At 70.2% G+C, this 57,083-nt stretch carries 53 protein-coding genes, 1 pseudogene and 1 riboswitch (2 of these 55 cut by a window edge); of the genes and pseudogenes, 29 read left to right on the top strand and 25 right to left on the bottom strand.

Features of this window, described 5'->3' with window-relative positions; translation table 11 throughout:
• Nucleotides 1-382, top strand: partial view of a hypothetical protein gene (locus tag AB0D66_RS02760; protein WP_362295563.1) — the 3' end only. The gene continues 425 nt to the left of window position 1, outside the view; the window shows 382 of its 807 coding nt (coding positions 426-807); its start codon lies off the left edge, out of view; it ends in the stop codon at nt 380-382.
• A gap of 91 nt (nt 383-473) precedes the next feature.
• Here AB0D66_RS02760 and thiC read toward each other — a convergent pair whose 3' ends face one another.
• Complete coding sequence (thiC, locus tag AB0D66_RS02755; protein WP_362295560.1) at nt 474-2,261, bottom strand: phosphomethylpyrimidine synthase ThiC; 1,788 nt, start codon at nt 2,259-2,261, stop codon at nt 474-476.
• Nucleotides 2,255-2,400: riboswitch (TPP riboswitch) on the bottom strand. Its footprint overlaps the gene before it by 7 nt.
• Nucleotides 2,401-2,472: 72 nt before the next feature.
• Between thiC and AB0D66_RS02750 the strand changes: the two genes are divergently transcribed.
• Nucleotides 2,473-3,852 carry a YibE/F family protein gene (locus AB0D66_RS02750; RefSeq protein ID WP_362295557.1) on the top strand — a complete coding sequence of 460 codons (1,380 nt, stop codon included), beginning with the start codon at nt 2,473-2,475 and terminating at the stop codon, nt 3,850-3,852.
• 44 nt (nt 3,853-3,896) lie between these two features.
• On the opposite strand, the gene AB0D66_RS02745 is transcribed toward AB0D66_RS02750, so the two are convergent.
• The 4 genes from AB0D66_RS02745 to AB0D66_RS02730 all read right to left on the bottom strand — a co-directional run bounded on the left by AB0D66_RS02745 (nt 3,897) and on the right by AB0D66_RS02730 (nt 6,170).
• Entirely contained in the window at nt 3,897-4,346 is a 450-nt protein-coding gene (locus tag AB0D66_RS02745) for an SsgA family sporulation/cell division regulator (RefSeq protein ID WP_362295554.1), read from the bottom strand.
• A 97-nt stretch (nt 4,347-4,443) separates the two neighbouring features.
• Nucleotides 4,444-5,190 (bottom strand): helix-turn-helix domain-containing protein, encoded by a 747-nt coding sequence (locus tag AB0D66_RS02740; RefSeq protein ID WP_362295550.1) that lies wholly within the window; start codon nt 5,188-5,190, stop codon nt 4,444-4,446.
• A 277-nt stretch (nt 5,191-5,467) separates the two neighbouring features.
• Nucleotides 5,468-5,698, bottom strand: a complete 231-nt coding sequence (locus tag AB0D66_RS02735) for a DUF5326 family protein (protein ID WP_362295547.1) — start codon at nt 5,696-5,698, stop codon at nt 5,468-5,470.
• A gap of 154 nt (nt 5,699-5,852) precedes the next feature.
• Nucleotides 5,853-6,170: a cupin domain-containing protein gene (locus AB0D66_RS02730; RefSeq protein ID WP_362295544.1), complete on the bottom strand. Its 318-nt coding sequence runs from the start codon at nt 6,168-6,170 to the stop codon at nt 5,853-5,855.
• A gap of 89 nt (nt 6,171-6,259) precedes the next feature.
• Between AB0D66_RS02730 and AB0D66_RS02725 the strand changes: the two genes are divergently transcribed.
• The 5 genes from AB0D66_RS02725 to AB0D66_RS02705 all read left to right on the top strand — a co-directional run bounded on the left by AB0D66_RS02725 (nt 6,260) and on the right by AB0D66_RS02705 (nt 9,920).
• A complete protein-coding gene (locus tag AB0D66_RS02725; protein WP_362295541.1) occupies nt 6,260-6,640 on the top strand; it encodes a phage holin family protein in 381 nt (126 codons plus the stop codon).
• 11 nt (nt 6,641-6,651) lie between these two features.
• Nucleotides 6,652-7,143, top strand: coding sequence for a low molecular weight protein-tyrosine-phosphatase (locus AB0D66_RS02720; protein WP_362295538.1), 492 nt, complete (start codon nt 6,652-6,654; stop codon nt 7,141-7,143).
• Nucleotides 7,140-8,300, top strand: a complete 1,161-nt coding sequence (locus tag AB0D66_RS02715) for a cystathionine gamma-lyase (protein WP_362295535.1) — start codon at nt 7,140-7,142, stop codon at nt 8,298-8,300. The genes AB0D66_RS02720 and AB0D66_RS02715 overlap by 4 nt, the downstream gene beginning before the upstream one ends.
• A gap of 175 nt (nt 8,301-8,475) precedes the next feature.
• Nucleotides 8,476-9,381, top strand: coding sequence for a LysR family transcriptional regulator (locus tag AB0D66_RS02710; protein WP_362295532.1), 906 nt, complete (start codon nt 8,476-8,478; stop codon nt 9,379-9,381).
• 59 nt (nt 9,382-9,440) lie between these two features.
• The gene (locus AB0D66_RS02705) at nt 9,441-9,920 is read left to right on the top strand and encodes an NUDIX hydrolase (protein ID WP_362295529.1); all 480 of its coding nucleotides are present in this window, start codon (nt 9,441-9,443) and stop codon (nt 9,918-9,920) included.
• 36 nt (nt 9,921-9,956) lie between these two features.
• Here AB0D66_RS02705 and AB0D66_RS02700 read toward each other — a convergent pair whose 3' ends face one another.
• On the bottom strand, nt 9,957-11,360 hold the full coding sequence (locus tag AB0D66_RS02700) for a globin domain-containing protein (RefSeq protein WP_362295526.1): 1,404 nt from the start codon (nt 11,358-11,360) through the stop codon (nt 9,957-9,959).
• Nucleotides 11,284-11,934 (bottom strand): HAD-IB family phosphatase, encoded by a 651-nt coding sequence (locus AB0D66_RS02695; protein ID WP_362295862.1) that lies wholly within the window; start codon nt 11,932-11,934, stop codon nt 11,284-11,286. Before AB0D66_RS02695 ends, AB0D66_RS02700 begins: the two co-directional genes overlap by 77 nt.
• Before the next feature lie 168 nt (nt 11,935-12,102).
• On the opposite strand from AB0D66_RS02695, the gene AB0D66_RS02690 reads away from it, so the two are divergent.
• A complete protein-coding gene (locus AB0D66_RS02690) occupies nt 12,103-12,990 on the top strand; it encodes a GNAT family N-acetyltransferase (protein ID WP_362295523.1) in 888 nt (295 codons plus the stop codon).
• A gap of 17 nt (nt 12,991-13,007) precedes the next feature.
• Complete coding sequence (locus AB0D66_RS02685; RefSeq protein ID WP_362295520.1) at nt 13,008-13,469, top strand: GNAT family N-acetyltransferase; 462 nt, start codon at nt 13,008-13,010, stop codon at nt 13,467-13,469.
• Between the two features lie 186 nt (nt 13,470-13,655).
• Here AB0D66_RS02685 and AB0D66_RS02680 read toward each other — a convergent pair whose 3' ends face one another.
• Nucleotides 13,656-15,041, bottom strand: coding sequence for a serine hydrolase domain-containing protein (locus tag AB0D66_RS02680; RefSeq protein WP_362295517.1), 1,386 nt, complete (start codon nt 15,039-15,041; stop codon nt 13,656-13,658).
• A 9-nt stretch (nt 15,042-15,050) separates the two neighbouring features.
• On the bottom strand, nt 15,051-16,520 hold the full coding sequence (gene dnaB / locus AB0D66_RS02675) for a replicative DNA helicase (protein WP_362295859.1): 1,470 nt from the start codon (nt 16,518-16,520) through the stop codon (nt 15,051-15,053).
• 452 nt (nt 16,521-16,972) lie between these two features.
• Here dnaB and AB0D66_RS02670 point away from each other — a divergent pair, with 452 nt between their 5' ends.
• On the top strand, nt 16,973-18,310 hold the full coding sequence (locus AB0D66_RS02670; RefSeq protein ID WP_362295514.1) for an MATE family efflux transporter: 1,338 nt from the start codon (nt 16,973-16,975) through the stop codon (nt 18,308-18,310).
• A 151-nt stretch (nt 18,311-18,461) separates the two neighbouring features.
• Here AB0D66_RS02670 and rplI read toward each other — a convergent pair whose 3' ends face one another.
• The 4 genes from rplI to rpsF all read right to left on the bottom strand — a co-directional run bounded on the left by rplI (nt 18,462) and on the right by rpsF (nt 20,181).
• Entirely contained in the window at nt 18,462-18,908 is a 447-nt protein-coding gene (rplI, locus tag AB0D66_RS02665; RefSeq protein WP_360902748.1) for a 50S ribosomal protein L9, read from the bottom strand.
• An 18-nt stretch (nt 18,909-18,926) separates the two neighbouring features.
• A complete protein-coding gene (gene rpsR / locus AB0D66_RS02660; RefSeq protein WP_005315025.1) occupies nt 18,927-19,163 on the bottom strand; it encodes a 30S ribosomal protein S18 in 237 nt (78 codons plus the stop codon).
• Between the two features lie 43 nt (nt 19,164-19,206).
• The gene (locus AB0D66_RS02655; RefSeq protein ID WP_362295509.1) at nt 19,207-19,818 is read right to left on the bottom strand and encodes a single-stranded DNA-binding protein; all 612 of its coding nucleotides are present in this window, start codon (nt 19,816-19,818) and stop codon (nt 19,207-19,209) included.
• A gap of 72 nt (nt 19,819-19,890) precedes the next feature.
• Nucleotides 19,891-20,181 carry a 30S ribosomal protein S6 gene (gene rpsF / locus AB0D66_RS02650; RefSeq protein WP_004950685.1) on the bottom strand — a complete coding sequence of 97 codons (291 nt, stop codon included), beginning with the start codon at nt 20,179-20,181 and terminating at the stop codon, nt 19,891-19,893.
• 250 nt (nt 20,182-20,431) lie between these two features.
• Between rpsF and AB0D66_RS02645 the strand changes: the two genes are divergently transcribed.
• The 3 genes from AB0D66_RS02645 to AB0D66_RS02635 all read left to right on the top strand — a co-directional run bounded on the left by AB0D66_RS02645 (nt 20,432) and on the right by AB0D66_RS02635 (nt 23,099).
• Nucleotides 20,432-20,755: a hypothetical protein gene (locus AB0D66_RS02645; RefSeq protein WP_362295506.1), complete on the top strand. Its 324-nt coding sequence runs from the start codon at nt 20,432-20,434 to the stop codon at nt 20,753-20,755.
• Nucleotides 20,756-20,888: 133 nt separating this feature from the next.
• Entirely contained in the window at nt 20,889-22,007 is a 1,119-nt protein-coding gene (locus AB0D66_RS02640) for a peptidoglycan bridge formation glycyltransferase FemA/FemB family protein (RefSeq protein WP_362295503.1), read from the top strand.
• Nucleotides 22,008-22,067: 60 nt separating this feature from the next.
• Entirely contained in the window at nt 22,068-23,099 is a 1,032-nt protein-coding gene (locus AB0D66_RS02635) for an alanine racemase (protein ID WP_361750173.1), read from the top strand.
• Nucleotides 23,100-23,142: 43 nt separating this feature from the next.
• Here AB0D66_RS02635 and AB0D66_RS02630 read toward each other — a convergent pair whose 3' ends face one another.
• Both AB0D66_RS02630 and AB0D66_RS02625 read right to left on the bottom strand, forming a co-directional pair.
• Nucleotides 23,143-24,603, bottom strand: a complete 1,461-nt coding sequence (locus tag AB0D66_RS02630; RefSeq protein ID WP_362295500.1) for a glycosyltransferase 87 family protein — start codon at nt 24,601-24,603, stop codon at nt 23,143-23,145.
• A gap of 89 nt (nt 24,604-24,692) precedes the next feature.
• Nucleotides 24,693-26,996, bottom strand: coding sequence for a transglycosylase domain-containing protein (locus tag AB0D66_RS02625; RefSeq protein ID WP_362295497.1), 2,304 nt, complete (start codon nt 26,994-26,996; stop codon nt 24,693-24,695).
• Nucleotides 26,997-27,599: 603 nt separating this feature from the next.
• On the opposite strand from AB0D66_RS02625, the gene AB0D66_RS02620 reads away from it, so the two are divergent.
• The 3 genes from AB0D66_RS02620 (at nt 27,600) to AB0D66_RS02610 (ending at nt 30,709) form a co-directional block, all read left to right on the top strand.
• Nucleotides 27,600-28,202 carry a PadR family transcriptional regulator gene (locus AB0D66_RS02620; RefSeq protein WP_069921079.1) on the top strand — a complete coding sequence of 201 codons (603 nt, stop codon included), beginning with the start codon at nt 27,600-27,602 and terminating at the stop codon, nt 28,200-28,202.
• Nucleotides 28,203-28,251: 49 nt separating this feature from the next.
• Complete coding sequence (locus AB0D66_RS02615; RefSeq protein WP_069921078.1) at nt 28,252-29,334, top strand: inositol-3-phosphate synthase; 1,083 nt, start codon at nt 28,252-28,254, stop codon at nt 29,332-29,334.
• A 106-nt stretch (nt 29,335-29,440) separates the two neighbouring features.
• Nucleotides 29,441-30,709: an MFS transporter gene (locus AB0D66_RS02610; RefSeq protein ID WP_362295493.1), complete on the top strand. Its 1,269-nt coding sequence runs from the start codon at nt 29,441-29,443 to the stop codon at nt 30,707-30,709.
• Between the two features lie 67 nt (nt 30,710-30,776).
• Here the strand turns inward: AB0D66_RS02610 and AB0D66_RS02605 are convergent, their stop codons facing one another.
• Complete coding sequence (locus tag AB0D66_RS02605) at nt 30,777-32,219, bottom strand: CCA tRNA nucleotidyltransferase (RefSeq protein WP_362295490.1); 1,443 nt, start codon at nt 32,217-32,219, stop codon at nt 30,777-30,779.
• A gap of 185 nt (nt 32,220-32,404) precedes the next feature.
• Between AB0D66_RS02605 and AB0D66_RS02600 the strand changes: the two genes are divergently transcribed.
• From AB0D66_RS02600 to trxA, 7 genes are all read left to right on the top strand, one after another.
• Nucleotides 32,405-34,669: a DUF6049 family protein gene (locus AB0D66_RS02600; RefSeq protein ID WP_362295487.1), complete on the top strand. Its 2,265-nt coding sequence runs from the start codon at nt 32,405-32,407 to the stop codon at nt 34,667-34,669.
• Between the two features lie 46 nt (nt 34,670-34,715).
• Nucleotides 34,716-36,890, top strand: a complete 2,175-nt coding sequence (murJ, locus tag AB0D66_RS02595; protein ID WP_362295484.1) for a murein biosynthesis integral membrane protein MurJ — start codon at nt 34,716-34,718, stop codon at nt 36,888-36,890.
• Nucleotides 36,891-37,007: 117 nt separating this feature from the next.
• A complete protein-coding gene (locus AB0D66_RS02590; protein ID WP_362295481.1) occupies nt 37,008-38,735 on the top strand; it encodes a protein kinase family protein in 1,728 nt (575 codons plus the stop codon).
• A 100-nt stretch (nt 38,736-38,835) separates the two neighbouring features.
• A complete protein-coding gene (gene sigM, locus AB0D66_RS02585; protein ID WP_362295478.1) occupies nt 38,836-39,531 on the top strand; it encodes an RNA polymerase sigma factor SigM in 696 nt (231 codons plus the stop codon).
• Nucleotides 39,528-40,469: a hypothetical protein gene (locus tag AB0D66_RS02580; protein WP_362295475.1), complete on the top strand. Its 942-nt coding sequence runs from the start codon at nt 39,528-39,530 to the stop codon at nt 40,467-40,469. Before sigM ends, AB0D66_RS02580 begins: the two co-directional genes overlap by 4 nt.
• Nucleotides 40,470-40,593: 124 nt before the next feature.
• Complete coding sequence (gene trxB / locus AB0D66_RS02575) at nt 40,594-41,553, top strand: thioredoxin-disulfide reductase (RefSeq protein ID WP_362295472.1); 960 nt, start codon at nt 40,594-40,596, stop codon at nt 41,551-41,553.
• 51 nt (nt 41,554-41,604) lie between these two features.
• Nucleotides 41,605-41,946 (top strand): thioredoxin, encoded by a 342-nt coding sequence (gene trxA / locus AB0D66_RS02570; protein WP_362295469.1) that lies wholly within the window; start codon nt 41,605-41,607, stop codon nt 41,944-41,946.
• Between the two features lie 96 nt (nt 41,947-42,042).
• Here trxA and AB0D66_RS02565 read toward each other — a convergent pair whose 3' ends face one another.
• From AB0D66_RS02565 to rpmH, 9 genes and pseudogenes are all read right to left on the bottom strand, one after another.
• On the bottom strand, nt 42,043-42,660 hold the full coding sequence (locus tag AB0D66_RS02565; protein ID WP_362295466.1) for a GNAT family N-acetyltransferase: 618 nt from the start codon (nt 42,658-42,660) through the stop codon (nt 42,043-42,045).
• Nucleotides 42,661-42,777: 117 nt separating this feature from the next.
• A complete protein-coding gene (locus AB0D66_RS02560; RefSeq protein ID WP_362295464.1) occupies nt 42,778-43,869 on the bottom strand; it encodes a ParB/RepB/Spo0J family partition protein in 1,092 nt (363 codons plus the stop codon).
• Entirely contained in the window at nt 43,866-44,954 is a 1,089-nt protein-coding gene (locus AB0D66_RS02555; protein ID WP_362295461.1) for a ParA family protein, read from the bottom strand. The genes AB0D66_RS02560 and AB0D66_RS02555 overlap by 4 nt, the downstream gene beginning before the upstream one ends.
• Nucleotides 44,955-45,218: 264 nt before the next feature.
• Nucleotides 45,219-45,938: a 16S rRNA (guanine(527)-N(7))-methyltransferase RsmG gene (gene rsmG / locus AB0D66_RS02550; RefSeq protein ID WP_362295458.1), complete on the bottom strand. Its 720-nt coding sequence runs from the start codon at nt 45,936-45,938 to the stop codon at nt 45,219-45,221.
• Nucleotides 45,939-46,069: 131 nt separating this feature from the next.
• On the bottom strand, nt 46,070-46,582 hold the full coding sequence (locus AB0D66_RS02545; RefSeq protein WP_030755362.1) for a R3H domain-containing nucleic acid-binding protein: 513 nt from the start codon (nt 46,580-46,582) through the stop codon (nt 46,070-46,072).
• 15 nt (nt 46,583-46,597) lie between these two features.
• On the bottom strand, nt 46,598-47,704 hold the full coding sequence (gene yidC, locus AB0D66_RS02540) for a membrane protein insertase YidC (RefSeq protein ID WP_362295455.1): 1,107 nt from the start codon (nt 47,702-47,704) through the stop codon (nt 46,598-46,600).
• 30 nt (nt 47,705-47,734) lie between these two features.
• Nucleotides 47,735-47,989: pseudogene (gene yidD / locus AB0D66_RS02535) on the bottom strand (membrane protein insertion efficiency factor YidD); the annotation flags it as partial.
• Entirely contained in the window at nt 47,986-48,360 is a 375-nt protein-coding gene (gene rnpA / locus AB0D66_RS02530) for a ribonuclease P protein component (protein WP_362295452.1), read from the bottom strand. The gene rnpA and the pseudogene yidD, both read right to left, overlap by 4 nt.
• A 21-nt stretch (nt 48,361-48,381) precedes the next feature.
• Nucleotides 48,382-48,519, bottom strand: a complete 138-nt coding sequence (gene rpmH / locus AB0D66_RS02525) for a 50S ribosomal protein L34 (RefSeq protein WP_008741645.1) — start codon at nt 48,517-48,519, stop codon at nt 48,382-48,384.
• Between the two features lie 356 nt (nt 48,520-48,875).
• Between rpmH and dnaA the strand changes: the two genes are divergently transcribed.
• From dnaA to gyrB, 6 genes are all read left to right on the top strand, one after another.
• Complete coding sequence (gene dnaA, locus AB0D66_RS02520; protein ID WP_362295449.1) at nt 48,876-50,675, top strand: chromosomal replication initiator protein DnaA; 1,800 nt, start codon at nt 48,876-48,878, stop codon at nt 50,673-50,675.
• Between the two features lie 851 nt (nt 50,676-51,526).
• Nucleotides 51,527-52,657 (top strand): DNA polymerase III subunit beta, encoded by a 1,131-nt coding sequence (gene dnaN, locus AB0D66_RS02515; RefSeq protein WP_030153167.1) that lies wholly within the window; start codon nt 51,527-51,529, stop codon nt 52,655-52,657.
• 188 nt (nt 52,658-52,845) lie between these two features.
• Nucleotides 52,846-53,721: a phosphogluconate dehydrogenase (NAD(+)-dependent, decarboxylating) gene (gene gnd, locus AB0D66_RS02510; RefSeq protein WP_362295445.1), complete on the top strand. Its 876-nt coding sequence runs from the start codon at nt 52,846-52,848 to the stop codon at nt 53,719-53,721.
• Between the two features lie 82 nt (nt 53,722-53,803).
• Nucleotides 53,804-54,940 carry a DNA replication/repair protein RecF gene (gene recF, locus AB0D66_RS02505; RefSeq protein WP_362295442.1) on the top strand — a complete coding sequence of 379 codons (1,137 nt, stop codon included), beginning with the start codon at nt 53,804-53,806 and terminating at the stop codon, nt 54,938-54,940.
• Complete coding sequence (locus AB0D66_RS02500; RefSeq protein WP_362295439.1) at nt 54,937-55,479, top strand: DUF721 domain-containing protein; 543 nt, start codon at nt 54,937-54,939, stop codon at nt 55,477-55,479. The genes recF and AB0D66_RS02500 overlap by 4 nt, the downstream gene beginning before the upstream one ends.
• A gap of 657 nt (nt 55,480-56,136) precedes the next feature.
• Nucleotides 56,137-57,083, top strand: the 5' portion of a protein-coding gene (gene gyrB, locus AB0D66_RS02495) for a DNA topoisomerase (ATP-hydrolyzing) subunit B (RefSeq protein ID WP_362295856.1). It continues 1,075 nt past the right edge of the window; only the first 947 of its 2,022 coding nucleotides appear in the window; its start codon is at nt 56,137-56,139; its stop codon lies off the right edge, out of view.

Raw genomic sequence — 57,083 nt, 5'->3', positions numbered from 1 at the left:
GTTCTTCGGCGTGCTCACCGTCGCCTCCCTGGTCTTCGCCGTGATCGGCCTGCTGGTGACGGCCGTGCGCAACGGCGCGACCGAGGTGTCCGCGGACGGGGCCGATGCGGTGCCGGACGAGGTCGCGCGGGCCCGCGAAGCCTGGCGGACCGCGCTGCTGGAGCGAGGCATCATGCCGTTCCTGCGGGACGCGCTGGCCGACCCGAGCGCGGGAGCCGGTCTGCCGGCCCCGCGCAGACGCGGCAGCCGGATGCCCCACCTGGGGTACACGGCGCCTGACTTCACCAGCCCGGGATCACCCTCGGAGAGCCCCCGGCCCGGCTACACAGCGCCGGACTTCTCGAGCCCGGACTTCGGCGGACCGGAACGCGAGCCGCAGTAGGCCCCGCCCGACGCGGCGATGTTTCACGTGAAACGAGGGCGCCCCTCCCGGCACAACCTGCCGGGAGGGGCGCCCTCGCGCACGGGGTGCCTCAGTCGGCCAGCGGCAGGTAGACGCGGCTGCCCGAGGCAGCGAACTCGGCGGACTTCTCCGCCATGCCCGCCTGGATCTCCTCGGCCTTCAGGTCGCCGCCGTGCTCGCGGCGGATGTCCTGCGAGATCTTCATCGAGCAGAACTTCGGGCCGCACATGGAGCAGAAGTGCGCGGTCTTGGCCGGCTCGGCGGGCAGGGTCTCGTCGTGGAACTCACGCGCCGTGTCGGGGTCGAGGGCCAGGTTGAACTGATCCTCCCAGCGGAACTCGAAGCGGGCGTCCGACAGCGCGTCGTCCCACTCCTGGGCTCCGGGGTGCCCCTTGGCCAGGTCCGCGGCGTGCGCGGCGATCTTGTACGTGATGACGCCGGTCTTGACGTCGTCGCGGTTGGGCAGGCCCAGGTGCTCCTTGGGCGTGACGTAGCAGAGCATCGCGGTGCCCCACCAGGCGATCATGGCGGCACCGATGCCCGAGGTGATGTGGTCGTACGCGGGCGCGACGTCGGTGGTCAGCGGGCCGAGCGTGTAGAACGGCGCCTCCTCGCAGATCTCCTGCTGGAGGTCGATGTTCTCCTTGATCTTGTGCATCGGGACGTGGCCCGGGCCCTCGATCATGGTCTGGACGTTGTGCCGCTTGGCGATGGTGTTCAGCTCGCCCAGCGTCTTCAGCTCGGCGAACTGCGCCGCGTCGTTGGCGTCCGCGATGGAGCCGGGGCGCAGGCCGTCACCCAGCGAGTAGGTGACGTCGTACGTCGCGAGGATCTCGCAGAGCTCCTCGAAGTTCGTGTAGAGGAAGTTCTCCTTGTGGTGCGCCAGGCACCACGCGGCCATGATCGATCCGCCGCGGGAGACGATGCCGGTCTTGCGGCGGGCGGTCAGCGGGACGTACGGCAGCAGCACGCCGGCGTGGACCGTCATGTAGTCGACGCCCTGCTCGGCCTGCTCGATGACCGTGTCCTTGTAGATCTCCCAGGTCAGGTCCTCGGCGCGGCCGTCGACCTTCTCCAGCGCCTGGTAGAGCGGGACGGTGCCGATCGGGACGGGGGAGTTGCGCAGCACCCACTCGCGCGTGGTGTGGATGTTGCGGCCCGTCGAGAGGTCCATGACGGTGTCGGCGCCCCACTTGGTCGCCCAGGTCATCTTGTCGACCTCCTCCTCGATGGAGGAGGTGACCGCGGAGTTGCCGATGTTGGCGTTGACCTTCACCAGGAACCGCTTGCCGATGATCATCGGCTCGATCTCGGGGTGGTTCACGTTCGCGGGAAGCACCGCGCGACCTGCGGCGATCTCCTCGCGGACGACCTCGGGGGAGACGTTCTCGCGGATCGCGACGTACTCCATCTCCGGGGTGATCTCGCCCCGGCGGGCGTACGCGAGCTGCGTGACGGCGGCGCCGCCGCGGCCCCGGCGGGGCTGGCGCGGACGGCCCGGGAAGACCGCGTCGAGGTTCTTGAGCCCGCCCCGCGGCGACGTGTGCTTGATCCCGTCGTCCTCGGGGCGCACGGGACGTCCCGCGTACTCCTCGGTGTCCCCGCGACCGATGATCCAGTTCTCGCGCAGCGGAGCGAGACCGCGGCGCACGTCGGTCTCGATCTGCGGGTCGGTGTACGGACCGGACGTGTCGTAGAGCGTCACGTCCTTGCCGTTGGTGAGGTGGACCTGGCGGACCGGCACCCGGATGTCGGGGCGGGAGCCCGCCACGTAGCCCTTGTGCCAGCCCGGCTGGCGCTCGGTCTGGCCGTCGGTGTCCTGGCTGACGGCAGGCGTGCGTGCGTCCTGAATGGTCATGAGACCTATCTCCCTACGCCGGCATTACCCGGTAACAGGTTCGGCGGTCGACGCAGCCTCTTCCCGTACGCATCCGTGATGCTCGTACGGTGATCAGCGCCCTCTCAGCCCGGTGCTCCGAGCTCCCGCGTTGTGCAAAGGTGCCCCCACGCTAGCGTCATCTAGGGCGTGCTGAACAGTGGGCCCCCTCATCTCTTGCGATGATCTGCCAGTGACGACCTCGCCGCAGCCCCCCACCGAGCCCACGGATCCCTCTGGCCACACAGGCCACGCGCACTCGGGTTCCGGGCACTCCGCCGGCCATGCCCACAGTCACGGCCACGGCCCGGCGGCCCCCGTCTCGAAGCACCTGCGCAAGGTCATCGCGGCCGTGCTGATCCCCTTCGCCGCCGCCGTCTTCGTCGGCATGGCAGTGCTCTGGCCGGGCGGCGCCCCCGCCCACGAGCGCACGGGCGTCGGCTTCGACCGCCAGACCCAGCAGGGCACGGTCGTCTCGCTCGAGCACGTCGACTGCAAATCGGTGAACGCCTCGCAGGTGCCGACCACCGGCGACACCTCGACCCCCGAGGGCCGCGAGGCGCAGGCCGCTCAGACCGGCGAGTGCAAGAAGGCCACCGTGAAGGTCGGCACCGGGCCGGACCAGGGCCGCACCTTCGTGGAGATCGTCCAGCCCGGCGCACCGCGGCAGTTGACGGACGGCCAGGAGGTCGTGGTCGCCTACGCGCCGGACGCCCCCCGGGACCTCCAGTACTCGGTGATCGACGTGAACCGCAAGCTCCCCATGGCGCTGCTGGCGGCCATCTTCGCCGTCGCGGTGGTCGTGGTCGGCCGGATGCGCGGACTGTTCGCGCTGATCGCCCTGGTCATCAGCTTCGGCGTGCTGACCCTCTTCATCCTCCCGGCCATCCTGCAGGGGTCGAACCCGCTGCTCGTCGCGGTCATCGGGGCGAGCGCCATCATGCTCATCGCCCTCTACATGTGCCACGGGCTGACCGCCCGCACCTCGGTCGCCGTCCTCGGCACGCTCGTCTCCCTGGTCCTGATCGGACTGCTGGGCTCGCTGTTCATCGACTGGGCGTTCCTCAGCGGCAACACCGACGACAACACCGGTCTGATCCACGGGCTCTACCCGGACATCGACATGAGCGGTTTGCTGCTCGCAGGCGTGATCATCGGTTCGCTGGGCGTCCTGGACGACGTGACGGTCACGCAGACCTCGGCGGTGTGGGAACTCCGTCAGGCCGACCCCTCGATGGGGCCGCGCGCCCTGTACCGGGCAGCCATCCGGATCGGCCGCGACCACATCGCGTCGGTGGTCAACACCCTGGTGCTGGCGTACGCGGGCGCCGCGCTCCCCCTGCTCCTGCTGTTCACGATCGCGAACAGCAGCATGGGCTCGGTGGCGAACAGCGAGCTCGTCGCGGAGGAGATCGTACGGACCCTCGTGGGCTCGATCGGCCTCGTGGCCTCGGTCCCCGTGACGACGGCGCTGGCCGCTCTGGTCGTCTCGGCCGACCGGCCGGGGACCCCGGAGACGGCAGCGGCCCCGGGGCCGGTCCGTGGCGGCCGGGGCCGTCGGCGCAAGCGCTGAGGAGACACCGCGGTCAGCGGCCCCCTCACATCGGCGGTGCCTGGTCAGCCCGCGTTCTGCTCGTTCTGCCGGGACTCGGCCAGGATCTTGCCGAGCGCCTCGTCGAGGTTCTCCTCGAAGTCACCCAGGTTCCGCTCCTGGCCGAGCGGAACGAGCCGGTCGGTGCGGTCGAGGAACGCGACGAGCGGCGCCGCGCCGGCGCGGAACAGAGCCCGGTCGCCGCCGACCTGAAGGCGGATGTGGACATCGGACAGCTCCTCGGGGTCGGTGGGGGCGATGTGCACATCGCCGTCACCGCACGGCTTGTTGATGCCGTCGAGGAGCAGTTCCCGGCCGAACGCCCAGGTCACGGGCGCATCTCCGGGAAGGTGGAAGGTAAGGCGAACTGCGTAGGGATCACGAGTGTCGTACCGGAGTTCCACCGGAATCCGGAACGACAGCTCCTCGGAAACGAGGAAGCTCATCATGACCTCTGCCTGTACCGACTCGCGCATTGCCTACCCCGATGTAGTGGAAGTGGCCAGGAATGGTCCCCCAGGACCCTCTTGACAAGGGTGGTGTAAGCGCTAGCAGATCACAAGGAGTGAGTTTTCAGATACTGATAGAGAACGAGAGGGTGCTCAACAGCGCGCCTACTTCACTCCGTAGCCGATCGACTACACAGGGCAATCTTTCTGCCTGGTGCAGGGGTAGAGAAACAGCCATGGTCGCGGCGGCGTCACCCGCCGTAATGGGAATGGCCGCACATACCGTGCCCAAGGCATATTCCTGCCGTTCGATCACGGGCTGCATTCGCTCCAGTGATCCGATCCGGTGCTCCAGCGACCGTTGATCCGGCACGGTATAAGGGGTGATGGCCTCGACCGGATGCCGGTCGTAATAGTCCTTGCGCGTCTTCTCGTCGAGCTGGCCGAGCAGGCACTGCCCGATGGCGTGCGCGTGGCCGGTCTCGCGGAAATCGGCCCACTCCTCGCAGGCCGGGCTGGCCGGGGTGTCCGAGACGCCCACGACCTCGATCTCACCCTCGCGGAACATCGCGAAGTAGACGGGGGCCCCGACGGCTTCGCGGAAGTGCGCGAGCGAGTCGAGGATCATGCTGCGACGTTTCTGCTGCAGTCCGCCAACGGCCAGCCGCCCGGCCGCGGCGCCCAGCACGAAGACGCCGCCCTCTCTGCGCAGGTAGCCCTCGTGGGTCAGGGTGCGCAGCAGGTGGTACGCGGTCGGGAGCGGCAGCCCGGCCTCGCGCGCCAGCTGTTTCGCCGGGGCTCCGCCGCTGTGCGAGCCCGCGGCTTCGAGCAGCCTCAGCGCCCGCTGCACCGAACCGATGAGAGTCGGCACACCGGTGTTGTGGACCGAAGACAAAGCTCACCCCCAGGCGTGGCGGCGGGCTGTGGGGGCCCGCCCTGCGGGGGCCGCCCCCGCGCATGCCGTGGCTCCTGGGGGTCTTGCTCAGCACCTGCTTGAGAGAGCCGCAGTCCAGAACAGTGGTACCGGCGGTCGGTGCCCAGGGGACGGCACAGATTGCCACTGTATCGGCCGATTCCTGCGGGGTGAGCGGTTTCGCCCCCCGCGTTCCCCCGACTGGCCCAATCCCGACGGGCCCGACCCTCTCCTCCTACCACTCCCCGGAGGAGGAGGACTTCGCGCCGCGGCCGCTGAACTTCTTCACCAGGAAGACCAGACCGCCGACGAGGCCGACGAAGAGGAGCAGCTTGAAGACGAGCGAGATCAGGGCGCCGAGGACGCTCGTGATCACACCGCCGAAGACGAACAGCGCCAGAAGCGGGACCGCGACCCACTTCACCCACCAGGGCATGCCTGCGAATACCTCTCGGATGCCGTCCATGTCCTCGACCTCTTCCTCGTCTTCCTCGTCCGTGACTTCCTGCTCTCGACTCTAGGAGGCGGCGGACCCGGGCGGGGGCCCGCCAGCCCCCGGAGTCCCCTGATCCGCCCCCTAGGGGGACCGGGGTCCACGACCTCATCGGACGGGGAGGCGCTCAGGCCTCCGGCGGTGAGAACACCACCATCACCCGCAGGTCCTCGCTGATGTGGTGGAACTTGTGCGGCACCCCCGCCGGCACGTAGACGACACTGCCCCGCGCCACGGTCGTCGTCTCCTCGCCGACCGTGATCGAGGCCCGGCCGCTCACGACGAAGTACACCTCGTCCTGACGGTGCGGCTGCTGCGGATCGCTGTGGCCGGCGTCGAGCGCGTACAGCCCGACCGACATGTTCCGCTCCCGCAGGAACTGCAGATAGGCGCCGTCGTTGGCGGCCCGCTCCGCTTCGAGCTCGTCAAGCCGGAAGGCTTTCATCGTGGTTGCGCCCCTTGTACTCGATCGTTCCCTCGCATCCGCTGATCTGCGGATGTCCCACCGGGATCTTCTCTGCCACGATCAGACACATGACGAATTTCGTAGTCAAGACGCTCGCGAACGCGGCGGCCCTGGCCGTCGCCATCTGGCTGCTCGCCGGCATCACCCTCGACGACGGGAGCAGCCTGGGCCGCAGGACGATCACCCTGCTGCTCGTCGCCCTGGTGTTCGGCCTGGTCAACTTCATCGTCAAGCCCGTGGTGAAGCTGTTCTCGCTGCCCCTGTTCATCCTCACCCTCGGCCTGTTCACCCTGGTCGTGAACGCCCTGATGCTGATGCTGACCTCGTGGCTGGCCAAGCAGCTCGACCTCAGCTTCCACGTCGACGGATTCTGGACCGCCGTCCTCGGCGGCCTGATCATCTCCATCGTCTCCTGGGCCGCGAACATGGTCCTGCCCGACAAGAACTGAGCGGGCCGCCCATGTACCGCGTGTGCTTCGTCTGCACGGGCAACATATGCCGCTCGCCAATGGCCGAGGCCGTCTTCCGCGCGCACGTCGCCGAGGCCGGGCTCGGCGATGCCGTCGAGGTCGACAGCGCCGGGACCGGCGGCTGGCACGAGGGCGACGGCGCCGACCCGCGCACCGTCGCCGTCCTGGAAGCCGCGGGATACGAGCAGGCCCACCGGGCCCGGCAGTTCCGGGCCTCCTGGTTCGACCGCCTCGACCTCGTCATCGCGCTCGACGCCGGGCACCTGCGGGACCTTCGGGCGCTCGCCCCCACACCGCACGACGCCGCCAAGGTCCGGCTGCTGCGGTCCTACGATCCGGCGGCCGCGGCCGCCGAGGCCGACGTACCCGATCCGTACTACGGCTCCCTCGACGGTTTCGAGGAGTGCCTGGAGCTGGTCGAGACGGCGAGCACCGGTCTGCTGGACGCCGTACGCGAGGCCGTGAAGGAGCACTCCGCATGAACGAGGACACGTACGACACCGCCCGGTTCGGCGACGGCACGCGGGCCGTCCGCGCCGGGCTGCCCGAGCCCGTCAAGAACGAGCCGCCCCTGCCGGGACCGGTCTTCGCCGCCCACTTCCACCTCCCCGGCGACGTCGAAGGCCCGTACACCTACGGCCGCGACACCAATCCGACCTGGACGCTCCTGGAGCAGGCCATCGGAGAGCTGGAGGCCCCCGGCCAGGACGTGCACACCGTCGTCTTCGCCTCCGGCATGGCCGCGGTCTCCGCCGTCCTGCTCTCGCAGGCGCGCACCGGCGACACCGTGGTCCTGCCCGACGACGGCTATCAGGCGCTGCCCCTGCTGCGGGAGCAGCTCGAGGCCTACGGGATCCGGGTGCGCACCGCCCCGACGGGGGACGAGGCCCAGCTCTCGGTGCTCGACGGTGCCCGCGTGCTGTGGATCGAGACCCCCTCCAATCCCGGGCTCGACGTGTGCGACGTACGCCGCCTCGTGGAAGCCGCGCACGCCGGCGGGACCCTGGTCGCGGTCGACAACACCCTCGCCACCCCGCTCGGCCAGCGGCCGCTCGAGCTCGGCGCGGACTTCTCGGTCGCCAGCGGTACCAAGGGCCTGACCGGACACGGCGACGTGCTGCTCGGCTACGTCGTCTGCCGCGACCCCGGACTCGCCGCCCGGGTCCGGCAGTGGCGCAAGATCGTCGGCGCGATCCCGGGTCCGATGGAGGCCTGGCTCGCCCACCGCTCCCTGGCCACCATCCAGCTGCGCGCACAGCGCCAGTGGGCCAACGCACTGGCCGTCGCCGAGGCGCTGGCCGACCGCTCCGACGTGACCGGGCTGCGCTACCCGGGCCTGGCCTCGGACCCGTCCCACAAGACGGCCGCCCGGCAGATGCGGGGCTTCGGGTCGGTGGTCTCCTTCACGCTGCCCGGCCGCGCGCACGCCGAACGCTTCATGGCGGCCCTCCACCTCGTCGAGGACGCGACGAGTTTCGGCGGAGTACGGTCCACCGCCGAGCGGCGGGGGCGGTGGGGCGGGGACGCCGTGCCGGAGGGATTCATCCGCTTCTCGGCCGGCGCCGAGGACACGGAGGACCTGGTCGCAGACGTCCTGCGCGCCCTCGGCCGCGCGGCCCGCACGGCCGACGGAGGCTGAACGGGCCGTGGAACGGCGGTCCGAGCCTCCCCCCTCGTGGCTCGGACCGCCCTGGGTTCTGCCGGCGAAGAACCACGTGACAAGGCTAGTTGACTCAGCGTCAGAGTCCAATCACGGTAACGACAGGAGGCTATCGGCGTACTTATAGTTGAAGCCCCCACCGAAAGGTGCCGCGATGGACCTGGCCCTGCTGCGCACCTTCGTCGCCGTCCACCGGGCGGGCTCCTTCACCCGGGCCGCCGCGCTGCTGGGGCTGTCCCAGCCGGCCGTGACCTCGCAGATCCGCACCCTCGAACGCCAGCTGGGCCGCCCGCTGTTCCACCGCCGGGCCCGCGGCGTCACCCCGACCGCGGTGGGCGACGAGCTCGCCCACAAGGCCGCCCCGCACCTCGACGCGCTGCTGCGGATCACCGAGTCCGAGCGGGAGGCCGCCGGCGCCTCGCGCACCCTGCACGTCGCCGGGCCCCCCGAGTTCCTGTGCCTGCGCGTGCTGCCCGCCCTCGCGCCCCTCGTCGGCCAGGGCCACACCCTGCGCGCCGCGCTGCACACCGGCGCCGAGGAGACCCTCGACGGACTGGCCGCCGGCCACCACGACCTCGTCGTCACCACCGCCCACCCCCGGGGCGGACTGTTCACCGCCTCCGCGCTGTGGGACGAGGAGCTCGTGCTGGTCGCGGCGCCGTACTGGGCCGCCCTGATCGGGCCGGACCGGCTGCGCGAAGCCGGCTCCGCGGCCCTCGCGGGCATTCCGTTCGTCGAGGTACACGAGAGCCTGCCCCTCGTCGCCCGCTACTGGGCCGCCGTGTTCGACAGCCGGCCCGACGCCGACGACGCCGCCGCCACCGTGGTCGTGCCCGATCTGCGGGCCGTGCTGGAATGCGTACAGGCCGGGGCCGGGTTCGCCGTCCTGCCCCGCTACCTGTGCCAGGGCGCCCTCGACAGCGGGCGGATCACCGCCCTCGCGGAGCCCCCGGTGCCTCCGCTGCGCACGTGGTTCCTCGTCGTGCGGGCCGGCAGCCTGTCCCTGGCCCATCTCGCCCGCGCCCACGAGCGGCTGCTGCACGCCGCAGCACGCTGGTGAGCCCCTCTTTCCGGCCCCTGGCGCGTTTCAGAAGGGGAGCAGTGGGCCACTCTTCTCCCATGACCGAACGTCCCGTGGTCAAACGCACCGCCCGCGCGATCCTGCTCGACGGTGACGACCTGATCCTCATCAAACGCACCAAGCCCGGCGTCGATCCGTACTGGCTCACCCCCGGCGGCGGAGTGGAGTCCTCGGACGCCACCGTCGTCGACGCCCTCCACCGGGAGGTCCACGAAGAACTCGGCGCGAAGATCACCGATGTCGTTCCCTGTTTCGTCGATACCGTCGAGCACATCGCCGACGGGGGAGTCACCGGCGTGAAGGTGCAGCACTTCTTCGTCTGCCACCTCGAATCGATGGACCCCAGCCAGCGGCACGGCCCCGAGATCGACCAGCCCGAGGGCGAGTACGAGATCGTCCGGGTGCCCTTCAGCCGGGTGGGGATCGCGGCCGTCCACCTCGTACCGCTGTCCCTGCGGCACTACCTCGACGGGAACATCGAGGGCGTACACGCCATGCACGCCCCCGACCTGGGCTGAGCCCGCGGCCGGGACCGGCGGGCGTGCCCGCCGGTCTCAGCCGGCCACGCCCGCCAGCTCCTCCACCGCGTCGTGCCGGATCCGCTCGCCGGGGATCCCGATCCGCTTGAGCTCGTCGACCCCGCTGCGGATCATCGCGGGCGGCCCGGATATGAACGCGTCGTAGGAGCTCCACGGTCCGTGCTCCCCGACCGCCTGCGGCAGCTGCCCGGCGAGCCAGTCGCCGACCACCGGGCGGACCGACAGCCAGGGGTGCGAGCGCTGCAGCCCCAGCAGCGTGTCCTTGTCGTACAGGTCGTGATCGCTGCGGGCCCCGAAGAACACCTCCACCGGGCGCCGCTCGCCGTGCTCGGCCACGTCCTCGATCAGCGCCTTGATCGGGGCGATCCCGGTGCCTCCGCCCAGGCACAGCATCCCGTTGTCCGTCGTGTGGTCCACCACCATCGACCCGGCCGGCGGGCCGAGCCGCAGCACGTCGCCCGGGCGGGCGTGGCGCACCAGCGCGTTGGAGACCCAGCCCGCGGGGACGGCCTTGACGTGGAAGGACAGCAGGCCGTCGGCGCGCGGGGCCGAGGCGAAGGAGTAGTGCCGCCACACCCGGGGCCACCACGGGGTCTCCAGGCTGGCGTACTGGCCGGCCAGGAAGCGGTACGGCTGGTCGGGGCGAACGGTCAGCACGGCGATGTCCGAGGTGCGCAGGTCGTGCGAGACCACCTCGGCCTGCCACCACGCCGGGCTGCCGGCCTCGTCCTCCGCCGCCGCGTCGATCATGATCTGGGAGATGGCCGTGTAGGTCCGTACCCACGCTGCCTCGGTCTCGGGCCCCCAGGCCTGCGCGTACCGGGCCAGCGCACCGAGGAGGGCCTCGCCCACCACCGGATAGTGGCCCGCCAGGGTGCCGTACTTGCGGTGGCCGGTGCCGAGCCTGCGCAGATAGGGCGTGAGCACCTCGGGGTTGTCGATGTGCTCGGCCGCTGTCAGCAGGGCCTTCAGCAGCCGGTCGCGCTGGACGTCCATGGCGGCGGGGAACATGCCGCGCACTTCCGGATGGCCGGTGAACACCAGGGCGTAGAAGTACGAGGTCACCTTGTCGGCGACGGGTGCGATGTCCGCGAGGGTCCGGCGGATGAGCACGGCATCCGGCGAGGGCTCGGCCGCACCCCCCTCGACGGGTATCCGGGCCGTCCCCCGTCTGGCCGATCTGGTGGGCGGAGCGTCCATGCGGTGCCTCGCTTCGAAACATCTCGGTCGGTCTGCACACGCCACGGCTGTGAATCCGTGGTTCCGGGGTTCACAGCGTGCCAGCCACCCCGGGGGCCTGCGGGGAAATGCGGGAATTCCGCGTTTCGAACCCACTTTCCTCTTAAGATGCCTCAACTCCCGGGCGTGGCATCCCTGCGAGCTGGTATGCCTCCCTGAGGTCCCGGCCCTCGTAGACATGCGTGGCCCGCTTCGCCAGGTACGGCCGCGCGTTGACCGCCACCGAGACGGGCACCACCTCGAAGAGCATCGCATCGGTCATCGAGTCCCCGTACGCGACGCAGTCGCCCCGGCTGACCCCGAACCGCTCGCACAGCCGGTCCGCCACCGTGACCTTGCCCTCGGGGGTCAGGATCCCCGACACCTCCATGGGCCCCGCGAACGGCACCTGCGGATACAGCGAACCGTGCGCCGCGTGCACACCCCACTCCAGCAGCATCTCCACGAAGAAGGACGGCGACAGGGAGATCACCGCGCAGTAGTCCCCGCGCTCCCGGATCTCCCGCCACACCTCCTGGATACCCGCCAGCCACGGGGAACCGTCGAACGCCGCCCGGACGTGCAGGGGCGTCAGCTCCGACCACAGGGCGTGTGCGGCCAGCGAGAACTCGTGCGGGCCGATCTCGCATGCGGCGAACGACCGCTCCAGCTCGGCGATCTCGGCGCTCAGGCCGAGCTGTCGGGAAATCTCGACCGGCGCCGCGGAACCGAACATCAGGGTGCCGTCGAGGTCGAAGAGGTGCAGGCGGGGCATAGTCATCGAGGCTAAACCGTCCGCCGCGCGCTCAGCAGCATGTTTCACGTGAAACACCGATCGGCTTCACCGGAGCTCCTCCCGTGCCGCCGAGGTCGATGTTTCACGTGAAACATTCCCTCCCAAATCCTCTGGACGGCTCCCGACTGCATGATCCAGTCTGAGTCGGTGACACCTCCACACCTCACCGAGCTGCCGATCCGAGCGTTGAACGCGGACGATCTCCGCCACTGCGCCGACCTGTCCGAAGACCGCGGCTGGCCCCGCGAGGACCACAAATGGGGGCTGCTGCTCGCCGCCGGAACCGGGTACGGAGTCGACGCCCCGGACGGCCGGGGACTGGCCGCCGCCTGTGTCGTCACCGGCTACGGCGGCACCCGCGCCGAACCGGAACTCGCCGCCATCGGCATGGTCCTCGTCGCCGACCGCTACGCCCGCCGGGGCCTGGGCCGCCGCCTGATGACGCACATCTGCGACGACGTCCTCAAGGGCATCCCCCTCACTCTGCACGCCACGCCCTACGGACGTCCGCTCTACGAGGAGCTCGGCTTCGCGACCACGGGCCGCGCCGAGATGCTGAAGGGCGTCTTCCGTCCGGATCCCGCTGCCGCCCCCTCCGGCAACGGCACCGTCCGGCCCGCCACCGCCGAGGACCTGCCGCGGATCCTCCAGCTGGACACCGAGGTCTTCGGCAACGACCGGACCCACGTGATCACCCGGCTTCCCGCCTTCACCGACCGGCTGCTCGTCACCGAGGACCGGGACGGCACCCTCACCGGGTACGCCGCGATCTGGCCCAACATGGAGACCCATGTCATCGGCCCGCTGATCGCCCGCGACACCGCCGGCGCGCAGGCACTCGTCACCGCGCTCGCCGCCACCACCGACCGGCCGCTGCGCACCGACGTCGACGTACGCCACGAGGAGCTCGTCTCCTGGCTCAAGGACCGCGGCCTTGACTCCGTGGCCTTCAACGCCGTCATGACCAGGGACATCCCGGGCCTGCCCGGTGACTGGACCCGCCGCTGGGCGCCGCTCACCGTGGCCGCTGGCTGAGAAAGGATCCCCCCGCCATGACCGAGACCCCCGAGCTCGCCATCCGCCCCGCCATCGAGGCCGATCTGCCCGCCATCGTCGCCATGCTGGCCGACGACCCCCTCGGCGCGACCCGGGAATCGCCCGAGGACCTCACCCCGTACCTCGCGGCCTTCAAGCGCCTGGCCGAGGATCCGAACCAGCACCTCGTCGTGGCCGTCCGCGCGGAACGCGTCGTGGGCACGCTGCAGTTGACGATCGTCCCGGGCCTGTCCCGCAAGGGGTCCACCCGCTCCATCATCGAGGGCGTCCGCGTCCACGCCGACGAGCGCGGCAGCGGCCTGGGCACCCGCTTCGTGGAATGGGCCATCGAGAAGTCCCGCGCCGAGAGCTGCGAGATCGTGCAGCTCACCTCGGACGCGACCCGCACCGACGCGCACCGCTTCTACGAGCGGCTCGGCTTCGCCGCCTCCCACGTCGGGTTCAAGCTCCAGCTCTGAACGGCCGTGACCGCAGGCCGGGCCACCATGTCAGCGGCCCGGCCTACGCTCGGCAGGATGAGCCCCAGCCCGCCTCTCGCCACCACCGCCGAGGCCGCACGCCTCGCCGCATGGGTCGGCGAGGCCCGCATCACCCCGCGCTTGCGCACCCCGCTGGAGCGCGAACCCAGCTCCTGAGCCGGGCCGTCAGCCGATGCCCCGCCAGCCCTGCGGGTCCACCCCGCCGGGCACCGGGGTCCCGGCGTCGTACGGCTCCCGCGTGAACACGAAGGACGCCAGGTCGAGGTGGCTCACCGAGCCGTCGGCGCGCCGTACCGCCCGCAGCGTCTCCCCCGCGTAGTACCCGGACAGACCGGTCCACGTACCGTCCGGCTCCGCCCGGAAACGCGCGGACCGGCCGGTCGCACCCACCGGCCCCAGCTCCAGCGATCCGTCCGCCTTCAGCCGCACCACTTGGGCGGACGTGCCCCAGTACCAGGGCCCGCACACCTCCAGCGGCACCTGGTCGGCCTGCGCGAACGGCCGCCACGGCTGCGGGAACCGCGGCTCGGCGTCCGCGACGACCGCCACCAGGTCCGCGGCCACCGACGCGGCCGGCAGCCCCGAGGTGCAGTTCGCCAGCACCACCGCCGCCACGTCGTCCGTCTCGCTCAGCCACAGGCCCGCGACGAACCCCGGCAGCGATCCGCTGTGCCCCGCGAGCCGGCGCCCGCCCTGGGCCATCAGCTGCATCCCCAGCCCGTAGCCGAACTCGGCGAGGCCCGGCTCCGGCGGAGCTGCCGACGTGCGCATCTCCCGTACCGACCGCGCGCCCAGCACCCGGTCGTCGCCCCGCAGCAGGAAGTCCGCGAACCGTGCCAAGTCCCTTGTCGTGGACCACAGCTGACCGGCCGGAGCCATCAGCCCCAGGTCCTCGAGCGGCTCGGGCATCATCAGGTCCGCCCACGGGTGCACGGCCCAGCCGCCCGCGTGCGGTGCCTGCGACGACCCGCTCGTCCGCTCCAGCCCCAGCGGCTCCAGCACCTCGGCCCGCAGCGCCTCTTCCCACGGCTTCCCGCGCAGCACCTCGATCAGCGAACCGAGCAGGGTGTAACCGGGGTTGGAGTAGTGGTGCCGGCTTCCGGGCGCGTGCCGCAGCGGGTCGTCCCCCAGTACGTCGGCCAGGTCGGGGCGCAGCACTCCGGGGGTGCGCTCCCACCACTCGCCGGGGGTCTCCGCCGCCAGACCGCCGGTGTGGGCCAGCAGTTGGGCGATGGTCACCTCGCCGACGCCGGTGCCCGGCAGATGCTTCTCCAGCGGATCCGCGAGGTCCAGCAGGCCCTCGTCACGCAGCCGCATCACCAGAACGGCGGTGAAGGTCTTGGTGATCGACCCGATCCGGTACTGGACGTCCCCGTCCGGGCCGTGGCCTTCCACCGAGGTCCGGGAGCCCTCCCAGACCACCTCCCCGCCCCGCACGACGGCCGCCACCACCGACGGGGCCCGGCCCTCGCTCTGCGCGACGGCGATCCGGTGGCGCAGCGCCCGCCGCGTGGCAGGGAGAAGTTCCAGGTCCTCAGAGAGCTCATCCATGATCGGATGCTACGTGTTGGCCATGTCCACGAACCGCGAATAGTGGCCCTGGAAGGCGACCGTGATCGTCGCCGTGGGGCCGTTGCGGTGCTTCGCCACGATCAGGTCCGCCTCGCCCGCGCGGGGGGACTCCTTCTCGTACGCGTCCTCGCGGTGGAGCAGGATCACCATGTCGGCGTCCTGCTCGATCGAGCCCGACTCACGCAGGTCGGAGACCATGGGCTTCTTGTCCGTGCGCTGCTCCGGGCCACGGTTCAGCTGGGAGAGCGCGATCACGGGGACCTCGAGCTCCTTCGCCAGCAGCTTGAGGTTTCGGGACATGTCCGAGACCTCCTGCTGGCGGCTCTCGGGACGGCGCGAGCCGCCCGACTGCATCAGCTGGAGGTAGTCGATGACCACGAGCGAGAGGTCGTTGCGCTGCTTGAGCCGACGGCACTTGGCGCGGATCTCCATCATCGACAGGTTGGGGGAATCGTCGATGTAGAGCGGGGCGGCTGACACGTCGGGCATCCGCCGGGCCAGCCGGGTCCAGTCGTCGTCCGTCATCGTGCCCGAGCGCATGTGGTGCAGCGCCACCCGGGCCTCCGCCGAGAGCAGGCGCATCGCGATCTCGTTGCGCCCCATTTCGAGGGAGAAGATCACGCTCGGCAGGTTGCTCTTGATGGAGCAGGCGCGCGCGAAGTCCAGCGCGAGCGTGGACTTTCCCATGGCGGGTCGGGCGGCGATGACGATCATCTGACCGGGGTGCAAACCGTTGGTCAGCGAGTCGAGGTCCGTGAAGCCGGTCGGCACGCCCGACATCTGCCCGCTGCGCGACCCGATCGCCTCGATCTCGTCGAGGGCGCCCTCCATGATGTCGCCGAGCGGGAGGTAGTCCTCGGAGGTCCGCTGCTCGGTGACCGCGTAGATCTCGGCCTGGGCGCTGTTGACGATCTCGTCGACGTCTCCGTCGGCCGCGTAGCCCATCTGTGTGATCTTCGTACCGGCCGCGACCAGGCGGCGCAGGACGGCGCGCTCGTGGACGATCTCCGCGTAGTACTCGGCGTTCGCCGCCGTCGGGACCGACTGCACCAGGGTGTGCAGGTACGAGGCCCCGCCGACCTTGCTGATCTCCCCGCGCCGGGTCAGCTCGGCGCCGACCGTGATCGGGTCGGCCGGCTCTCCCTTGGCGTACAGGTCGAGGATGGCCTGGTAGATCGTCTCGTGCGAGGGCCGGTAGAAGTCGTGTCCCTTGAGGACCTCGACGACATCGGCGATCGCGTCCTTGGAGAGCAGCATGCCGCCGAGCACCGACTGCTCGGCGTCGAGGTCCTGCGGGGGGACGCGCTCGAAGCCGCCTCCGGCGCCGCCGCCGTCCCAGGAGCCGCTCTCGCGGCCCCGGTCGTGCTGCTCGTCACCGCGTCCGCGGCCCTCGCCGTTGCGGCGGGGACGGGGCGGCAGACGGTCACCCGGACCGCTGTCGGCCCAAGGGTCGTCCATGGGCTCGGGCATGCTCACCGGGCCGCCTCCTCCCGTCCGCAACGCGGACCTCGCCGTGCCACTCTTTCTACGACACGGCTCTGACATATGGGGCACCCGAATCGGCTGTCGGCGAGTCGGGCAACGCACCACGGTAGGGCCGACGGCGGCGTCAGCCAATCTTGTTATCCACAGGCTGTGTGGATGAGGTGTGGACGACGGCGCCAATGCTGTGGGTAAGTCCCCGGAAGCTGTGCACGGACCGGGGGACGACGCTGTGGACAAAATCACCTACCCCACCCCCTCACCCCATCTGACCTGCACTTTCCCTACTCGATCAGGCCCGCTCGGAAAAATCTTGGCCACTGTCTCAAGATCGCCTCCAACGGGTGGGGAAGAACGCGCAAGTCAGCGCGCCGGTAAGGATCCAAAGAGGGTTGCATCCATTACCTGTGGAAGATTAGATTGAGCACATGACACAGGCCCCCGCCGCACCGAAGGCTGCACCGAGACGGCACGATCGAGAGATCTTCGCGCTCGCCGTTCCCGCCTTCGGCGCCCTCGTCGCCGAGCCGCTGTTCCTGATGGCCGACAGCGCCATCGTCGGACACCTCGGGACGCCCCAGCTGGCCGGCCTCGGTATCGCCGCGGCTCTGCTCACCACCGCCGTGAGCGTCTTCGTCTTCCTCGCCTACGCCGCCACCGCGGCCGTCGCCCGCAGGGTCGGGGCAGGCGACCTGCAGGCGGCCATCCGGCAGGGCATGGACGGCATCTGGCTCGCCCTCCTGCTCGGCGCGGCCGTCATCGCCGTGGTCCTGCCCGCCGCGCCGTGGCTGGTCTCCGTCTTCGGAGCCTCCGACACGGTCGCCCCGTACGCCATCACCTATCTGCGGATCTCCGCGTTCGGCATCCCGGCCATGCTCGTGGTGCTGGCCGCCACCGGCGTCCTCCGCGGCCTCCAGGACACCCGTACACCGCTCTACGTCGCCATCGCGGGCTTCGCCCTCAACGGAGGCCTGAACGTCCTCCTCGTCTACGGTGCGGACCTCGGCATCGCGGGCTCCGCCTGGGGCACGGTCATCGCCCAGTGCGCCATGGCCGCCGCATACCTGGTCGTGGTCGTACGCGGCGCCCGGCGGCACGCGGCCTCCCTGCGCCCCGACCTCGCGGGGATCCGGGCCTGTGCACAGGCCGGCGCCCCCCTGCTCGTCCGCACCCTGTCCCTGCGCGCCGTTCTGCTGATCGCGACCGCCGTGGCCGCCCGACTCGGCGACGCCGACATCGCCGCCCACCAGATCCTGCTCTCCCTGTGGAGCCTGCTCGCCTTCGCCCTGGACGCGATCGCGATCGCCGGGCAGGCGATCATCGGCCGCTACCTGGGCGCGGGCGACACCGAAGGCGCGAAGGCCGTGTGCCGCCGCATGGTGCAGTGGGGGATCGTCTCGGGGATCGTGCTCGGCCTGCTGGTCATCCTGGCCCGCCCCGTGTTCATTCCGCTGTTCACCAGCGATCCGGCGGTCGAGGACGCCCTGCTGCCCGCCCTGCTGGTCGTCGCGCTCTCCCAGCCCGTCTCCGGCATCGTCTTCGTGCTCGACGGGGTCCTGATGGGCGCCGGCGACGGCCGCTACCTCGCCTGGGCGATGCTCGTGACGCTCGCCGTGTTCACCCCGGCGGCGCTCCTGGTACCGACGGTGGGAGGCGGCCTGACGACCCTGTGGTGGGCCATGACCCTGATGATGCTGGTCCGTATGGTCACCCTCCAGCTCCGCGCCCGCTCGGGCCGGTGGCTGGTCGCGGGGGCGACGCGCTAGACGGATGTGTTTCACGTGAAACAGGCGCGGGAGGCCGCAGTGGTTTCACGTGAAACAGGCGCGGGAGGCCGCCGTCTGTTTCACGTGAAACATCGCCGCATGACGAAAGGGCCGCACCCCAGCGGGGTGCGGCCCTTCGTGTACGCAGCCCTTAGGCGGCGACGACCTCGACGCCCACGTTCGCGGCCACGTCGGCGTGCAGACGCACGGAGACCTGGTACGAACCGAGGGTCTTGATCGGGGAGCCCAGCTCCACGCGACGCTTGTCGACCTTCGGGCCGCCCGAGGACTCGATCGCCGTGGCGATGTCGGCCGGGGTCACGGAACCGAAGAGACGACCGGCGTCACCCGCGCGGGTGGCCAGACGGACCTTCACGCCCTCGAGCTTGGCCTTGACCTCGTTGGCCTGCTCGATGGTCGCGATCTCGTGGATCTTGCGGGCGCGGCGGATCTGCGCCACGTCCTTCTCGCCACCCTTGGTCCAGCGGATCGCGAAACCACGCGGGACCAGGTAGTTGCGAGCGTAACCGTCCTTGACGTCGACGACATCGCCGGCGGCACCGAGGCCAGAAACCTCGTGGGTCAGGATGATCTTCATTAGTCGGTCACCCTTTCCTTATCGCGCGGTGGACGTGTAGGGCAGCAGCGCCATCTCACGGCTGTTCTTCACGGCCGTGGCGACGTCACGCTGGTGCTGCGTGCAGTTGCCGGTAACGCGGCGGGCACGGATCTTGCCGCGGTCGGAAATGAACTTCCGCAGCATGTTCGTGTCCTTGTAGTCCACGTAAGCGGTCTTGTCCTTGCAGAACGCGCAGACCTTCTTCTTAGGCTTGCGCACAGGCGGCTTCGCCATTGTGTCTCTCCTGTGTGATCAAGAAGTTTGGATGCGAGCTGCCCTAGAAGGGCGGCTCGTCCGAGTAGCCGCCGCCGGAGCCGCCGGAGCTTCCGCCCCAGCCGCCACCGCCGCCGCCGCCCTGCTGCTGCTGGCCGCCGGCAGGCGCGCTGGACGCCCACGGGTCGTCGGAGGGAGCTCCGCCGCCCTGCGGGGCGCCGCCGCTGGGGGCTCCGCCCCAGCCGCCGCCGCCACCGCCGCCGGCCTGCTGCTGACCGCCGCCACCGCCGTATCCACCCTGGCCACCGCGACCGGTGGTCTTGGCGACCTTGGCCGTGGCGTTCTTCAGGCTGGGGCCGACTTCCTCGACGTCCAGCTCGTAGACCGTGCGCTTGACACCCTCACGGTCCTCGTACGACCGCTGCCTCAGCCGGCCCTGCACGATGACGCGCATGCCCCGCTGAAGGGACTCGGCGACGTTCTCCGCCGCCTGCCGCCACACCGAGCAGGTCAGGAACAGGCTCTCGCCGTCCTTCCACTCATTGGTCTGGCGGTCGAAGGTGCGGGGGGTGGACGCGACACGGAACTTCGCGACCGCCGCACCCGAGGGGGTGAAGCGCAGCTCGGGGTCGTCGACGAGATTGCCGACGACCGTGATGACGGTCTCGCCTGCCATGGATGAACCTCTCGGCGGGGATTGCTGCTGGGCTGCTGTGCTACTCGATCCCGATTACCGCTGAACCGAAGTTCAGTGGGTCTCGGGGCGAAGGACCTTGGTCCGGAGAACCGACTCGTTCAGGTTCATCTGTCGGTCAAGCTCCTTGACGACCGCAGGCTCGGCCTGAAGGTCGATGACCGAGTAGATGCCCTCGGGCTTCTTCTTGATCTCGTAAGCGAGACGACGACGGCCCCAGGTGTCGACCTTCTCGACCTTTCCGTTGCCCTCACGGACGACGGAGAGGAAGTTCTCGATCAGCGGGGAGACAGCGCGCTCCTCGAGATCGGGGTCGAGGATGACCATCACTTCGTAGTGACGCATGTGGAACCCACCTCCTTTGGACTCAGCGGCCACGGTCGTTCCGTGGCAGGAGGGTCGTGATGCGTGCGCACGGTGTCCGAGAGCAGACACCGCGCAGCTGTACAGACTACCTCCTCGACTCCTTCCGGTTGAAATCCGGCGCCAGGGGGACACAATCTGTATCCATCGGGTGTGCTCGGTGCTATGCCCCCCGGCACCTGCCGGAGGCGGCCCCGCAGCACCGCTCTGCTCAGCCAGGAGGTGCCTTCCGATGGCACAGGCCATGCGATCCCAGTCCTCACCCCCGCCGATCTCGCTCTTCTCGACCGACGGCAAGTCCCACCCGCTGCAGGACGCCCTGATGGCGGCCACGCTGATCCTCGGCGCCGTGGCGTTCGTCACGGCGTTCTTCCACCACCTGCACCTGCTCAGCTCGTGGGCCGGGCTGATCGGGATCCTCACCGGCGCGTACGGACAGTTCATCTCCGTCACGACACGCGAGCGCTTCGCACTGATCATCGGCCTAGGCGCATCGGCGTTCGGGTTCTTCCTCGGCATGGCGCACGGCGGCCTCTTCGGCGGCTGGCTGGGCTGACCGGGGTACCTCCGCGGCAGGGCGCCGCCCAACAACCGGCCCGGGCCCACGGCCCGTCCCCCAGATGGGTGGCGCCCCTGTCGCAGTAGGCTTCGCGCCATAGCCAGCGAAGCCGCCGGAGGAGACACCCCGCATGAGCCTGTCCCTGAGCACCATCAGCCGAGAGCAGCATCTGGCCTACCTCCAGAGCCTGCCGTCGGCTAGCCACTGCCAGGTCCCGGCATGGGCCGACGTCAAGAACGAGTGGCGCTCGGAGAACCTCGGCTGGTTCGACAAGTCCGGCGAACTCGTCGGTGTGGCTCTGGTGTTGTACCGCCAGCTGCCCAAGGTGAAGCGGTACCTGGCGTACCTCCCGGAGGGCCCGGTCATCAACTGGTACGCCCCGAACCTGGAGGAGTGGCTCCAGCCGATGCTGGCCCACCTCAAGAACCAGGGCGCCTTCACGGTGAAGATGGGCCCGCCCGTCGTCATCCGCCGCTGGAACTCCGCCGCCATCAAGGCCGGGATCCAGGACCCGGACGTCAAGCGCCTGCGCGACGTGGAGGCCTCGGTCATCGAGCCGCGCGCCTTCGAGGTGTCCGACAAGCTGCGCCGCATGGGCTGGCAGCAGGCCGAGGACGGCGGCGCCGGATTCGGCGACGTGCAGCCCCGCTACGTCTTCCAGGTGCCGCTGGCCAACCGTTCGCTGGACGACGTCCTCAAGGGCTTCAACCAGCTGTGGCGCCGCAACATCAAGAAGGCCGAGAAGGCCGGCGTCGAGGTCGTCCAGGGCGGCTACGAGGACCTGCCGACCTGGCAGCACCTGTACGAGATCACGGCCGAGCGCGACAAGTTCCGCCCGCGCCCGCTCAGCTACTTCCAGCGCCAGTGGACGGCCCTCAACTCCGAGGACCCCAACCGCATGCGGCTGTACATCGCCAAGCACGAGGGGGAGCCGCTGGCCGCCGCCACGATGCTCACCGTCGGCCAGCACGTCTGGTACTCGTACGGCGCCTCCGCCAACCACAAGCGCGAGGTGCGCCCGTCCAACGCGATGCAGTGGCGCATGCTGCGCGACTCGTACGCACTGGGCGCGAGCGTCTACGACCTGCGCGGCATCTCTGACACGCTGGACGAGAACGACCACCTGTTCGGACTGATCCAGTTCAAGGTCGGCACGGGCGGCGAGGCCGTCGAGTACGTCGGCGAGTGGGACTTCCCGCTCAACAAGGTGCTGCACAAGGCGCTCGACATCTACATGTCGCGTCGCTGATCCCACCCCCACCCACGCACCGCTGCACCCGCAGCTTTTCAGGAGAGGTTCCGGACGGGCATGGCGCTCACGCTCTACGTCGACACCGCGCGCTGGCGTGCGCACCAGAAGCAGATCCAGGACCGGTTCCCCGGAATGATCCCGGTCTGCAAGGGCAACGGGTACGGCTTCGGCCACGAGCGCCTGTGCGAGGAGGCGACCCGGATGGGCGCCGACGTACTGGCCGTCGGGACGACCTACGAGGCCGCCAGCATCAAGGACTGGTTCGGCGGCGACCTGCTCGTCCTCACCCCGTTCCGGCGGGGCGAGGACCCGGTGCCGCTGCCCGACCGGGTCATCCGCTCGGTGGCCTCGCTGGACGGGGTCCGCGGCCTGGTCGGCGCCCGGGTGGTCATCGAGTGCATGAGCTCGATGCGCCGCCACGGCATCTCCGAGCAGGACCTGGGACAGCTGCACGCGGCGATCGAGGACGTGCGCCTCGAGGGCTTCGCCCTGCACCTGCCGCTGGACCGCCCGGACGGCTCGGACGCCGTCGAGGAGGTCATCGGCTGGATGGACCGGCTGCGCGCGGCCCGGCTGCCGCTGCACACCATGTTCGTCAGCCACCTGCGCGCGGAGGAACTGGCCCGGCTCCAGCAGCAGTTCCCGCAGACCCGCTTCCGTGCGCGGATCGGCACCCGGCTGTGGCTGGGCGACCACGACGCGACCGAGTACCGCGGCGCGGTCCTCGACGTCACGCGCGTGGCCAAGGGCGACCGCTTCGGCTACCGCCAGCAGAAGGCGGCCTCCGACGGCTGGCTGGTGGTCGTGGCCGGCGGTACCTCGCACGGAGTGGGCCTGGAGGCCCCCAAGGCCCTGCACGGCGTGATGCCGCGCGCCAAGGGCGTCGCCCGGGCGGGCCTGGCCACCGTCAACCGCAACCTGTCGCCCTTCGTGTGGGCGGGCAAGCAGCGCTGGTTCGCCGAGCCGCCGCACATGCAGGTGTCGATCCTGTTCGTGCCGTCGGACTCGCCCGAGCCCAAGGTCGGCGACGAGCTCGTGGCGCACCTGCGCCACACCACCACGCAGTTCGACCGGGTGCTCGACGCCTGACCGCCGCGCGCCGGCCGGTCCCCGACGGGCCGGCGCGTCCGGATCAGTCCTTGGGGTGCGTGCCCCAGTCGACCCGCTGACCCTCCGAGGGCGTCGCGTACCGCGGCGCCCTCGCCGCGTCCGACAGCACGAACACGTCCTCGGCCCCGTCCAGGACGCCGCCCGAGGGGTCGTCGGAGCCGTCCCGCCGCACGACGTCCCGTTCGGGCATGAGGATGTCGCGGACGATGACCGCGCACAGGTAGAGGGTGCCCAGCAGATGGGCGGCGATCGCCAGCTGGTAGCCCTCCGTGGGCAGGCCCTGGTGCTTGTCCCCGCTGCTCGTGTAGGCCAGGTAGAACCAGATCCCGAAGAAGTAGGCGACCTCCGTGGCCTGCCAGATCAGGAAGTCGCGCCAGCGCGGCCGGGCCAGCGCCGCGAGCGGGATGAGCCACAGGACGTACTGCGGCGAGTAGACCTTGTTGGCCAGGATGAAGGCGGCCACCACCAGGAAGGCCAGCTGGGCGAAGCGGGGCCGGCGCGGGGCGGTCAGGGTGAGCAGTCCGATGGCTCCGCAGAGCAGGAGCGTCAGCCCGGTCGCGTAGGTGTTGGCGCCGTCCAGGGGGTTGCCCGAGCGCTGGGAGATCAGCAGCCACACGGAGCCGAAGTCGATGGGCCGCTCCTGGCTGAAGGTGTAGAACTTCGTCCAGCCCTCCCAGGCCCCGGCCATGACCGGCAGGTTCACCAGGAGCCAGGACCCGGCCGCGCCGAGGACCGCCCCGCCGAAGGCCCGCCACTTCCCGGCCCGCCAGCAGAGCACGAACAGCACCCCGAGCAGCAGCACCGGGTAGAGCTTCGCCGCGGTGGCCAGGCCGATGAGGACGCCGAAGAGGACCGTCCGGCCCCGGGACCACATGAGCATTCCGGCGGCGGTCAGGGCGATGGCCAGCAGGTCCCAGTTGATCGTCGCGGTCAGCGCGAAGGCCGGCGCGAGGGCGAAGAGCAGGGCGTCCCAGGGGCGGCGGCGGTGGGTCCGGGCCACGCACACGGCGATGACCGCCGCGCAGGCCATCAGCATGCCCGCGTTGACCATCCAGTACATCTGCTCGCGGTGCTGCATGGAGCCGCTGCCGGGCGTGAGCCAGGAGGCGATCTCCATGAACAGCCCGGTGAGCACCGGGTACTCCAGGTACTCCATGTCGCCGGGGAGCCGGTCGAAGTAGGGGGTCAGGTTGTCGGCGAAGCCGCGTACCGCGTAGAGGTGCGGGATGTCGGAGTAGCAGGCGTGGGTGTACTGGGACGCGGCTCCCCGGAACCACGCCCAGTCGTAGCAGGGCAGTTTCTGCACCATGCCCAGCGCGAACATGCCGATGGCGAGCAGGGCCACCACCCGGACGGGCCCCAGCCAGTGGCCGCCGAGCCGGGCGTGGCGGCCGACGGGGCCGCCGAGGAACTCACTGCCCGCTGCGGAGACCTCGTCCTGCTGGGTGGGCAGTACGGGGCTGTCCTCGTGCACCTTCGTCATGGGGCTCATCCTGCCGTACGGGGCCGGACATGGGGGAAGGCCGCCGCACCCCGTGCGACGGCCTTCCCCGAGCAGGTGGGCGGGTGCGGTCAGTCGGCCGCCGCGCCCGTGGGCCAGCCCGTGCTGCCGCCGGGGCGGCCGGGCCTGGTGTTCGTCGGCGACGGCGATCCGCTGGGACCGCCGATGATCCCGCCGTCGGTCCCGCCGTCCGTGCCCCCGTTCGTCCCCCCGTTGGAGGTCCCGCCGGTGGTGTCCGGGTTGCAGTACAGCTCCCACGGCTTACAGGACGGCTTGCCGCCCTTCGACGGGGTCGGGGACGGCGGCGGCGGGCTGCTCGACGGCGAGGTCGAGGGCGACGCGGACGGCGACGCGGGGGCCGTGGGGGTCGGGGAGGGGGCCCCCGCCGAGTCGGCCTTCACGCCGATGTCCTCGGCCTCCGGGAACTTCGTGAGCGGGGCGCCCTTGAGCGCCTCGCGCATGTACTCGGTCCAGATGACGGCCGGGATGTCACCGCCGTGGATGGAGTCGGTGCCGCCCACGCCGTTCATGGACTGCAGCTCCTTGTCCTTCGAGTTGGGGTTGGAGCGGAAGAGGACCACGGAGGTGGACAGCTCCGGGGTGTAGCCGACGAACCAGGCGGACTTGTTCTCGTCGGTGGTGCCGGTCTTGCCCGCGGCGGGCCGGCCCAGCTTCTTGGCCTTGGTGCCGGTGCCGTTCTGGATGACGTTCTCCAGGACCTTGGTGACGTTGTCCGCGACGGCGTTGTCCATGGCCCGCTGGGCCGTGGGGGCCTCGAAGCCTGGCAGCTTGTCGCCGTTCTTCTTGACCTCGGTCACGGAGTACGGCTCGCGGTGCATGCCGGAGGCGGCGAAGGTGGCGTACGAGTCAGCCATCCGGATGGCGCTGGGGGTGGAGGTGCCCAGGGCGAAGGAGGCGTCGTTGTTCGGGTTCAGCGACTCTTCCAGGATGCCCGTGGACTTGGCCACGTTGCGCACCTTCTCGTGGCCGACGTCGAAGACGAGCTGGGCGAACGGGACGTTGATGGACTTCTCCATCGCCTCGGTGAGGGTCACGTAGCCGTAGGGGGTGGGGCTCTCGTTCTTCTGCTTGAACGGGCTGCCGGAGGCGTCGCGCAGCGGCCTGCCCTCCCGGTTGTTGATCACGGTGAGGTCGTTGGCCTGGTACTTGCTGTCGACCGAGATGCCCTGGCCCTTGGAGTTCTGGGTGCCGTACTCCATCGCCGCCGCCAGCACGTACGGCTTCCAGGTCGAGCCGACCGGGACGCCGCTGGTGTTGGCGTTGTTGCTGAAGTACTTCTGGTCCCAGCCGGGTCCGCCGTAGATCGCGACGATCTTGCCGGTCTTCACGTCCACGGAGGAGGCGCCGAACTGCACGAACGTGTCGAACTCCGGCCGCTTCTTCTCGTCGAGGAATTCGTTGCGGGTGTCCTCGACGGCCTTGGCCAGGGCGTCGACCTTCGGCTTCTCGAAGGTGGTCCTGATCGTGTAGCCGCCCAGGGCCATCTGCTCGGCGGTGATGTGCGCGTTCTTCATCACGTACGCCTTGGCGGTGTCGACCAGGTAGCCGATCTGCCCGGTCATGCCGCGGGCCTGCTCCGACTCGATGCGCGGGGGGAACTCGGCGTCCGTGTACTTGGCCCGCTCGCCCTTGTCCATCCGGCCGACCTCGACCTCGCGGTCGAGCACCCAGGCCCAGCGCTTCCTGGCCCGCTGCTCGTTGAGGGCGGGGGTGGCGGCCGCGCCGATGCCGCCGTCCGGGTTGTACAGGTTGGGGCCCTTGAGCACGGAGGCCAGGAAGGCGCTCTCGGCGGGGTTGAGGTCCTTGCAGTCCTTGCCGAAGTAGGCGCGGGCCGCGGCCTGGATGCCGTAGGCGTCGCGGCCGTAGTAGGCGGTGTTGAGGTAGCCCGCGAGGACCGTGTCCTTCTCCTCGGAGACGCCCAGCCTGATGGCGATGAAGAGCTCGGTGACCTTGCGCTTGAGCGTCTGGTCCGAGTCCAGGTAGGTGTTCTTCACGTACTGCTGGGTGATCGTCGAGCCGCCCTGGGTGGAGCCGCCGGTGGCCATGTTCCACACGGCCCGGCCGATGCCCATCGGGTCGACGCCCTTGTCCGTCTCGAAGGACTCGTTCTCCGCGGCGATCACCGCGTCCCTCATCGACCGCGGGATGTCGGAGATGGGGACGATCTGGCGGTTCATCGAACCGCCGGTCGCCACCATCTGGGTGCCGTCGGCCCACTCGAAGACGTTGTTCTGGGCCTGGGCTGCCTTGTGCGGGTCGGGCGTGCTCACCATGGCGATGCCGATGCCCGCCCCGGCGGTGACGACCGCGAAGAAGCCCAGTGCCGTGCCGGACACCAGCTTCCAGGAGGGCACGAAGCGCTTCCACCCGTCCCGGTCGGACCGCGGGTAGTTGACGAGGCGCTTGTCGGGGCGCGCGGTGCCGCCGCGGGCGGCCCGGCCGGAGGCTCTGCCTCCACGGCCGGCGGACCCTCTCTGGGCGGCGCGGCGGGCCTCTGCACGGCTGCCGTGCGCGGACGGTTCCGCATACGGCCCGCTGGGTGAGGCGGTGGGAACGTCACGTCCGGATCCGGCGCCCCGGCCGGGACGCTGCTGGGCAGCCCGGCGGGCCGAGGCCCGCCCACCACCTTGGGGCTGCGACGGTTTGCGGCGGTGCTCGCTCATCGAACGACTACTCCTCGGGCAGGCGAGTGGCCTGGAAGCGGCAGGTGAATTCCGGTTCCCCCGGTGTCCTGGCGCACAGACTACGCACGCTCAAAACCCGACCAGTGCCGAAGTTCACCCCAAATCAGGCAACTTGCATCGTACGAATTGGTGATGTGACGCCGGTCACCACGTCACCCCTTGTCGCTGGACGCGCACCGTTCTATCGTCTGGATGTATCGAGTCGATACATCAGCTCGGTATAAAGACTCAGGGCCGAGAGCTCGGAGTCAGAGTCGGAGGAGAGGCAGGCGGATGAGCAGGCGCTCAGGCATCCTCGAATTCGCCGTCCTCGGCCTGCTTCGCGAATCCCCCATGCACGGGTATGAGCTGCGCAAGCGGCTCAACACCTCGCTCGGGGTGTTCAGGGCCTTCAGCTACGGGACGCTCTATCCCTGCCTCAAGACGCTCGTCGCCAACGGCTGGTTGATAGAGGAGCCGGGCAATGCCCCGGAAGACGCGCTCGCCGCTTCACTCGCAGGGCGGCGCGCCAAGATCGTCTATCGGTTGACGGCCGCGGGCAAGGAGCACTTCGAGGAGCTCCTCTCCCATACGGGACCCGACACCTGGGAGGACGAGTCCTTCGCCGCCCGCTTCGCCTTCTTCGGCCAGACCGAACGAGACGTGCGCATGCGGGTACTGGAGGGCCGCCGCAGCCGGCTTGAGGAGCGTCTGGAGAAGATGCGCGCCTCACTGGCCCGCACGCGGGAACGCCTCGACGACTACACGCTGGAGCTGCAGCGGCACGGCATGGAGTCCGTGGAGCGCGAAGTGCGCTGGCTGAACGAGCTCATCGAGAGCGAGCGGGCGGGACGGGATCGGAGACGACCCGGTCCGTCCGACGAAACTGAAAAATGAGGCCTGCATCTCGCAGACCTCGTCCGAGAACAAACAGGGAGCAACCGGAATGGGTTCGGTTCGCGTAGCCATCGTCGGCGTAGGCAACTGCGCCGCCTCGCTGGTGCAGGGCGTCGAGTACTACAAGGACGCCGACCCGGCGGCCAAGGTCCCCGGTCTGATGCACGTCCAGTTCGGCGACTACCACGTGCGTGACATCGAGTTCGTCGCCGCGTTCGACGTCGACGCGAAGAAGGTCGGCCTCGACCTTTCGGACGCCATCGGCGCCAGCGAGAACAACACCATCAAGATCTGCGACGTCCCGAACACGGGCGTCACCGTGCAGCGCGGCCACACCTACGACGGTCTGGGCAAGTACTACCGCCTGACCATCGAGGAGTCCGCCGAGGCTCCGGTCGACGTGGTGCAGATCCTCAAGGACCGCCAGGTCGACGTCCTGATCTGCTACCTGCCCGTCGGCTCCGAGGACGCGGCGAAGTTCTACGCCCAGTGCGCCATCGACGCCAAGGTCGCCTTCGTCAACGCCCTCCCGGTCTTCATCGCCGGCACCAAGGAGTGGGCCGACAAGTTCACCGAGGCCGGTGTCCCGATCGTCGGCGACGACATCAAGTCGCAGGTCGGCGCCACCATCACGCACCGCGTGATGGCCAAGCTGTTCGAGGACCGCGGTGTCCGTCTTGAGCGCACCATGCAGCTCAACGTCGGCGGCAACATGGACTTCAAGAACATGCTCGAGCGCGACCGCCTCGAGTCGAAGAAGATCTCCAAGACGCAGGCCGTCACCTCGCAGATCCCCGACCGCGAGCTCGGCGAGAAGAACGTCCACATCGGCCCGTCCGACTACGTCGCGTGGCTCGACGACCGCAAGTGGGCCTACGTCCGCCTCGAGGGCCGCGCCTTCGGCGACGTCCCGCTGAACCTCGAGTACAAGCTCGAGGTGTGGGACTCCCCGAACTCCGCCGGTGTCATCATCGACGCCCTGCGCGCCGCGAAGATCGCCAAGGACCGCGGTATCGGCGGCCCGATCCTGTCGGCGTCCAGCTACTTCATGAAGTCCCCGCCGGTGCAGTACTTCGACGACGAGGCCTACGCGAACGTCGAGAAGTTCATCAAGGGCGAGGTCGAGCGCTAGTCGAGCCCCTGGGGTCCGCGAGGACACCTGGACTTCGGCTGTTCTTCCGCGGAGGGTCCCCGGGCAATATGCCCGGGGACCCTCCGCGTATGTGACCCTTGCCCTCATGCCTGTCGTACGTGATCTGCGCGTACTCCTGCGCCTGCGGGACTTCCGCAACCTGCTCGCCGTACGGCTGCTCTCCCAGGCGGCAGACGGCGTCTACCAGGTAGCGCTGGCCACCTATGTCGTGTTCTCCCCCGAGAAGCAGACCTCGCCGGCGGCCATCGCCTCGGCCATGGCGGTGCTCCTGCTGCCGTATTCGGCGATCGGCCCCTTCGCCGGCGTGCTGCTCGACCGCTGGCGCCGCCGCCAGGTCTTCCTCTACGGCAACCTGCTGCGCGCCTTCCTCGCCTGCGTCACCGGCATGCTGATCGTCGCCCAGGTCCCCGACTGGCTGTTCTACGCGTCGGCGCTGTCCGTGACCGCCGTCAACCGCTTCGTCCTGGCCGGGCTCTCCGCGTCCCTGCCCCACGTCGTCGGCACCGGCCAGCTGGTCACCGCGAACGCCCTCTCCCCGACCGCCGGGACCCTCGCGGCGACCGCCGGCGGGGGACTGGCCTTCCTCGTCCGGCTGCTGGCCGACGACGCCGACTCCCTCGTCGTCCTGCTCGGGGCCGGGCTCTACCTGACCGCGGGCCTCGCCTCCCTGCGCCTGGCCATCGGCCTCCTCGGGCCCGACCACCCCCCTGGCCGGCTCCACCCCTCGGTCGCCGAGGGCGTCGCCCTCACCGTTCGGGGCATGGCCGAAGGGCTGCGGCACCTCGGCTCCCGCCGGGAGGCGGCCCGGGCGCTGACCGCGATGACCGCGATGCGGTTCTGCTACGGGGCGCTGTTCGTGATGCTGCTCATGCTCTGCCGCTACTCGTGGTCGGAGAGCGAGGCCGACGGGCTGGCCCTGCTGGGGATCGCGGTCGGCGTCTCGGGGGCCGGGTTCTTCACGGCCGCCGTCGTCACTCCCTGGATGGTGGACCGGCTGGGACCGCTGGGCTGGATCACCGCCTGCTCGGCGGGCGCCGCGGTCCTCGTCCCGGCCCTCGGCCTGTTCTTCACCCCCGGGCCGATGCTGGCCGCCGCGTTCGTCCTCGGCCTCGCCACCCAGGGCGCCAAGATCTCCACCGACACGGTGGTGCAGTCCCGGGTGGACGACGACTACCGCGGCCGGGTCTTCTCCGTCTACGACGTGCTCTTCAACGTCGCCTTCGTCAGCGCCGCGGCGGTGGCCTCCCTGATGCTCCCCGTGAACGGGCAGTCCGTGCCGCTGGTCCTCTGCGTGGCTGCCCTCTACGCCGCCACCGCGGCGCTGCTGGGCCGGCAGGGGCGACGTTTCACGTGAAACATCGCCGCCCGCGGGAGAACCGGGCCGGTGTTTCACGTGAAACACCGGCTCCGGCACTCCGGCTTCACGCCTGCGCGGCCCACCACTCCTCGAGGGCGGTGACGGCCGCGTCGTGCCCCACCGGGCCGTTCTCCAGCCGCAGCTCCAGTAGGAAGGCGTAGGCCTTCCCGATCACCGGACCGGGGCCGACGTCCAGCACCCGCATGATCTCGTTTCCGTCCAGATCGGGCCGGATCGCGTCCAGCTCCTCCCGCTCCTGCAGCTGCGCGATGCGCTCCTCCAGGCCGTCATAGGTCCGGGAGAGCGCGTTGGCCTTGCGCTTGTTGCGCGTGGTGCAGTCCGACCTGGTCAGCTTGTGCAGGCGCTCCAGCAGCGGGCCGGCGTCGCGTACGTAGCGCCGCACCGCGGAGTCCGTCCACTCGCCGTCGCCGTAGCCGTGGAAGCGCAGGTGCAGCTCCACCAGCCGGGACACGTCCTTGATGATGTCGTTGGAGTACTTCAGAGCCGTCAGGCGCTTCTTGGTCATCTTCGCGCCCACCACCTCGTGGTGGTGGAAGGAGACCCTGCCGTCGCTCTCGAAGCGCCGGGTACGGGGCTTGCCGATGTCGTGCAGCAGGGCGGCCAGCCGCAGCACCAGGTCCGGGCCGTCCTCCTCCAGCGCGATCGCCTGCTCCAGCACGATCAGCGAGTGGTCGTAGACGTCCTTGTGGCGGTGGTGTTCGTCACTCTCCAGCCGCAGCGCGGGCAGCTCGGGCAGGACCCGGTCGGCCAGCCCGGTGTCCACGAGCAGGCCCAGGCCCTTGCGCGGGCCGGCGGACAGGATCAGCTTGTTCAGCTCGCCCTGCACCCGCTCCGCCGAGACGATCTCGATCCGGTCCGACATGGCCTTCATGGCCGCGACCACCTCGGGGGCGACCTCGAAGTCCAGCTGCGCGGCGAAGCGCGCCGCCCGCAGCATCCGCAGCGGATCGTCCGAGAACGAGTCCTCGGGGGTGCCGGGGGTGCGCAGCACCCCTGCGGCCAGGTCCTCGAGACCACCGTGCGGATCGATGAACTGCTGCTCCGGCAGGGCCAGCGCCATGGCGTTGACCGTGAAGTCGCGCCGGACCAGGTCCTCCTCGATCGAGTCGCCGTAGGAGACCTCCGGCTTGCGCGAGGTCCGGTCGTAGGCCTCCGAGCGGTACGTCGTCACCTCGATCTGGAAGCCGGCCTTCTGTGCCCCGACGGTGCCGAAGGCGATGCCGACGTCCCACACCGAGTCGGCCCACGGCCGGACGATCTTCAAAACGTCCTCGGGGCGGGCATCGGTGGTGAAGTCGAGATCGTTGCCGAGACGCCCGAGCAGCGCGTCGCGGACGGACCCGCCGACCAGGGCGAGGCGGAAGCCCGCCTCCTGGAAACGGCGGCCGAGCTCGTCGGCGACAGGAGCGACCCGCAGCAGTTCACTCACCGCGCGGCGCTGCACCTGACTCAGGGCACTGGGGTTGTCTTCGTTGGCGTTCGGCACAACAGAAAAGGGTACGTGTCCCGCCCGGCGCGGGCTTCCCCCTTTATCGCGACCCCGGTACCCCGCTGCCCCGGGGCTGAGCCGATCATGTGGAGCAAGGGGCGGCACTCGCGCACAGCGGGTCTCGTTACCATGCGTGGACGCACAGACGACGACCACTGACACTTCGAGGGACGGGCTAGCGCGTGGCCGAGGCGGCAGACATCCTGGGGGCGTCCCCCACTCCTGTCCGGCGCCGCTGGCTGCGGCGCGCGGTGGTCCTGCTCGCCGGGACGCCCGTCCTCGCCGCCCTGGTCTACTCTCCCGCCCCCGAGGCCCAGGCCGCCCAGGCGGCCACCGTCGACGTCCAGCTGACTTCGATGACCCCCGCCGCCCCGGTCAAGGGCGACACCCTGACCATCACGGGCACCGTGGTCAACGACGGATCCGAGACGATCAACGACGCGCACGTGGGCCTGCGGGTCGGGCCCCTCCTCGCGGACCGCGCCTCGATCGACGAGGCGGCCGAGCGCACCGGCTTCCGGGCGGGCATCGACCCCGGGGAGATCGACCAGGCCCACGCCGTGAAGATCGCCTCGCTGCCGTCGAAGGTCAACCAGACCTTCACCCTCACGGTCCCGGTGAACAAGCTGGAACTGGACAAGGACGGGGTCTACCAGCTCGGCGTCTCCCTGTCCGGGGTGACCGAGAGCCGCCCGTCCGAGCAGGTCCTGGGCATCCAGCGCACCTTCCTGCCCTGGCAGCCGGAGGCAGCGGCCAAGCGGGCCCAGCTCACCTACGTGTGGCCGCTGATCTCCACCACCCACGTGACCGCGGAAACCGGATCGGACGAGACCCAGACCCCCGTCTTCCTCGACGACTCCCTCGCGGAGGAGCTCAAGTCGGGCGGCCGGCTGGAGCGGATGGTCGCGCTCGGCAAGGACCTGCCCATCACCTGGGTCATCGACCCGGACCTGCTGTACACGGTCGACGCGATGACCAAGGGCTACCGGGTCCGCGTCCCGGGCGGAAAGTCCGTCCAGGGCAAGAACAAGGCCGTCGCCGAACAGTGGCTGAGCTCCCTGGAAGCGGCCGTCCAGGGCAAGAAGGTCGTGGCCCTGCCCTTCGGGGACCCCGACCTCGCCTCCCTCGCGCACCGCGGCAAGGACGTCTCGGGGAGCCTGGGCCAGCTGCGGCCGGCCACCGACAAGGCGAAGCAGGCTGTCGAGACGGTCCTGCACGTCCCCGCCTCCACCGACTTCTCCTGGCCCGCGAACGGGGCCATCGACCCCTCGATCGTGAACGTCGCCACCTCGGCCGGCGCCCACAACATCCTCACCCGCAGCGACAGCCTCTCGGAGAGCGGAGCCCTCGGGTACACCCCCTCGGCCGCCCGCCCCATCGGCGCGGGCGCCACCGCCGTCGTCGCCGACGCGGAACTGTCCACCGCCTTCGACGGCGACATGCTGAGCGCCGGGAACTCCACCCTCGCCCTGCAGCGGTTCCTCGCCCACACCCTCGCCCTGAACCTGCAGAAGACCGACGAACAGCGCAGCTTCGTCGTCGCCCCTCAGCGGATGCCCAGCGTCAGCCAGGTGGGGACCATGGCCGATGCCGTCCGCGCCCTCCAGGCCGGGCGCTGGACCCAGCAGGGCGACCTCGAGAGCGCCGCCGCGGCCAAGCCCGACCCCGCGGCCGCCACCCAGGTGCCGGGCGCCGGGCAGTACCCCGAGGACCTGCGCAAGCAGGAGCTGCCGGTGACCGCCTTCGAGAAGATCCGGACCACCCAGAACACCCTCGACCACTTCAAGGTCATCCTCGCCGCGCCCGACCGCGTGGAGATCCCCTTCGGGAACACCACCAACCGGGAGATGTCCACCTCCTGGCGCGGCCGCCCCGCGGAGGCCGCCCTCTACCGGGACCAGGTACAGGACTATCTGATCGGCCTCACCGAGAAGGTCAAGATCATTCCCAAGTCCGACGCCACCTTGTCGGGCCACAGCGCCACCATCCCGGTGAGCGTCCAGAACAGCCTCGTACAGGACGTCCACGACCTCGTCCTGCGGGTGAAGTCCGCCAACCCCACCCGCCTGATGTTCGGCGACAAGGGCCAGGCCGAACAGCAGGTCACCGTCCAGGGCGACCACACCCAGACGATCAAGTTCCCCGCGAACGCCACCGCGAGCGGCCCCGTCGAGGTCACCGCGCAGCTCTTCACCAAGGACGGCGTCCCCTACGGCAAGGAACGAAAGTTCACCGTCGACGCCACCGAGATCACCCCCACCGTCATGCTCGTCATCGCCGGCGGTGTGCTCCTCCTCGTCCTGGCGGGCATCAAGATGTACGCCAGCCGCAAGCGCGTCGCGGCGCGCGCGGCCGCCGAGGAGAGCACGCAGCAGAGTGACGAGTCCCCGGACACCGGACCGCAAAGCACGGACGGGTCCGGCACGAGTGAGACAGTGGACCGTTGAGCGATGCCGTGGCCGGTCGGCCTGGGGACGATGAGGTGGGGTTTCGATGAACGCGCCGTACGACGGTGACCGCGCGCAGGGCACTGGTGGGCCTACGCCCTCCCAGGGCACTGCCCCGGGCACCCCGGTGCCCGGGCAGGTTCCCGCGCCTGCGCCCGCGCCGGACCGCGACCCGTATGTCCAGGACGCCTACGACTACGACCCGTACCGGTCCCAGGACCTGTCCGCGCAGGATCCCGTGGCCGAGGTCCTCTACGACCGGGCGGCACACCCCCCGCCGCCACCCGGCACCTACCAGGAGGCCGGCCCGCTCTACGCGGCGCCCACGGCGCCCTCCTACGCCCCCGATCCGCGCGTCTGGGCCCAGACCCCGCCGCCCGAGCCGGACGGCCCCTCCCGCCACCTCCCGTACGGCGACCACGCCAACACGACCCAGTTCGTCGGCGTGGACTCCCTCGTCACCCAGGCGGCGGACGAACAGCCCGAGCCCGATGCCTTCGCCCACCTGTACCGGGACCAGGAGGCGGCCCCCCGCACCCCCGCCGAGGAGGCCCCCGTCGCCGCCCCGGCACCGGCCAAGCCCGCCGGACGCGCGTCCAGCCTGCTGAAGTCCAGCGCGCTCATGGCCGCGGGCACCATCGTCTCCCGTATCACCGGCTTCCTGCGGACCCTGGTCATCGCCGGTGCCATCGGCGTCGGCACCTTCAACGACACGTACCAGATCGCCAACACCCTGCCGACGATGATCTACGTGCTGGTCGGCGGCGGCGCCCTGAACGCCGTCTTCATCCCGCAGCTGGTCCGGGCCATGAAGAACGACAGCGACGGCGGCCAGGCGTACGCCAACCGGCTGCTGACCCTCGTCGTCGTCCTGCTGGCCGGCATCACCACCATCTGCGTCCTGGCCGCACCCGTGTTCATCACGATGATGTCGCCGAAGATCGCCTCCGACCCGCAGCAGATGGACGTCGCGGTCGCCTTCGCCCGCTACTGCCTGCCCACCATGTTCTTCATGGGCGTGCACGTGGTCCTCGGTCAGATCCTCAACGCCCGCGGCCGCTTCGGCGCGATGATGTGGACCCCGGTCCTCAACAACATCGTCGTCATCGCCACCTTCGGCGCCTTCATCTGGGCCTTCGGCGGCTTCACGACCTCCGGCGTCAACGCCTCCACCGTCACCGCCGACGGCGTCCGACTGCTGGGCCTCGGCACCCTGTTGGGCCTCACCGTCCAGGCCCTGGCGATGCTGCCCTACCTGCGCGACGCCGGCTTCAAGCCGCGCCTGCGCTTCGACTGGAAGGGCCACGGCCTCGGCAAGGCCGCCCGCCTGGCCAAGTGGACGTTCTTCTTCGTCCTCGCCAACCAGATCGGGCTCGTCGTCGTCACCCAGCTCGCCACGTGGGCCGGATCCGTCGCCGAGAAGCAGGGCCACTCCGGCACCGGCATCACCGCCTACAACTACGCGCTGCTGCTCTGGCAGATGCCGCAGGCCATCATCACCGTCTCCGTCATGACCGCCGTCCTGCCGCGCATCTCCCGGTCCGCCCACGACGGGGACGCCGCCGCCGTCCGCGACGACATCTCCTACGGGCTGCGCACCTCCGCCGTCGCGATCGTGCCCTGCGCCTTCGCCTTCCTCGCCCTCGGCGTCCCCATGGCCACGCTGCTCTACGCCGGCTCCGGCTCCGGGGCCCAGAACATCGGCTACGTGCTGATGGCCTTCGGCCTCGGACTGATCCCGTACTCGGTGCAGTACGTGGTCCTGCGCGGCTTCTACGCCTACGAGGACACCCGGACGCCCTTCTACAACACCGTCATCGTCGCCGCCGTCAACGCGGCGGGCTCAGCGGCCTCCTTCTTCCTCCTCCCCGCCCGGTGGGCCGTCGTGGGCATGGCCGCCGCCTACGGGCTCGGCTACGCCGTCGGCGTGGGTGTCGCCTGGCGCCGCCTGAAGAACCGCCTCGGCGGCGACCTCGACGGCGCCCACGTGATGCGCACCTACGCCCGCCTCACCGGCGCCTGCGTCCCCGCGGCCGCGGTGGCCGGCGCCGTCGCCTACGGCGTCACCCGCTGGCTCGGCAGCGGAGTCGCCGGCTCCGCCGCCTCCCTCGTGGCCGGCGGCCTCGCCCTGGCCGCGGTGTTCCTCATCGCCGCCAAGCGGATGCGGATCGAAGAGCTCAACTCGATGGTCGGAATGGTCCGCGGACGACTGGGGCGCTGATGCGCACAACCGTCGCCCCCCTTCGTGTGTCGTGCATAGCGTCGGACTGTGGGCACAATTGGCATGGCTTCGCAGACTGGCCGACAGTGCGCAACGGATGGGGAGGCGGGAACGACGGTGGCGGAACGTAGCACGGCTGCCGTCGACGTGGCAGACAACAGTGGCGACAAGCCGCTGGCCGCGAAAGCGGACAAGGCCACGGCCGACGGGGTGGACACCCAGAACGGACGAGCCGCGGACGGACCCATGACCGAAAAGGACGGCGAACGCACGACCGCGGCCCCCACGGCCGCACCCGAACTCCACAGCGGCCACAAGCTCGCCAGACGCTACCGGCTCGAGGAGTGCGTCACCCGTGTGGACGGATTCAGCAGCTGGCGTGCGATGGACGAGAAGCTGCGGCGGGCCGTCGGCGTCCACCTGCTGCCCGCCGACCATCCGCGGGCCCGGTCCGTCCTTGCCGCCGCCCGCTCCTCCGCCCTCCTCGGCGACCCCCGGTTCGTCCAGGTCCTCGACGCGGTGGAGGAGAACGACCTGGTCTACGTCGTCCATGAATGGCTGCCCGACGCCACCGAGCTCACCGCGCTCCTCGCCGCGGGCCCCCTGGAGCCCCACGAGGCCTACCAGCTCGTCAGCCAGATCTCCCAGGCCATGACCGCGGCCCACCGCGAAGGCCTCTCCCATCTGCGCCTGACTCCCAGCGCGATACTGCGCACCTCCACCGGGCAGTACCGCATCCGCGGCCTCGCCGTGAACGCCGCCCTGCGCGGCATCACCAGCGAGACGCCGCAGCGCGCCGACACCGAGGCCATCGGCGCCCTCCTGTACGCCGCGCTCACCCAGCGCTGGCCGTACGAGAGCGACGCCTACGGCCTCACCGGCCTGCCGAAGGGCGTCGGCCTGATCGCCCCCGACCAGGTCCGCGCCGGGGTCCACCGGGGCCTGGGCGAGCTCGCCATGCGCGCCCTCGCCAACGACGGGGCCACCGCCTCCCGTCAGGAGCCCGCCTTCACCACCCCGGAGGAGCTGGCCAAGGCCGTCGCCGCGATGCCCCGCATCCGGCCTCCGGAGCCCGCCTTCACCGCCCCGCCGGAGTACCAGCACACCACCTACCAGCAGGGCAGCTACGGCCGTCCCACGCCTTCCGGTGCCAACACCGCCCAGGTGCGGCCCATCGTGCCCCCGCCGCCGCCTCTGCAGAGCCGTACGGGCCGGGCGCTCAAGTGGGGTGTCGCCGCCCTGCTCATCGCCGCCCTCGGCCTGGGCAGCTGGCAGCTCGCCGACACCCTGCTCGACCACGGCAAGGGCGGAACCAACGGCCCGAACCAGACGCAGACCGAGTCCGACGACGCCCCCAAGCCGATCACCCTGGGCAAGCCGATCAGCATCGCCGATGTCTCCGTGTTCGCGCCCGACCCGGACCCGCTGAACACCAAAGACAGCCACAAGGCCGTCGACGGCAACGCGGAGACCGGCTGGTCGACCCCCCGGTACGACGGCTACGCCAACTTCGGCAACCTGCCGAACCGCAGGGGCGGCAGCGGCATCATCGTCGATCTCGGCAGCGTGCAGGACGTGGCCGGGATTGATCTGGACCTCTTCGCGAGCGGCCAGAAGCTCCAGGTCCGGGCCGCCGCGCCGGATGCCTCCTCACCGTCGGAGCTCTCCCAGTTCTCCCAGCCGATCACCGAGCTGAAGGACGTCGAGAAGAAGCTGAAGGCCACCCTCGACAAGCCGGTCCGCACCCGGTACGTGCTGATCCACATCACCTCCCTGCCTCCCGAGGGAGCGGACAGCTACCGGGGCGGCATCAACGAGATCAAGATCCTCGGCACGACCCCCTGAGGTCCGGTCCGTCCTCGCGGGCCCGCTGCGCCACCGGCACGGCGGGCCCTCGTCAATTCCCCCGCCCAGGCCGTAATCTCCCCCCGGGAGGCGAGGTGTGATGCACGACGCGACGACCGGCGACGCGAGCGACGCGGACCTGCTGGCCCGGCACGTGGCCGGAGACCCCGACGCCTTCGGTGAGCTCGTACGGCGCCACCGGGACCGGCTCTGGGCCGTGGCCCTGCGGACCCTCGGCGACCGCGAGGAGGCCGCCGACGCGGTGCAGGACGCCCTCGTCTCCGCCTACCGGGCCGCCCACACCTTCCGCGGGGAATCCGCCGTCACCACCTGGCTGCACCGCATCACCGTCAACGCCTGCCTCGACCGGGCCCGCAAGGCCGCCTCCCGCAAGACCTCGCCCCTCGATGACACAGAGCGCCTGGAGCGCCTCCTGGAGCCCCACGAGTCCGCCGAGGCCCCGGCGGAGCGCGAGGACCTCCACCGCCAGCTCCTGGCCGCCCTCAGCACCCTCCCCGCCGAACAGCAGGCGGTACTCGTCCTCGTCGACATGCAGGGCTACCCCGTCGCCGAGGCCGCCGACATCCTCGATGTCCCCACCGGGACCGTGAAGAGCCGGTGCGCACGCGGCCGGGCGAAACTCCTCCCGATGCTCACTCATCTGCGCACGAATGCCGGGGATAACACCGCCACCGAGCGGGGAAGGAACCGGACGCCGGGGACAGCCGTCCCACCAGCGGCAGAGCCCAGGCATCCAGACCCAGACGCAGTGAAGGGCGGAGGTGGACGACCGTGAGCCCCACCACCGGCACGACCGGCACGATCCGGCACCCGGACGTCTCGGAGATCTCCGACCTGACCGAAGGACTCCTCTCGCCGGCCCGCAGCGCCGAAGTCCGCCGCCACCTCGGCGACTGCGCGCTGTGCGCCGACGTACGCGCCTCCCTGGACGAGATCCGGGCCCTGCTGGGCACGCTCCCCGGACCGGCCAGGATGCCCGCCGACATCGCGGGCCGCATCGACGCCGCCCTCGCCGCGGAGGCGCTCCTCGACGCCACCACGCCCCAGGCCTCCGACCAGAGCAGCGACCGGCCCGCCGGGACGGCCCGGCCCGGCCCTGGCGACCGCGGTGTTTCACGTGAAACACCGGCGAAGGGCCCCGCCCAGCCCGCCGGTCACCCGACCGGCCCAACCGGCCCCGGCCGGCGCCGCCGGGCCCGCCGCCGGATCGCCGTGCTCGCGGGACTGACCGGGGCCGCCGCCTGCGCCCTCGGGATCTTCCTGTTCGGCGACCTCACCGGCCCGCCCGCGCAGACGGCCCGCGACAGGGCGAGCTCCGCGGCCGAGCCGCGCACCGCCGACGGCTCCTACACCGCCCAAGGCCTCCCGAACACGGTCCGCCGGCTCCTCGCCTCCGAAGAGGCCCCCGGTGGCGACCCGCAGGAGCAGAACAACACGTACGGGATGGAGAACACCTCTCCGGCCCCCGGGATCGCCCCCGACGACCGCCGGGCGGCCCCCGTCCCGGCCTGCGTCCAGAAGGCGACGGGCCGCCCCGACCTCCCGATCGCCGCCGAACGCGGCAGCTACCAGGGCACTCCCGTCTTCCTGCTCGTCCTGCCCCACCCGGGCGACACCTCCCGCGTGGACGCCTACCTCGTCGACAGCGGCTGCGAGAGCGCCCCGGACACCACCGGGAAGGTCCTGCTCACGAACAGCTATGCCCGAAGCTGAGGCATCGGTTCCCACACCGGTCCGGCCCGGGAATGCATGCGCCGTAGGATCCGTTGGGTGGGGTGAGAGTCCGCACCGGCCCCCGGTAGGCAGCACGCAGTCCGCAGAGACGAGGAAGAAACCCGTGAGCGACGTCCGAAACGTGATCATCATCGGATCCGGACCGGCCGGTTACACCGCCGCCCTGTACACCGCACGTGCTTCGCTCAAGCCGCTGGTCTTCGAAGGCGCCGTCACCGCTGGTGGCGCCCTGATGAACACCACCGAGGTGGAGAACTTCCCCGGGTTCCAGGACGGCATCATGGGCCCGGACCTCATGGACAACATGCGCGGCCAGGCCGAGCGCTTCGGCGCCGAGCTGGTCCCGGACGACGTCGTGTCCGTGGACCTCACCGGTGAGATCAAGACCGTCACCGACACCGCCGGCACCGTGCACCGCGCCAAGGCCGTCATCGTCACCACCGGCTCCCAGCACCGCAAGCTCGGCCTGCCGAACGAGGACGCGCTCTCCGGACGCGGCGTCTCCTGGTGCGCCACCTGTGACGGGTTCTTCTTCAAGGACCACGACATCGCCGTCGTCGGCGGCGGCGACACCGCGATCGAGGAAGCGACCTTCCTCTCCCGGTTCGCCAAGTCCGTCACGATCGTCCACCGCCGCGACAGCCTGCGCGCCTCGAAGGCCATGCAGGACCGCGCCTTCGCCGACCCGAAGATCAAGTTCGCCTGGGACAGCGAGGTCGCCGAGATCCACGGCGAGCAGAAGCTCTCCGGTCTCACCCTGCGCAACACCAAGACCGGCGAGACCTCCGCGCTGCCCGTGACCGGCCTGTTCATCGCCGTCGGCCACGACCCCCGCACCGAGCTGTTCAAGGACCAGCTGGAGCTCGACGGCGAGGGCTACCTCAAGGTCGATGCCCCCTCCACCCGGACCAGCGTGACCGGCGTCTTCGGCGCCGGCGACGTCGTGGACCACACCTACCGTCAGGCCATCACCGCGGCGGGCACCGGCTGCTCCGCCGCGCTGGACGCCGAGCGCTTCCTCGCCGCCCTCGCGGACGCCGAGAAGGCCCACGCGACCGTCTGACCCCGTACCCGCCCCACCCCACACCCCGCAGGAATGAAGAAGGAGGCCGCTGTGGCCGGCACCCTCAAGAACGTGACCGACGCTGACTTCGACGCCGAGGTCCTCAGGAGCGACAAGCCCGTACTGGTGGACTTCTGGGCCGCCTGGTGCGGACCGTGCCGCCAGATCGCGCCGTCCCTCGAGGCCATCGCCGCCGAGTACGGCGACCAGATCGAGATCGTCAAGCTGAACATCGACGAGAACCCGGCCACGGCCGCCAAGTACGGCGTCATGTCGATCCCGACCCTGAACGTGTACCAGGGCGGAGAGGTCGCCAAGACCATCGTGGGCGCCAAGCCGAAGGCCGCCATCCTGCGCGACCTCGAGGACTTCGTCCAGGTCAAGTCCGCCTGACGAACTGCCTGTTCCGCTGGGGACGACTCCAGCCGCAGCCGGGATACCTGAAACGGGCCGCCCCTCCTCGGGGGCGGCCCGTTTCAGGTATCCCGCTCACAGCGGGCGCAGCGCCGGCTCCTTGCGGGCCGCGCCCAGCAGCCGGTCCAGCGCCAGCTCCACGTCTTCCTTCCACGACAGCGTGGAGCGCAGCTCCAGCCGCAGCCGCGGATGCGCCGGATGGGGCCGTACCGTCTTGAAGCCCACCGCGAGGAGGTGGTCCGCCGGGAGCAGACAGGCCGGACCCTCCCACCGGGCGTCCCCGAAGGCCTCGATGGCCCGGAACCCCCGCCGCAGCAGGTCCTTGGCCACCGTCTGGACCATCACCCGGCCGAGCCCCTGCCCCTGGTACCCCGGCGTGATGAACGCGGTGATCAGCTGCACGGCATCCGGCGACACCGGGCTCGTGGGAAACGCGGTGGACCGCGGTACGTACGCCGGCGGCGCGTACAGCACGTACCCGACCGGGACCTCGTCCACGTAGACCACCCGGCCGCACGATCCCCACTCGAGGAGGACGGCGGAGATCCAGGCCTCCTTCTCCAGCGCCGGCGTACCCGCCTTCACGGCGGCGTCGCCACTGACCGGATCGAGCTCCCAGAACACACAGGACCGGCAACGACGGGGCAGATCCTGGAGGTTGTCCAGCGTGAGCGGTACCAGCCGACGACCCATGAACGCATCGTAACCACTGGCACCCCCTCTTTCGACAGGCACGGCTCCGACAGCACGACAAAGGGGCGGACCGCGTCGGCTCTCACCGGCACGGTCCGCCCCTCGGCGGCCCCGGGGTCACTCCCCGGACAGACCCTGCTCCAGCACCCGGCCCTCGCCCGGCGCCAGCGTTCCCAGAATCCGCTCCAGATCCTCCATCGAAGCGAACTCGACGGTGATCTTGCCCTTCTTCTGGCCCAGATCGACCTTCACCCGCGTCTCGAAGCGGTCCGACAGACGCGTCGCCAGCTCGCTGAGCGCCGGAGCCACCCGGGCACCCGCACGCGGACCCTTCGGCTTCACCGCGCTGGAGGGCTCCGACGCCATCAGCGTCACGATCTCCTCCACCGCGCGCACCGACAGCCCCTCGGCCACGATCCGGTGCGCCAGGCGGTCCTGCTCCTCGGAGTCCTCGACCGAGAGCAGCGCCCGCGCGTGCCCCGCCGAGAGCACGCCCGCGGCAACCCGGCGCTGCACCGACGGCGACAGCTTCAGCAGTCGCAGCGTGTTCGACACCTGGGGACGCGAACGGCCGATCCGGTCCGCCAGCTGGTCGTGGGTGCAGTTGAAGTCCTGGAGCAGCTGGTCGTAGGCCGCAGCCTCTTCCAGCGGATTGAGCTGAGCCCGGTGCAGGTTCTCCAGCAGCGCGTCCAGGAGCAGCTTCTCGTCGTCCGTCGCCCTGATGATCGCCGGAATGCTGTCCAGACCGGCCTCGCGGCAGGCCCGCCAGCGCCGCTCACCCATGATCAGCTCATAGCGGCCCGGAGTCGACTGCCGCACCACCACCGGCTGGAGCAGACCCACCTCCTGGATGGAGGTCACCAGCTCGGCCAGCGCGTCCTCGTCGAACACCTCACGCGGCTGCCGCGGGTTCGGCGTGATCGCATCCATCGGGAGCTCCGCGAACGACGCCCCGGCCACCGCATTGGCCTCCGGCGCCGTCTGCGCCGGCTCGCTCACCGGCGCTGCGGCGAACGATGTTTCACGTGAAACATCGGCCTGCGCCAGCGAAGCCAGCTTCGCCGCCGCGATCCCGCGCTCCGAGGTCAGCACCGGCACCGCCGACGGAGACGTCGACCCGCCGCCGACCACCGGCGGCGTCTTTTCCTGCGGAGCAGCCGGAATCAGCGCACCGAGCCCCCGCCCCAGACCTCTACGTCGCTCGCTCACTGGATCCCCTCCGCCACACTCTGCGTGCTGTTCACACCCGCGCCCAGATGGGCCTGCTGGGCGTCGTACTGCATTCCAACCCCACGAAACGCGATCTCCCGCGCCGCCTCCAGATAGGAGAGCGAGCCACTGGAACCCGGGTCGTACGTGAGCACCGTCTGCCCGTAGCTCGGCGCCTCGGAGATGCGCACCGACCGCGGGATGCTGGTCCGCAGCACCTCCTTGCCGAAGTGGCTGCGCACCTCGTCCGCCACCTGCGAAGCCAGCCGGGTCCTGCCGTCGTACATCGTCAGCAGGATCGTCGACACGTGCAGTGCCGGGTTCAGGTGGGCCCGCACCAGATCGACATTGCGCAGCAGCTGCCCCAGCCCCTCCAGTGCGTAGTACTCGCACTGGATCGGGATCAGCACCTCGGCGCCCGCCACGAGGGCGTTGACCGTCAGCAGCCCCAGTGATGGCGGGCAGTCGATCAGGATGTAGTCGAGCGGCTGCTCGTACGCCTGGATCGCCCGCTGCAGCCGGCTCTCACGGGCCACCAGCGACACCAGCTCGATCTCCGCACCCGCGAGGTCGATCGTGGCCGGGGCGCAGAAGAGCCCTTCCACATCCACGACGGGCTGGACGACCTCCAGCAGCGGCCGGCTGTCCACCAGCACGTCGTAGATCGAGGGCACATCCGCGTGGTGGTCGATGCCAAGCGCCGTCGAGGCATTGCCCTGCGGGTCGAGATCGACCACCAGGACCCGCGCCCCGTGCAGTGCCAGCGAGGCCGCCAGGTTCACGGTCGTCGTGGTCTTGCCCACGCCGCCCTTCTGGTTGGCCACCACGATGACCCGGGTCTGCTCCGGACGGGGCAAACCCTGGCCGGCGCGCCCCAGCGCCTCGACCGCCAGCTGGGCGGCTCGGCCGATGGGGGTGTCGTTGTCTACAAGGGGAGGAGGCGATGTTTCACGTGAAACATCGTCCCCCGCCGATTCAGAGCGGGGACCGGGGACCGGATCGGCCATCGGCCCCGCGAGGTTGGCGTCGGACCGCACGGTGTCACTCTCCTCGACATCAGGCTCGCGATGAACAGAGCCTGCCATGTCACCGGGGTCGCGAACCAGCGGGGCCCGTACTCCTGTGGATGAATCCACCGATGTGGACAACTCCGTCCCCCTCGCGTCCTTGCGGGGGCGGGGGGACGCAGCCGCACGACCGCGGCTGATGATTCCGTGCAGCAGAGAGCGACGTTTCACGTGAAACACGATGCCCGGGCGGAGACGGCAGGCCGCTACGACACTCCGAAATCCATACCTATAGGGCCCAACACAGGAGAAAACTCCCGCCGAAGCCCGAGGATCAGAGGTTCAGCGACGCCGGCGGGTGCGGCCCACCCGGGCCGCCTTAGCCCGCTTGGCCGCGAACCTCACCCCGCCGGGGCTCTCCCCGACCTCGACGCGCACCACCGTCGACAGCGGATCCACGACGCCCTCGCCGACGTGCAGCACCGAGGTCTTCACCACACCGAGCTTCGTCAGTGCGGTCTTCGCCGACACCAGCTCCTCCTCGGCGGTATCGCCCTTGAGCGCCAGCATCTCCCCGTAGGGACGCAGCAGGGGCACGCCCCAGCCGGCCAGCCGGTCCAGCGGGGCCACCGCGCGGGCCGTCACCACGTGCACCGGCTGGAGCTTCCCGAGCACCTCCTCGGCGCGGCCGCGCACCACCGTCACGTGGTCCAGGCCCAGCAGCTCCACGACTTCCTGGAGGAAGGTCGTCCGCCGCAGCAGCGGCTCGAGCAGCGTGATCTTCAGGTCGCGCCGCACCAGAGCCAGCGGGATGCCGGGCAGCCCCGCCCCCGAGCCCACGTCGCACACGGTGACCCCCTGGGGGACCACCTCCGACAGCACGGCGCAGTTCAGCAGATGCCGCTCCCACAGCCGCGGCACCTCGCGCGGCCCGATCAGGCCCCGCTTCACTCCCGCATCGGCCAGCAGCTCCGCGTAGCGCACAGCTTCCGGGAAAAACTCACCGAACACCGCGCGCGCCTCTTCAGGCGCCGGGGGAAGCTCAGCTGCTGCCTCCGTCACGGGGACCGTCCCTTCCGTACCGCATGGTTCTGAAGAACCACGTCTTCAAGATGGCGCGTCGTTCACATGCCAGGCTGACAAACTTCGGCCCCGTCTGCGACACAGACGGGGCCGAACACTCTCGCTACCGGTCAGGCCGGGAGCACAACGACGAAGCGCTGCGGCTCCTCGCCCTCGGACTCGCTCCGCAGACCGGCCGCCGCCACGGCGTCGTGGACGACCTTGCGCTCGAACGGGGTCATCGGGGCCAGCTTCAGGGGCTCGCCGGACGCCTTCACGTCCGCCGCCGCCTGGGCGCCCAGCGCCGCCAGCTCCTCGCGCTTCTTCGCGCGGAACCCGGCGATGTCCAGCATCAGCCGGCTGCGGTCCCCGGTCTCACGGTGCACGGCGAGGCGGGTCAGCTCCTGCAGAGCCTCCAGAACCTCACCATCGCGCCCCACGAGCTTCTGCAGGTCACGGCCGGCCGAGTCGCTGACGATCGACACCGCGGCCCGGTCGGCCTCGACGTCCATGTCGATGTCGCCGTCCAGGTCGGCGATGTCCAGCAGACCCTCAAGGTAGTCGGCCGCGATCTCACCCTCCTGCTCGAGGCGGGTCAGGGTGTCGCCACTCTCAGCGGCGGCGGTGGTGGTGCCTTCCGTCACGGGAGGGACTCCTTCTTACTTCTTGGAGGGCTTGCTGGGGGGTGTCTGACGCTTCGACTTCGACTGCCGCTTGGGCTGCTGCCGCTTCGTGGCGACACCGCCGCTCGCCGCGTCGGAGTCGACGGTGGCTTCGGCACTCTTGACGACCGAGCCGTCCGCCTGAGCGGCCATGCCCTGCTTGGTCAGCGCGGAGATGAACTTGCGCTCGTTGTCGTTGCGGTCCGGGCCCTTGGCCACGATCGCCGCGACGACCTTCTTCTTGCCCCTGCCCTTGACGTCACCGTGCGAGCTGACGTGCTTCAGCAGGCGGGTCAGGTACTGGTCCTGGGCCTTGCTGCCCGGCGTCGGGTTCTGGTTGATCACATACATCTGCTGGCCCATGGTCCACACGTTCGTGGTCAGCCAGTAGACGAGGACACCGACGGGGAAGTTGATGCCCATGACCGCGAAGATCACGGGGAAGATGTACATCAGCATCTTCTGCTGCTGCATGAACGGCGTCTTGACCGACAGGTCGACGTTCTTCTGCATCAGCTGACGCTGGGTGTAGAACTGGGACAGCGACATCAGGATGATCATGACGGCGGTGACGATCCGCACGTCCGTCAGCGAAGCGCCCAGAGCGGCGACGGCCTCGGAGCTGTCCATGAACTTCGACGCCAGCGGGGCGCCGAAGATGTGGGCCTCACGCGCGCTGTCCAGCAGCGGACCGTCGATGTAGCCGATCTCTTTGCCGCTGGCGATGCTCGCGAGCACGTGGTAGAGCGCGAAGAAGAACGGGGACTGCGCCAGGATGGGAAGACACGAGGAGAGCGGGTTGGTACCCGTCTCCTTGTACAGCTTCATCATCTCTTCGGACTGGCGCTGCTTGTCGTTCTTGTAGCGCTCCTGGATCGCCTTCATCTTCGGCTGGAGCGCCTGCATGCCGCGCGTCGCCTTGATCTGCTTCACGAAGAGCGGGATCAGGCAGATACGGATCAAGACCACCAGGGACACGATGGACAGGCCCCAGGCCCACCCACTGTCCGCACCGAAGATCGCCCCGTACAGCTTGTGGAACTGGACGATGATCCACGAAACGGGTGTGGTGATAAAGCTGAACAGACTGGCAATCGTGTCCACTAATCAGGCTCCTTGAGCATTGCGAGATCTACGCAACGCACTGCGCAGCTGCTCGTGCCAACGCGGGCGTTTACGAGGTGGGACGTGGTCCACACCACCCGGGGACCACGGATTGCACCGCAGGATCCGCCAGGCGGTCAGAACCGTCCCCTTCACCGCACCATGCCGGTCGATGGCCGTGTACCCGTAGTGCGAGCACGAGGGGTAGTAGCGGCACACCGGCCCGAGCAGCGGACTGATCGTCCACTGGTACAGCTTGATCAAAGCGAGCAGCGGGTACTTCATCGAGCCACGCCTCCCAGGAGCCGCACCAGAGCGGCATCCAGGTCCCGGGCCAGCTCGTCGGGGCCGGCATCACCCGCTCCGGGCAACGCACGTACCACCACCAGGCTACCGGCGGGCAGCTGGGACAGCCGATCCCGGACCAGATGGCGCAGACGGCGCTTCACCCGGTTACGTATGACGGCGTTGCCGACAGCCTTGCTGACGACGAAACCCGCACGCGTCGAGGGATCGATCTCCCCCGGCTCGTGCGGGTCCGTTGCACCGCTTGTACGTAGGTGGACGACGAGGAGCGGGCGACCAGCCCGTCGACCTCGGCGTACCGCGCTCGCGAAGTCCTCGCGCCGCCTCAGCCGATTCTCGGGAGACAGCACGACGTCACGACCTGCGTGTTGTTACGCGGAAAGGGCGGCGCGGCCCTTGCCACGACGGTTCGCGAGGATCGCGCGACCGGCACGGGTACGCATCCGCAGGCGGAAGCCGTGGGTCTTGGCACGACGGCGGTTGTTCGGCTGGAAGGTGCGCTTGCTCACTCGGGGGCTCCAGAGAATGAAATCGTTGTGGCGGGACATCGCCTGGCTGTCACCGTGCGCCCACGAGGAAACTCGCGTGTTCGCCCGAGTGGCACCGCTAAACGATCACTATCAGTGATCTTCGCCCATCGGTAGGCAGGCGGCAGCAGCCATCGACAACTCGACCTCGTTACGGTACGCGCGGCTACGCCATCCGGTCAAACCGAGCCGGCGCTGCCCCACACTGTGCACAGGCTGTGGACAACGACTTGAACCGTACCCGCTGGCCTGACTACCGTTGTCTGATCCCGGATTTTTTGTCCCGACCGTCCCAAAGAACCACACATTCGTGGGACCCCTGTGAGAGAGCGTGCTCTGTGGCTGACGTACCTGCCGATCTTGCCGCAGTGTGGCCAAGGGTGCTCGAAAAGCTCCTCGGGGAGGGACAGCCGGGGATCGAACCCAAGGACAAGCAGTGGGTCGAGCGCTGCCAGCCCCTGGCACTCGTCGCCGACACCGCACTGCTCGCCGTCCCCAACGAATGGGGCAAGCGCGTCCTCGAAGGCCGCCTCGCCCCGCTGATCAGCGACGCCCTCAGCCGCGAGTGCGGCCGCCCCATCCGGATCGCCATCACCGTGGACGACTCCGCCGGCGACTCCGCGCCCCCCGCACCGACCACCCAGCAGCAGGGCGGCTACGAGCCGTACCCCGGCCAGCGCCCCGGCGGCGGCCCGGGCGGCTCCTCCGACGACCAGCTCCCCACCGCCCGCCCCGCCTACCCGGACTACCAGCAGCAGCGCTCCGAGCCCGGCGCCTGGCCCCGGGGCGGGCAGCAGGACGACTACGGCTGGCAGCAGCCCCGCCTCGGCGGCTTCCCCGAGCGCGACCCGTACGCCTCCCCGCAGCCGGGCTACCTCCAGCAGTCCGAGCCGCCGGCCTACGACCAGGGCTCCTACGAGCAGCAGCAGTACGAGCAGTCCCCGTATGAATCCCAGCAGCAGCACCAGTCGCGGCCGTCCCATCAATACGAGCAGCAGAAGTACGAACAGCAGCAATACGAGCAGCCCTCGCCCCGCCAGGCACCCGGCCGGCCCTCGGCCGCCCCGGCGCCGTCCGGCGGCTCCCCCTCCGGCCCGCTCGAGCCGACCGCCCGGCTGAACCCCAAGTACCTGTTCGACACCTTCGTCATCGGGGCGTCCAACCGGTTCGCGCACGCCGCCGCGGTGGCCGTCGCCGAGGCGCCCGCGAAGGCGTACAACCCGCTCTTCATCTACGGGGAGTCGGGGCTCGGAAAGACCCACCTGCTGCACGCCATCGGGCACTACGCGCGGAGCCTGTACCCCGGCACCCGCGTGCGCTACGTGAGCTCCGAGGAGTTCACCAACGAGTTCATCAACTCCATCCGCGACGGCAAGGGCGACGCCTTCCGCAAGCGCTACCGCGAGATGGACATCCTGCTCGTCGACGACATCCAGTTCCTCGCGAGCAAGGAGTCGACGCAGGAGGAGTTCTTCCACACCTTCAACACGCTCCACAACGCCAACAAGCAGATCGTGCTCTCCTCCGACCGGCCGCCCAAGCAGCTCGTCACCCTCGAGGACCGGCTCCGCAACCGCTTCGAGTGGGGCCTGATCACCGACGTCCAGCCGCCGGAGCTGGAGACCCGCATCGCGATCCTGCGCAAGAAGGCGGTCCAGGAGCAGCTCAACGCCCCTCCGGAAGTGCTGGAGTTCATCGCCTCCCGCATCTCGCGCAACATCCGCGAGCTGGAGGGGGCGCTGATCCGGGTCACGGCCTTCGCGAGCCTCAACCGGCAGCCGGTCGACCTGGGCCTGACCGAGGACGTCCTCAAGAACCTGATCCCGGGCGGCGAGGACAGCGCGCCGGAGATCACGGCGACCGACATCATGGCGGCCACCGCCGACTACTTCGGGCTCACCGTGGACGACCTGTGCGGCTCCTCGCGCAGCCGGGTCCTGGTCACCGCCCGGCAGATCGCCATGTACCTGTGCCGGGAGCTCACGGACCTGTCCCTGCCCAAGATCGGGGCCCAGTTCGGCGGGCGCGACCACACCACGGTCATGCACGCCGACCGCAAGATCCGGGCCCTGATGGCGGAACGACGGTCCATCTACAACCAGGTCACCGAGCTCACCAACCGCATCAAGAACGGCTGAGGCGACCCCGCGCCGAGCTCTTCCGCACACCGTCAGAGGGCGCTCCCGGGTCACACCGGGGGCGCCCTTCTTCGTCCGCGCGCCCCTGACCTGTTCGAATACGCCCCCGCAGGAGCAACTCATCCACAGATTCGCGGACTTTCTGCCGTCCACACCCTGGGGACGGGCTCGCTCGCCCACAATCTGTCCACAGGCATGCCGGGTGAGACTCCATCAGGGCAGGTCAGCAGGCTGTGGAATTGTGCGCAAGCACTATCCACAGGCTGTGGACAGAATATTCATCCACAGCGCTGTCCACGAGGTTGTCCACCGGCAACCCACAGGTTCGCCGATCCTGTGCACAGGATCCGACGCCTTCTCCACACCGTTGTCCACTGTTCGGCAACATGCCACCCCCGCTCACCGCCCCGAGTGAAAGCGGTCACACGGAGGTGGACGTTTGGGTTGTGGAGTACTGGGGAAAAGCTGGGGACACACCTGTGGAGTAGTCGAGGTCGTCTGGGGACGGCCTGTGCAGAACTTTTCGTTCTCCACAGAGACACCGGGTTGTCCACCGGTGCCACCCACAGGGTGTGGGGATAAAAAACGAGGCCTGAGCTGCGAGAACGGGGTTATCCACCGTTTCCACAGGCCCTACTACTACCCCCATAGAGAGTTAGCCCGGTTTCGGTTTTCAAGCAGGTCCTGTGCACAACTCGGTGGACCGGCTCGCCGCCGCCCCGCTCCCGACTTGACCGCCAGCCGCACCGACTGTCGGCGCCGTACGTCAGACTGGTCCCCGGCACTCGAGCCATCGACGAGCCGACGACGAAGGCCGGCAGACGAGCGAGCAACAGCAGGAGGCGGTTCCGGTGAAGATCCGGGTGGAGCGCGACGTACTCGCGGAGGCGGTGGCCTGGGCTGCCCGTAGCCTCCCGGCCCGGCCGCCGGTGCCCGTTCTCGCGGGCCTGCTGCTGAAGGCCGAAGAGGGCACCCTCAGCCTCTCCGGCTTCGACTACGAGGTCTCGGCCCGCGTCTCCGTCGAGGCGGACGTCGAGGAGGACGGCACGGTCCTGGTCTCCGGCCGGCTGCTCGCCGACATCTGCCGCGCCCTCCCCAACCGCCCGGTGGAGATTTCCACAGACGGTGTACGGGCGACCGTGGTCTGCGGCTCCTCGCGATTCACACTCCACACCCTGCCTGTGGAGGAATACCCGGCGCTGCCGCAGATGCCGACCGCGACCGGCACCGTGCCCGGTGAGGTCTTCGCCTCCGCCGCCGCCCAGGTCGCCATCGCCGCCGGCCGCGACGACACGCTGCCCGTGCTGACCGGTGTGCGCATCGAGATCGAGGGCGACCGCGTCACCCTGGCCTCCACCGACCGCTACCGCTTCGCCGTCCGCGAGTTCCTGTGGAAGCCGGAGAACCCGGACGCCTCCGCCGTGGCCCTGGTGCCCGCGAAGACGCTCCTGGACACCGCCAAGTCCCTGACCAGCGGTGACACGGTCACCCTGGCGCTGTCGGGCTCCGGTGCCGGCGAGGGCCTGATCGGCTTCGAGGGCGCCGGCCGCCGCACCACCACCCGCCTCCTCGAGGGCGACCTGCCGAAGTACCGCACGCTGTTCCCGACGGAGTTCAACTCCATCGCCGTGATCGAGACCGCCCCGTTCGTCGAGGCCGTCAAGCGCGTGGCCCTCGTCGCCGAGCGCAACACCCCGGTCCGGCTGAGCTTCGAGCAGGGCGTGCTGATCCTGGAAGCGGGCTCCAGCGACGACGCACAGGCTGTGGAGCGCGTCGACGCCAAGCTGGAGGGCGACGACATCTCGATCGCCTTCAACCCGACCTTCCTGCTGGACGGCCTGAGCGCGATCGACTCGCCCGCGGCCCAGCTCAGCTTCACCACGTCCACCAAGCCGGCGCTGCTCAGCGGCCGCCCGGCGGTCGATGCCGAAGCCGACGAGGCGTACAAGTACCTGATCATGCCGGTGCGCCTCTCCGGTTGATTCTTCGCAGGTCAGGCCCGGTTTCGCGCGCCGCGAGACCGGGCCTGACCGCGTTTTCCCGTCCTCGTGGAACAGGCGCGCCCCGTGGCGCCCGGCGGCCCGGCCGGGCGTAGGCTCGGGGCCTGGGATGTCCTCCGGGAAGCAGGAGGCCCCGGCAAAGACGGCCACAACGCTTAAGGAACCACCTGATGGAGCTTGGTCTCGTCGGTCTCGGCAAGATGGGCGGCAACATGCGCGAGCGCATCCGCCGCGCAGGCCACACCGTCATCGGATACGACCGCAACCCGGACCTCGCCGATGTCCACAGCCTGCAGGAGCTTGTGGACAGTCTGCAGGCACCCCGCGTGGTGTGGGTCATGGTCCCGGCCGGTGCGGCCACCCAGTCCACCGTCGACGAGCTCGCCGAGCTGCTGTCGCCCGGTGACATCGTGGTCGACGGCGGCAACTCGCGCTGGACCGACGACGAGAAGCACGCCGAGGAGCTGAAGGCCAAGGGCATCGGCTTCGTCGACTGCGGCGTCTCCGGCGGCGTGTGGGGCCTGGAGAACGGCTACGCCCTCATGTACGGCGGCGACAAGGAGCACGTCGCGACCGTGCAGCCGATCTTCGACGCCCTCAAGCCCGAGGGCGAGTTCGGCGCCGTACACGCCGGCAAGGTCGGTGCGGGCCACTTCGCGAAGATGGTCCACAACGGCATCGAGTACGCCATGATGCAGGCCTACGCCGAGGGCTGGGAGCTCCTGGAGAAGGTGGACTCGGTCACCGACGTCCGCGAGGTCTTCCGCTCCTGGCAGGAGGGGACGGTCATCCGTTCCTGGCTGCTGGACCTGGCCGTGAACGCCCTCGACGAGGACGAGCACCTCGAGCAGCTGCGCGGCTTCGCCCAGGACTCGGGCGAGGGCCGCTGGACGGTGGAGGCGGCGATCGACAACGCCGTGCCGCTGCCCGCGATCACCGCCTCGCTGTTCGCGCGGTTCGCGTCGCGCCAGGACGACTCCCCGCAGATGAAGATGATCGCCGCGCTGCGCAACCAGTTCGGCGGCCACGCGGTCGAGAAGAAGTAGCGACAAAGAGACACCGTGCGGCCCCAGCGGCCGCACACAGCACCACACAGATCAGCAGGAAGCCGGGGGAGGTCGGCGCCGTATGCATGTTTCGCATCTCTCGCTGGCCGACTTCCGCTCGTACGCCCGGGCCGAGGTTCCCCTCGACCCGGGCGTCACGGCTTTCGTGGGCCCCAACGGCCAGGGCAAGACCAACCTCGTCGAGGCGATCGGATACCTCTCGACGCTGGGCAGCCACCGGGTCTCCTCGGACGCGCCGCTCGTACGGATGGGCGCGGACCGGGCGATCATCCGTGCGGCCGTCACCCAGGGCGAGCGCCAGCAGCTGGTCGAGCTGGAGCTGAACCCGGGCCGGGCCAACCGCGCCCGGATCAACCGGTCCTCGCAGGTCAAGCCGCGGGACGTGCTGGGGATCGTACGGACGGTGCTGTTCGCGCCGGAGGACCTGGCGCTGGTGAAGGGCGACCCGGGCGAGCGGCGCCGGTTCCTGGACGAGCTCGTCACGGCGCGCTCGCCGCGGATGGCGGCGGTCCGCTCGGACTACGAGCGGGTGCTCAAGCAGCGCAACACCCTGCTGAAGTCGGCGGCGATGGCCCGCCGGCACGGCGGCCGGTCCATGGACCTGTCGACCCTGGACGTGTGGGACCAGCATCTGGCGCGTGCGGGCGCGGAGTTGCTGGCGCAGCGCCTCGACCTGATCGCGACGCTGCTGCCGCTGGCGGACAAGGCGTACGAGCAGCTCGCGCCCGGCGGCGGGCCGCTGGGCCTCGCGTACCGGTCCTCGGCGGGCGAGCCGGTGGACAGCGGGGCGGCGCGCGGCCGCGAGGCGATCTACGAGGTGCTGCTGGCGGCCCTGGCGGACGTGCGCAAGCAGGAGATCGAGCGGGGCGTGACGCTGGTCGGTCCGCACCGCGACGACCTGCTGCTGCGGCTGGGCGAGCTGCCGGCGAAGGGGTACGCGAGCCACGGGGAGTCGTGGTCGTACGCGCTGGCCCTGCGGCTGGCCTCGTACGAGCTGCTGCGCTCGGAGGGCGCGGAGCCGGTGCTGATCCTGGACGACGTGTTCGCGGAGCTGGACGCGCGGCGGCGGGAGCGGCTGGCCGAGCTGGTCGCACCGGGCGAGCAGGTGCTGGTGACGGCGGCGGTGGACGACGACGTGCCGGGAGTGCTGACGGGGACGCGGTTCGGGGTCTCCGGCGGTGAGGTGACCCGGCTGTGAGCGATCAGGACGAGGAACCGCGGGGCGAGGCGCGCAGGGCGCCGGAGCCCTCCGGGGTGGACCTGGCCCGGCAGGCGCTGGCGGCGGCGCGCGAGCAGGCGCGGGCGCGCGGGAACGCGGCGGGCGGCAGGAAGCGCCAGCAGGGTCCGGGGCTGCGGTCGGGCGCGCGGGCGGACGGCCGGGACCCGATGCCGCTGATGGCGGCGCTGGACCGGCTGCGCACGGAGCGCGGCTGGGAGATGCCGATGGCCGTGGCGGGCGTGATGGAGCGCTGGCCCGAGATCGTCGGGCCGGACATCGCGGCGCACTGCGAACCGGAGCGGTACGAGGACCGCGAGCTGATGGTCCGGTGCGACTCCTCGGCGTGGGCGGCGCAGCTGAAGCTGCTGGCCCCGCAGCTCGTGGCGCGGCTGAACGCGGACCTCGGTCAGGGGACGGTCCGGCTGATCAAGGTACGGGGCCCGGGCGGCGGGCGGCCCAAGGGCTACGGGCCGTGGCGGGCGCCGGGCAGTACGGGCCCGGGGGACACGTACGGGTAGCCGGCCCCTGCCCGGGCTGCGCCGGGACGTGGGCTCCGCCCTGGTCCCCGGCCCCCGCGGCCTGCCGGGCGGGGCTCGCAGCCCGCGGCCCTTCCAGCCGGTCTCGGAGCCCGCGGCCTTCGGGCGAGCCGCGTCCCGCGGCCTCGGCCTCGGCGCCGGCCCGGCTGCGCGGAGGTCGGGTCTGCCCCGGCCCGCGCCGCTGTCCTTGGCCCTCTCCTTACTCCTGTCCCTCCTCCTGTCCTTACCCCTGCCCGGCCCCTGCCCGGCCCCTGCCCGGCCCCTGCCCGGCCCCTGCCCGGCCCCCCGCGCAGGCCCCGGAACCCTCGTCCCGAACGCCCCCGGGGACTGCCGCGGTGCGCCGTCGGCGGCCGGCTGGGGACAGGGCGACAGGTGGTGTCCCTCACGGTAGTGGGAGGTTGACAGGCCGAAGCGCTGGATGCCCGTGTGAGCCTCTTTGAGCCCCGTCCCGGATATGGGGAGTCGGAAGGTGGAGGTTCAGGGCGGCACATGCGGACTCAGGTACCGGCAAACCCCCATTCATGTCAGTGGTACCGGTAGACTGAAAGGGAATCCCGCCCGATCGCGGGATCAGTCAGACAACGCAGATCGACGCGGCCGCTCCTCCGGCGCACACGCTGGTCCGGAGTACGGGCTGCGCTGTGCCAGAAAGGGCGCTTCGTGGCCGATTCCGGCGACTCCAACGAGAAGAATTACGACGCCAGTGCCATCCAGGTCCTCGAGGGCCTGGATGCGGTCCGCAAGCGGCCGGGTATGTACATCGGCTCGACCGGTGAGCGTGGCCTGCACCACCTCGTGCAGGAGGTCGTGGACAACTCCGTCGACGAGGCCATGGCCGGGCACGCGGACACGATCGACGTGACGATCCTCGCCGACGGCGGTGTGCGCGTGGTCGACAACGGCCGCGGCATCCCCGTCGGCATCGTGCCGTCCGAGGGCAAGCCGGCGGTCGAGGTCGTCCTCACGGTGCTGCACGCGGGCGGCAAGTTCGGCGGCGGCGGCTACGCCGTCTCCGGCGGTCTGCACGGCGTCGGCGTGTCCGTCGTGAACGCGCTGTCGACCAAGGTCGCGGTCGAGGTCAAGACGGACGGCCACCGCTGGACCCAGGACTACAAGCTGGGCGTGCCGACGGCGCCGCTGGCCAAGAACGAGGAGACCGACGAGCACGGCACGTCGGTGACGTTCTGGGCCGACCCCGACATCTTCGAGACGACCGACTACTCCTTCGAGACGCTGTCGCGGCGCTTCCAGGAGATGGCCTTCCTCAACAAGGGCCTGACCCTGACGCTGACGGACGAGCGCGACTCGGCGAAGGCCACGGTCGGCGCGGACGACCCGGACGCGGAGGCGGCCGAGCCCGCGGCGCGCACGGTGAAGTACCACTACGAGGGCGGCATCGTCGACTTCGTGAAGTACCTCAACTCGCGCAAGGGCGAGCTGATCCACCCGACCGTCATCGACGTCGAGGCCGAGGACAAGGAGCGGATGCTCTCGGTCGAGATCGCGATGCAGTGGAACTCGCAGTACACGGAGGGCGTCTACTCCTTCGCGAACACGATCCACACGCACGAGGGCGGTACGCACGA

It is taken from the genome of Streptomyces sp. NPDC048270, assembly GCF_040652335.1.
GTDB lineage: Bacteria > Actinomycetota > Actinomycetes > Streptomycetales > Streptomycetaceae > Streptomyces.
Note: the sequence above shows the minus strand (reverse complement) of the source record. Positions and strands in the feature narration are given on the sequence as shown.

Excerpts from the sequence above, each read along its gene's own strand:
- thiC (WP_362295560.1), bottom strand. The coding sequence starts at position 2,261 with ATGACCATTCAGGACGCACGCACGCCTGCCGTCAGCCAGGACACCGAC.
- AB0D66_RS02745 (WP_362295554.1), bottom strand. The coding sequence starts at position 4,346 with ATGCGCGAGTCGGTACAGGCAGAGGTCATGATGAGCTTCCTCGTTTCC.
- AB0D66_RS02735 (WP_362295547.1), bottom strand. The coding sequence starts at position 5,698 with ATGGACGGCATCCGAGAGGTATTCGCAGGCATGCCCTGGTGGGTGAAG.
- AB0D66_RS02730 (WP_362295544.1), bottom strand. The coding sequence starts at position 6,170 with ATGAAAGCCTTCCGGCTTGACGAGCTCGAAGCGGAGCGGGCCGCCAAC.
- AB0D66_RS02725 (WP_362295541.1), top strand. The coding sequence starts at position 6,260 with ATGACGAATTTCGTAGTCAAGACGCTCGCGAACGCGGCGGCCCTGGCC.
- AB0D66_RS02720 (WP_362295538.1), top strand. The coding sequence starts at position 6,652 with ATGTACCGCGTGTGCTTCGTCTGCACGGGCAACATATGCCGCTCGCCA.
- AB0D66_RS02715 (WP_362295535.1), top strand. The coding sequence starts at position 7,140 with ATGAACGAGGACACGTACGACACCGCCCGGTTCGGCGACGGCACGCGG.
- AB0D66_RS02710 (WP_362295532.1), top strand. The coding sequence starts at position 8,476 with ATGGACCTGGCCCTGCTGCGCACCTTCGTCGCCGTCCACCGGGCGGGC.
- AB0D66_RS02705 (WP_362295529.1), top strand. The coding sequence starts at position 9,441 with ATGACCGAACGTCCCGTGGTCAAACGCACCGCCCGCGCGATCCTGCTC.
- AB0D66_RS02700 (WP_362295526.1), bottom strand. The coding sequence starts at position 11,360 with ATGTCTACGAGGGCCGGGACCTCAGGGAGGCATACCAGCTCGCAGGGA.
- AB0D66_RS02695 (WP_362295862.1), bottom strand. The coding sequence starts at position 11,934 with ATGCCCCGCCTGCACCTCTTCGACCTCGACGGCACCCTGATGTTCGGT.
- AB0D66_RS02685 (WP_362295520.1), top strand. The coding sequence starts at position 13,008 with ATGACCGAGACCCCCGAGCTCGCCATCCGCCCCGCCATCGAGGCCGAT.
- AB0D66_RS02680 (WP_362295517.1), bottom strand. The coding sequence starts at position 15,041 with ATGGATGAGCTCTCTGAGGACCTGGAACTTCTCCCTGCCACGCGGCGG.
- dnaB (WP_362295859.1), bottom strand. The coding sequence starts at position 16,520 with ATGGACGACCCTTGGGCCGACAGCGGTCCGGGTGACCGTCTGCCGCCC.
- AB0D66_RS02670 (WP_362295514.1), top strand. The coding sequence starts at position 16,973 with ATGACACAGGCCCCCGCCGCACCGAAGGCTGCACCGAGACGGCACGAT.
- rplI (WP_360902748.1), bottom strand. The coding sequence starts at position 18,908 with ATGAAGATCATCCTGACCCACGAGGTTTCTGGCCTCGGTGCCGCCGGC.
- rpsR (WP_005315025.1), bottom strand. The coding sequence starts at position 19,163 with ATGGCGAAGCCGCCTGTGCGCAAGCCTAAGAAGAAGGTCTGCGCGTTC.
- AB0D66_RS02655 (WP_362295509.1), bottom strand. The coding sequence starts at position 19,818 with ATGGCAGGCGAGACCGTCATCACGGTCGTCGGCAATCTCGTCGACGAC.
- rpsF (WP_004950685.1), bottom strand. The coding sequence starts at position 20,181 with ATGCGTCACTACGAAGTGATGGTCATCCTCGACCCCGATCTCGAGGAG.
- AB0D66_RS02645 (WP_362295506.1), top strand. The coding sequence starts at position 20,432 with ATGGCACAGGCCATGCGATCCCAGTCCTCACCCCCGCCGATCTCGCTC.
- AB0D66_RS02640 (WP_362295503.1), top strand. The coding sequence starts at position 20,889 with ATGAGCCTGTCCCTGAGCACCATCAGCCGAGAGCAGCATCTGGCCTAC.
- AB0D66_RS02635 (WP_361750173.1), top strand. The coding sequence starts at position 22,068 with ATGGCGCTCACGCTCTACGTCGACACCGCGCGCTGGCGTGCGCACCAG.
- AB0D66_RS02630 (WP_362295500.1), bottom strand. The coding sequence starts at position 24,603 with ATGACGAAGGTGCACGAGGACAGCCCCGTACTGCCCACCCAGCAGGAC.
- AB0D66_RS02620 (WP_069921079.1), top strand. The coding sequence starts at position 27,600 with ATGAGCAGGCGCTCAGGCATCCTCGAATTCGCCGTCCTCGGCCTGCTT.
- AB0D66_RS02615 (WP_069921078.1), top strand. The coding sequence starts at position 28,252 with ATGGGTTCGGTTCGCGTAGCCATCGTCGGCGTAGGCAACTGCGCCGCC.
- AB0D66_RS02610 (WP_362295493.1), top strand. The coding sequence starts at position 29,441 with ATGCCTGTCGTACGTGATCTGCGCGTACTCCTGCGCCTGCGGGACTTC.
- murJ (WP_362295484.1), top strand. The coding sequence starts at position 34,716 with ATGAACGCGCCGTACGACGGTGACCGCGCGCAGGGCACTGGTGGGCCT.
- sigM (WP_362295478.1), top strand. The coding sequence starts at position 38,836 with ATGCACGACGCGACGACCGGCGACGCGAGCGACGCGGACCTGCTGGCC.
- AB0D66_RS02565 (WP_362295466.1), bottom strand. The coding sequence starts at position 42,660 with ATGGGTCGTCGGCTGGTACCGCTCACGCTGGACAACCTCCAGGATCTG.
- AB0D66_RS02555 (WP_362295461.1), bottom strand. The coding sequence starts at position 44,954 with ATGGCAGGCTCTGTTCATCGCGAGCCTGATGTCGAGGAGAGTGACACC.
- gnd (WP_362295445.1), top strand. The coding sequence starts at position 52,846 with ATGGAGCTTGGTCTCGTCGGTCTCGGCAAGATGGGCGGCAACATGCGC.
- recF (WP_362295442.1), top strand. The coding sequence starts at position 53,804 with ATGCATGTTTCGCATCTCTCGCTGGCCGACTTCCGCTCGTACGCCCGG.